This is a genomic window from Janthinobacterium sp. 75 (genome assembly GCF_004365495.1).
In the GTDB taxonomy this organism is placed as follows: Bacteria; Pseudomonadota; Gammaproteobacteria; order Burkholderiales; family Burkholderiaceae_D; genus Janthinobacterium.
The window spans coordinates 794,755-850,837 of sequence record NZ_SORD01000001.1 but is presented as its reverse complement, the minus strand read 5'-3'; the positions used below and the strand labels follow the sequence as shown (position 1 = coordinate 850,837).

The 56,083-nt window shown below is 62.2% G+C and carries 56 protein-coding genes (2 of these 56 running past the window's edge); 26 read left to right on the top strand and 30 right to left on the bottom strand.

The window, feature by feature from the left end:
* A protein-coding gene (locus tag C8C89_RS04010) for a response regulator (RefSeq protein ID WP_133988952.1) crosses the window boundary here: on the top strand, positions 1-2,880 show its 3' portion. Its footprint begins 168 nt before the window's first position; only the last 2,880 of its 3,048 coding nucleotides appear in the window; its start codon lies off the left edge, out of view; the stop codon is at positions 2,878-2,880.
* Positions 2,881-2,911: 31 nt separating this feature from the next.
* The gene (locus C8C89_RS04005) at positions 2,912-4,063 is read left to right on the top strand and encodes a two-component system response regulator (RefSeq protein ID WP_101483394.1); all 1,152 of its coding nucleotides are present in this window, start codon (positions 2,912-2,914) and stop codon (positions 4,061-4,063) included.
* A 134-nt stretch (positions 4,064-4,197) separates the two neighbouring features.
* On the opposite strand, the gene C8C89_RS04000 is transcribed toward C8C89_RS04005, so the two are convergent.
* Both C8C89_RS04000 and C8C89_RS03995 read right to left on the bottom strand, forming a co-directional pair.
* Positions 4,198-5,460, bottom strand: a complete 1,263-nt coding sequence (locus tag C8C89_RS04000) for a PHB depolymerase family esterase (RefSeq protein ID WP_243857892.1) — start codon at positions 5,458-5,460, stop codon at positions 4,198-4,200.
* Positions 5,461-5,514: 54 nt separating this feature from the next.
* A complete protein-coding gene (locus C8C89_RS03995) occupies positions 5,515-5,928 on the bottom strand; it encodes a CopG family transcriptional regulator (protein WP_101483396.1) in 414 nt (137 codons plus the stop codon).
* A 278-nt stretch (positions 5,929-6,206) separates the two neighbouring features.
* Here C8C89_RS03995 and C8C89_RS03990 point away from each other — a divergent pair, with 278 nt between their 5' ends.
* The 3 genes from C8C89_RS03990 to C8C89_RS03980 all read left to right on the top strand — a co-directional run bounded on the left by C8C89_RS03990 (position 6,207) and on the right by C8C89_RS03980 (position 8,419).
* The gene (locus C8C89_RS03990) at positions 6,207-6,434 is read left to right on the top strand and encodes a DUF1289 domain-containing protein (protein WP_133988951.1); all 228 of its coding nucleotides are present in this window, start codon (positions 6,207-6,209) and stop codon (positions 6,432-6,434) included.
* 8 nt (positions 6,435-6,442) lie between these two features.
* The gene (locus C8C89_RS03985; protein WP_133988950.1) at positions 6,443-7,366 is read left to right on the top strand and encodes an MBL fold metallo-hydrolase; all 924 of its coding nucleotides are present in this window, start codon (positions 6,443-6,445) and stop codon (positions 7,364-7,366) included.
* A 99-nt stretch (positions 7,367-7,465) separates the two neighbouring features.
* The gene (locus C8C89_RS03980) at positions 7,466-8,419 is read left to right on the top strand and encodes a nitronate monooxygenase family protein (RefSeq protein ID WP_101483398.1); all 954 of its coding nucleotides are present in this window, start codon (positions 7,466-7,468) and stop codon (positions 8,417-8,419) included.
* A gap of 105 nt (positions 8,420-8,524) precedes the next feature.
* On the opposite strand, the gene C8C89_RS03975 is transcribed toward C8C89_RS03980, so the two are convergent.
* The 9 genes from C8C89_RS03975 to C8C89_RS03935 form a co-directional block, all read right to left on the bottom strand.
* Positions 8,525-9,106, bottom strand: a complete 582-nt coding sequence (locus C8C89_RS03975; protein WP_035823544.1) for a hypoxanthine-guanine phosphoribosyltransferase — start codon at positions 9,104-9,106, stop codon at positions 8,525-8,527.
* Positions 9,107-9,169: 63 nt separating this feature from the next.
* Positions 9,170-10,426, bottom strand: a complete 1,257-nt coding sequence (locus C8C89_RS03970; RefSeq protein WP_133988949.1) for an AMP-binding protein — start codon at positions 10,424-10,426, stop codon at positions 9,170-9,172.
* Positions 10,423-10,782 carry an MmcQ/YjbR family DNA-binding protein gene (locus C8C89_RS03965; protein WP_133988948.1) on the bottom strand — a complete coding sequence of 120 codons (360 nt, stop codon included), beginning with the start codon at positions 10,780-10,782 and terminating at the stop codon, positions 10,423-10,425. Before C8C89_RS03965 ends, C8C89_RS03970 begins: the two co-directional genes overlap by 4 nt.
* Positions 10,783-10,798: 16 nt before the next feature.
* Complete coding sequence (locus C8C89_RS03960) at positions 10,799-11,635, bottom strand: ABC transporter ATP-binding protein (RefSeq protein ID WP_071079964.1); 837 nt, start codon at positions 11,633-11,635, stop codon at positions 10,799-10,801.
* Positions 11,636-11,759: 124 nt separating this feature from the next.
* Positions 11,760-13,079, bottom strand: coding sequence for an ABC transporter substrate-binding protein (locus C8C89_RS03955; protein WP_133988947.1), 1,320 nt, complete (start codon positions 13,077-13,079; stop codon positions 11,760-11,762).
* 65 nt (positions 13,080-13,144) lie between these two features.
* Positions 13,145-14,203, bottom strand: a complete 1,059-nt coding sequence (locus tag C8C89_RS03950) for a branched-chain amino acid ABC transporter permease (RefSeq protein ID WP_034752817.1) — start codon at positions 14,201-14,203, stop codon at positions 13,145-13,147.
* 63 nt (positions 14,204-14,266) lie between these two features.
* On the bottom strand, positions 14,267-15,163 hold the full coding sequence (locus C8C89_RS03945) for a branched-chain amino acid ABC transporter permease (RefSeq protein WP_198521486.1): 897 nt from the start codon (positions 15,161-15,163) through the stop codon (positions 14,267-14,269).
* A 23-nt stretch (positions 15,164-15,186) separates the two neighbouring features.
* A complete protein-coding gene (locus C8C89_RS03940; RefSeq protein WP_029496076.1) occupies positions 15,187-16,002 on the bottom strand; it encodes an ABC transporter ATP-binding protein in 816 nt (271 codons plus the stop codon).
* A gap of 14 nt (positions 16,003-16,016) precedes the next feature.
* The gene (locus tag C8C89_RS03935; protein WP_133993127.1) at positions 16,017-17,948 is read right to left on the bottom strand and encodes an AMP-binding protein; all 1,932 of its coding nucleotides are present in this window, start codon (positions 17,946-17,948) and stop codon (positions 16,017-16,019) included.
* Positions 17,949-18,202: 254 nt separating this feature from the next.
* Here C8C89_RS03935 and C8C89_RS03930 point away from each other — a divergent pair, with 254 nt between their 5' ends.
* Genes C8C89_RS03930 through C8C89_RS03900 form a run of 7 tightly spaced genes read left to right on the top strand, consistent with a single transcriptional unit; the run spans position 18,203 to position 23,805 of the window.
* Entirely contained in the window at positions 18,203-18,826 is a 624-nt protein-coding gene (locus C8C89_RS03930) for a Crp/Fnr family transcriptional regulator (protein ID WP_243858244.1), read from the top strand.
* On the top strand, positions 18,813-19,532 hold the full coding sequence (locus C8C89_RS03925; protein ID WP_133988945.1) for a hypothetical protein: 720 nt from the start codon (positions 18,813-18,815) through the stop codon (positions 19,530-19,532). The genes C8C89_RS03930 and C8C89_RS03925 overlap by 14 nt, the downstream gene beginning before the upstream one ends.
* 30 nt (positions 19,533-19,562) lie before the next feature.
* A complete protein-coding gene (locus tag C8C89_RS03920) occupies positions 19,563-21,374 on the top strand; it encodes an aminopeptidase P family protein (protein ID WP_133988944.1) in 1,812 nt (603 codons plus the stop codon).
* Positions 21,374-21,622, top strand: coding sequence for a hypothetical protein (locus C8C89_RS03915; RefSeq protein WP_071079957.1), 249 nt, complete (start codon positions 21,374-21,376; stop codon positions 21,620-21,622). Before C8C89_RS03920 ends, C8C89_RS03915 begins: the two co-directional genes overlap by 1 nt.
* Entirely contained in the window at positions 21,623-22,363 is a 741-nt protein-coding gene (locus C8C89_RS03910) for an MgtC/SapB family protein (RefSeq protein ID WP_101483406.1), read from the top strand.
* 5 nt (positions 22,364-22,368) lie between these two features.
* Complete coding sequence (locus C8C89_RS03905; protein WP_133988943.1) at positions 22,369-22,956, top strand: DUF924 family protein; 588 nt, start codon at positions 22,369-22,371, stop codon at positions 22,954-22,956.
* A 6-nt stretch (positions 22,957-22,962) separates the two neighbouring features.
* Positions 22,963-23,805: a Rossmann-like and DUF2520 domain-containing protein gene (locus C8C89_RS03900; protein WP_133988942.1), complete on the top strand. Its 843-nt coding sequence runs from the start codon at positions 22,963-22,965 to the stop codon at positions 23,803-23,805.
* A 1-nt stretch (position 23,806) separates the two neighbouring features.
* Here C8C89_RS03900 and C8C89_RS03895 read toward each other — a convergent pair whose 3' ends face one another.
* Entirely contained in the window at positions 23,807-25,261 is a 1,455-nt protein-coding gene (locus C8C89_RS03895) for a sensor domain-containing diguanylate cyclase (RefSeq protein ID WP_133988941.1), read from the bottom strand.
* 266 nt (positions 25,262-25,527) lie between these two features.
* Between C8C89_RS03895 and C8C89_RS03890 the strand changes: the two genes are divergently transcribed.
* Entirely contained in the window at positions 25,528-25,890 is a 363-nt protein-coding gene (locus C8C89_RS03890) for a hypothetical protein (protein WP_101483410.1), read from the top strand.
* 18 nt (positions 25,891-25,908) lie between these two features.
* Here C8C89_RS03890 and C8C89_RS03885 read toward each other — a convergent pair whose 3' ends face one another.
* A complete protein-coding gene (locus C8C89_RS03885) occupies positions 25,909-26,490 on the bottom strand; it encodes a molybdopterin-dependent oxidoreductase (RefSeq protein WP_133988940.1) in 582 nt (193 codons plus the stop codon).
* 224 nt (positions 26,491-26,714) lie between these two features.
* Here C8C89_RS03885 and C8C89_RS03880 point away from each other — a divergent pair, with 224 nt between their 5' ends.
* Entirely contained in the window at positions 26,715-27,296 is a 582-nt protein-coding gene (locus tag C8C89_RS03880) for a porin family protein (protein WP_034752848.1), read from the top strand.
* A gap of 74 nt (positions 27,297-27,370) precedes the next feature.
* Here C8C89_RS03880 and ettA read toward each other — a convergent pair whose 3' ends face one another.
* On the bottom strand, positions 27,371-29,038 hold the full coding sequence (gene ettA, locus C8C89_RS03875; protein ID WP_034783756.1) for an energy-dependent translational throttle protein EttA: 1,668 nt from the start codon (positions 29,036-29,038) through the stop codon (positions 27,371-27,373).
* A gap of 97 nt (positions 29,039-29,135) precedes the next feature.
* Positions 29,136-30,020, bottom strand: coding sequence for an EamA family transporter RarD (gene rarD / locus C8C89_RS03870; RefSeq protein ID WP_133988939.1), 885 nt, complete (start codon positions 30,018-30,020; stop codon positions 29,136-29,138).
* Between the two features lie 238 nt (positions 30,021-30,258).
* Between rarD and C8C89_RS03865 the strand changes: the two genes are divergently transcribed.
* A complete protein-coding gene (locus C8C89_RS03865; RefSeq protein ID WP_101484802.1) occupies positions 30,259-32,136 on the top strand; it encodes a potassium transporter Kup in 1,878 nt (625 codons plus the stop codon).
* Between the two features lie 157 nt (positions 32,137-32,293).
* Positions 32,294-32,755, top strand: a complete 462-nt coding sequence (locus C8C89_RS03860; protein ID WP_101483413.1) for an FKBP-type peptidyl-prolyl cis-trans isomerase — start codon at positions 32,294-32,296, stop codon at positions 32,753-32,755.
* Between the two features lie 67 nt (positions 32,756-32,822).
* Here C8C89_RS03860 and C8C89_RS03855 read toward each other — a convergent pair whose 3' ends face one another.
* From C8C89_RS03855 to C8C89_RS03845, 3 genes are read right to left on the bottom strand one after another with little or no spacing between them, the layout of a single operon-like run.
* Positions 32,823-33,500: a diphthine--ammonia ligase gene (locus tag C8C89_RS03855; protein WP_133988938.1), complete on the bottom strand. Its 678-nt coding sequence runs from the start codon at positions 33,498-33,500 to the stop codon at positions 32,823-32,825.
* Positions 33,497-33,973, bottom strand: a complete 477-nt coding sequence (locus tag C8C89_RS03850) for a GNAT family N-acetyltransferase (protein ID WP_133988937.1) — start codon at positions 33,971-33,973, stop codon at positions 33,497-33,499. Before C8C89_RS03850 ends, C8C89_RS03855 begins: the two co-directional genes overlap by 4 nt.
* A 40-nt stretch (positions 33,974-34,013) precedes the next feature.
* Complete coding sequence (locus C8C89_RS03845) at positions 34,014-34,922, bottom strand: LysR family transcriptional regulator (protein ID WP_101483416.1); 909 nt, start codon at positions 34,920-34,922, stop codon at positions 34,014-34,016.
* A gap of 120 nt (positions 34,923-35,042) precedes the next feature.
* On the opposite strand from C8C89_RS03845, the gene C8C89_RS03840 reads away from it, so the two are divergent.
* Positions 35,043-35,876, top strand: coding sequence for a type 1 glutamine amidotransferase domain-containing protein (locus C8C89_RS03840; protein WP_133988936.1), 834 nt, complete (start codon positions 35,043-35,045; stop codon positions 35,874-35,876).
* Positions 35,877-35,938: 62 nt separating this feature from the next.
* Here the strand turns inward: C8C89_RS03840 and C8C89_RS03835 are convergent, their stop codons facing one another.
* Positions 35,939-36,364: an organic hydroperoxide resistance protein gene (locus C8C89_RS03835; RefSeq protein WP_035823589.1), complete on the bottom strand. Its 426-nt coding sequence runs from the start codon at positions 36,362-36,364 to the stop codon at positions 35,939-35,941.
* Between the two features lie 283 nt (positions 36,365-36,647).
* Here C8C89_RS03835 and C8C89_RS03830 point away from each other — a divergent pair, with 283 nt between their 5' ends.
* From C8C89_RS03830 to C8C89_RS03820, 3 genes are all read left to right on the top strand, one after another.
* Entirely contained in the window at positions 36,648-37,907 is a 1,260-nt protein-coding gene (locus tag C8C89_RS03830; protein WP_133988935.1) for a histidine kinase, read from the top strand.
* Positions 37,900-38,682 carry a LytTR family DNA-binding domain-containing protein gene (locus tag C8C89_RS03825; RefSeq protein WP_133988934.1) on the top strand — a complete coding sequence of 261 codons (783 nt, stop codon included), beginning with the start codon at positions 37,900-37,902 and terminating at the stop codon, positions 38,680-38,682. The genes C8C89_RS03830 and C8C89_RS03825 overlap by 8 nt, the downstream gene beginning before the upstream one ends.
* Before the next feature lie 179 nt (positions 38,683-38,861).
* Entirely contained in the window at positions 38,862-39,506 is a 645-nt protein-coding gene (locus C8C89_RS03820) for a PEP-CTERM sorting domain-containing protein (protein WP_166674669.1), read from the top strand.
* Here C8C89_RS03820 and C8C89_RS03815 read toward each other — a convergent pair.
* The 7 genes from C8C89_RS03815 to C8C89_RS03785 all read right to left on the bottom strand — a co-directional run bounded on the left by C8C89_RS03815 (position 39,463) and on the right by C8C89_RS03785 (position 47,072).
* Positions 39,463-40,506, bottom strand: a complete 1,044-nt coding sequence (locus C8C89_RS03815) for a histone deacetylase family protein (RefSeq protein ID WP_101483420.1) — start codon at positions 40,504-40,506, stop codon at positions 39,463-39,465. The two genes, C8C89_RS03820 and C8C89_RS03815, sit on opposite strands and share 44 nt — an antisense overlap.
* A 28-nt stretch (positions 40,507-40,534) precedes the next feature.
* Positions 40,535-42,148, bottom strand: a complete 1,614-nt coding sequence (gshA, locus tag C8C89_RS03810; RefSeq protein WP_133988932.1) for a glutamate--cysteine ligase — start codon at positions 42,146-42,148, stop codon at positions 40,535-40,537.
* Positions 42,149-42,363: 215 nt separating this feature from the next.
* Positions 42,364-43,194, bottom strand: a complete 831-nt coding sequence (gene prmC / locus C8C89_RS03805; protein ID WP_133988931.1) for a peptide chain release factor N(5)-glutamine methyltransferase — start codon at positions 43,192-43,194, stop codon at positions 42,364-42,366.
* Positions 43,195-43,204: 10 nt separating this feature from the next.
* A complete protein-coding gene (locus C8C89_RS03800) occupies positions 43,205-43,675 on the bottom strand; it encodes a disulfide bond formation protein B (RefSeq protein ID WP_133988930.1) in 471 nt (156 codons plus the stop codon).
* A gap of 168 nt (positions 43,676-43,843) precedes the next feature.
* Positions 43,844-44,920, bottom strand: a complete 1,077-nt coding sequence (gene prfA, locus C8C89_RS03795) for a peptide chain release factor 1 (RefSeq protein ID WP_101483424.1) — start codon at positions 44,918-44,920, stop codon at positions 43,844-43,846.
* A 95-nt stretch (positions 44,921-45,015) separates the two neighbouring features.
* Entirely contained in the window at positions 45,016-46,290 is a 1,275-nt protein-coding gene (hemA, locus tag C8C89_RS03790) for a glutamyl-tRNA reductase (RefSeq protein WP_133988929.1), read from the bottom strand.
* A 92-nt stretch (positions 46,291-46,382) separates the two neighbouring features.
* Complete coding sequence (locus C8C89_RS03785; protein WP_101483426.1) at positions 46,383-47,072, bottom strand: response regulator transcription factor; 690 nt, start codon at positions 47,070-47,072, stop codon at positions 46,383-46,385.
* 168 nt (positions 47,073-47,240) lie between these two features.
* Here C8C89_RS03785 and C8C89_RS03780 point away from each other — a divergent pair, with 168 nt between their 5' ends.
* Positions 47,241-47,750 carry a hypothetical protein gene (locus tag C8C89_RS03780; RefSeq protein ID WP_101483427.1) on the top strand — a complete coding sequence of 170 codons (510 nt, stop codon included), beginning with the start codon at positions 47,241-47,243 and terminating at the stop codon, positions 47,748-47,750.
* 40 nt (positions 47,751-47,790) lie between these two features.
* Here the strand turns inward: C8C89_RS03780 and minE are convergent, their stop codons facing one another.
* The 4 genes from minE to C8C89_RS03760 form a co-directional block, all read right to left on the bottom strand.
* Positions 47,791-48,042: a cell division topological specificity factor MinE gene (gene minE, locus C8C89_RS03775; RefSeq protein WP_034752886.1), complete on the bottom strand. Its 252-nt coding sequence runs from the start codon at positions 48,040-48,042 to the stop codon at positions 47,791-47,793.
* A 1-nt stretch (position 48,043) separates the two neighbouring features.
* Positions 48,044-48,859 carry a septum site-determining protein MinD gene (gene minD / locus C8C89_RS03770; protein ID WP_071325832.1) on the bottom strand — a complete coding sequence of 272 codons (816 nt, stop codon included), beginning with the start codon at positions 48,857-48,859 and terminating at the stop codon, positions 48,044-48,046.
* Between the two features lie 37 nt (positions 48,860-48,896).
* Positions 48,897-49,646 (bottom strand): septum site-determining protein MinC, encoded by a 750-nt coding sequence (minC, locus tag C8C89_RS03765; RefSeq protein WP_101483428.1) that lies wholly within the window; start codon positions 49,644-49,646, stop codon positions 48,897-48,899.
* A gap of 228 nt (positions 49,647-49,874) precedes the next feature.
* Positions 49,875-51,782, bottom strand: a complete 1,908-nt coding sequence (locus C8C89_RS03760) for a 5-methyltetrahydropteroyltriglutamate--homocysteine S-methyltransferase (protein WP_133988928.1) — start codon at positions 51,780-51,782, stop codon at positions 49,875-49,877.
* 118 nt (positions 51,783-51,900) lie between these two features.
* Here C8C89_RS03760 and C8C89_RS03755 point away from each other — a divergent pair, with 118 nt between their 5' ends.
* From C8C89_RS03755 to C8C89_RS03735, 5 genes are all read left to right on the top strand, one after another.
* On the top strand, positions 51,901-52,809 hold the full coding sequence (locus tag C8C89_RS03755) for a LysR family transcriptional regulator (protein WP_133988927.1): 909 nt from the start codon (positions 51,901-51,903) through the stop codon (positions 52,807-52,809).
* 129 nt (positions 52,810-52,938) lie between these two features.
* Entirely contained in the window at positions 52,939-53,424 is a 486-nt protein-coding gene (locus C8C89_RS03750; RefSeq protein WP_133988926.1) for a phasin family protein, read from the top strand.
* 211 nt (positions 53,425-53,635) lie between these two features.
* Complete coding sequence (locus C8C89_RS03745; RefSeq protein ID WP_099761085.1) at positions 53,636-54,814, top strand: acetyl-CoA C-acetyltransferase; 1,179 nt, start codon at positions 53,636-53,638, stop codon at positions 54,812-54,814.
* A 213-nt stretch (positions 54,815-55,027) separates the two neighbouring features.
* Positions 55,028-55,768, top strand: coding sequence for an acetoacetyl-CoA reductase (gene phbB, locus C8C89_RS03740; protein ID WP_071325827.1), 741 nt, complete (start codon positions 55,028-55,030; stop codon positions 55,766-55,768).
* A 118-nt stretch (positions 55,769-55,886) separates the two neighbouring features.
* Positions 55,887-56,083, top strand: the start of a protein-coding gene (locus C8C89_RS03735) for a hypothetical protein (RefSeq protein ID WP_133988925.1). The gene runs 1,240 nt beyond the window's last position; the window shows 197 of its 1,437 coding nt (coding positions 1-197); it begins with the start codon at positions 55,887-55,889; its stop codon lies off the right edge, out of view.

The following is a 56,083-nucleotide window of genomic DNA, read 5'->3' as shown; positions in this document are numbered from 1 at the left end:
AAGATCCATGGGCTGGCGCGCGAGGCGGCCACGCGCATCGGCAACCTGCCGAACCAGCACGAGCTGGCACGGCGCCAGGAGAATCAGGCGCGCCTGGAAGCGATCAAGCAAGGCATCGATGAGCAGGTGCGCATCCTCGATGGTCTCGATGCGCGGCCCGAGGAACGGCGCCTGCTGGAGCAAATGCATCTTGCACGCGCCGACTACTATGTTTCGCTCAAGGCGATGTTTGAACTGATCGAGCGCGGCGAGGATGCCCGCGCCGAGCAGGCCATGCAGACGCAGACCTTGCCGGTGCTGGAAAAGGTGTTGCTGTATGTGGGGCAGCTCGATGAGTTGCATCAGCAATTGATACGCGACAGCGCGGCCAGGATACGCAACGATATCGATACATCGCTGATCCTGATGGGCGGCATCGGGCTGGCAGCCCTGTTGATCGGCCTGGCCTTTGCCTGGTCGGCGCGCTCGATCACGCGTCCGCTGGGCGAGGCGGTGGCAATCGCTACGCGCGTGGCCAACGGCGACTTAAGTTCCGTCATCGAAGTGACGTCGCGCGATGAGACGGGCGAATTGCTGCAGGCGCTGAAAAACATGAGTACCAGCCTGGCCGTCGAGCAGGACCTGCGCCATGCCGTCGAAGTGGCCGAGGATGCGACCAAGATGAAGTCGGACTTCCTGGCCAATATGTCGCACGAGATCCGCACGCCGATGAACGGTATCATCGGCATGACCCACCTGGCGCTGCAGACGGAGCTCACATCGACCCAGCGCAATTACCTGGAAAAGGTGGAGTCGGCTTCGAAGAACCTGCTGGCCATCATCGACGACATCCTCGATTTCTCGAAGATCGAGGCGGGCAAGATGGCCTTTGAAAAAGTCGATTTTTTCCTCGAGGACGTGCTGGCGCAGATCGCTGACCTTTCCGTGATGCGGGCCCAGGACAAGGGACTCGAACTGCTGTTCGACATCGGCCACGATGTGCCGAACGCATTGCAGGGCGATCCGCTGCGCCTGGGCCAGGTACTCATCAATCTGACCAACAATGCCATCAAATTTACAGACAAGGGCGAGATCGTCGTCAGCATCCGCCTGCAGCAGCTGGAAGAACATGCGGCGGTGCTGCGTGTCGATGTGCGCGACACGGGCATCGGCCTGACGCCGCCCCAGCGCAGCAAGTTGTTCCAGGCATTTACCCAGGCCGACACGTCCACAACGCGCCACCATGGCGGCACGGGCCTGGGACTGACGATCAGCAAGCGCCTTGTGGAAATGATGGAAGGCGAGATCGACCTGGTCAGCGAAGCGGGTGTGGGCAGCACCTTTTTCTTCACCGCCCGCTTCGGCCTGGCCGCCGTGCCGCGCGATAGCTTGCCAGTACCACAGCAGTTTGATGGCCTGCGCGTGCTGGTGGTCGACGACAACCCCAGTGCGCGCGAAATCTTCGTCAGCATGCTGACGGCGCTGGGCTTCGAGGCGCGTGCCGTGTTTGGCGGCGTGCTGGCCATCGGCGCCGTGGCGCAGGCACGCGCTGAGGGGCGCCCCTACGGGCTAGTGCTGATGGACTGGAAAATGCCGGGCATGAACGGCCTCGATACCCTGGCCGGCATCCGTGCCGATGCCGCCGGCACCGATGCTACGCCGGCCTGCATCATGGTCACGGCCTTCCATCGCGAAGCGCTGCTGGAGGCGGCGCGCCAGCGGGAGTTGCCGCTCGATGGCGTATTGAACAAGCCGGTCAGCGCCTCGACCCTGCTCGACCAGATATCGTTCGTGTTTGGCGGCGTGACAGGGCAGAGTCGCAAAACGCAGCGCCAGAGCAGCTACCGCGACGACGAACGCGCCCTGCGCGGTGCCTGGCTGCTGCTGGTGGAGGATAATGAGGTGAACCAGGAAGTGGCTCAGCATATTCTCAACGACGCGGGCATCCGTGTCGACATCGCCAGCAATGGTGCCATCGCGCTGGCGAAGATCGAGGAAAACGCCTATGACGGCGTATTGATGGATTGCCAGATGCCAGTGATGGATGGCTACCAGGCGACGCGAAAACTGCGCCAGGATCCCCGCTATTCGAATTTGCCCGTGATCGCCATGACGGCCAATGCCATGGTGGGCGACAAGGAAAAATGCCTGGACGCCGGCATGAACGATTTTATCGCCAAGCCGATCGACGTGGCGCAGCTGTTCGGTACCCTGGCGCGCTGGATCGCGCCGGCCACGCCGCAGGAAATGACGGCGGTGGTGGCACAGCCGGAAGCGGAGCTGCCCGTGATCGCCGGCTTGAAAATGGCTGAAGCCATGCGGCGCGTGGGAGGCAATGCCACTTTGATGCGAAAATTGCTGGATCGTTTTGTGGAAACCCAGTTCGATGCCATGCAGCGCATCGTCGCCGCCATCGAGAACAACCAGCTCGAGACGGCGATCCGCGAAGCGCATACCCTGAAGGGCCTGGCCGGCAATATCGGCGCCGGCGGCCTGGCCGACAGCGCCGCGCGGGTCGAGCACCTGCTCAGCCTGGGTTCGCACGACGGCTTGCCGCAGGCCCTGGCTGCCTGCACCCTGGTGCTCGACGAACTGGTGCCGAAGATCGTGCTGGCCATGCAGTCGCGCGGCAATGCGGCCGAGGCGGGCAGCGCGGCGGGGGCGCAAGTGGCCCCGGTCGACCGGGCGCACCTGGAAGCGGGTTTGCGCGAACTGTCGCAACTGCTGCTGCAGGACGATGCGCAGGCCGTCAAACACCTCGACGGCATCGGTCCCGTACTGGTTGCGGCGGGGCAGGCGGAACATGCGCGCCAATTGAAGCGCATGCTGGGACAATACGATTTCGAAGGTGCGCTGGCGCAGCTGGGCGAGGTGGCCGAAGCGCTGGAGCTGACACTGTGACAAGGACAGATATGCAGAACGAAGGACGGGCATGAGAGCGCCGGCAAGCAAGCCAACCATCCTGGTGGTCGACGACACGCCAGACAATATCGACCTGCTGCGCGCGGTGCTGGAAGACGATTATCGCACCAAGATCGCCGTCAATGGCGAGCGCGCCCTGAAGATCGCCGCCGGCGGCGACCAGCCCGACCTGATCCTGCTCGACATCATGATGCCGGGCATGAGCGGCTACGATGTGTGCCGCGCGCTGAAGGCCGATCCCGCCACGGCCGGCATACCCGTGATTTTCGTGACCGCCATGAGCGAAGTGGCCGACGAGCAGCTGGGCCTGGCCCTGGGCGCCGTCGACTACATCACCAAGCCGATTTCGGCGCCCATCGTGCTGGCGCGCATCAGGACGCAGCTGGCGATGAAGCAGATGCAGGATTTTTTGCGCGACCAGAACCAGTACCTGGAAACGGAAGTGGAGCGCCGCGTGCAGGAGGTCAAGGCGCTGCAGGACGTCACCATCCACGCCATGGCCTCGCTGGCCGAGACGCGCGACAGCGAGACGGGCAACCATATCCGCCGCACCTCGCACTACCTGAAGGCACTGGCCGAGAAAGTGCGCGGCTTGCCGCGTTTCCGCGATTTTTTGACGGACAAGAATATCGAACTGCTGTTCAAGACGGCGCCGCTGCACGATATCGGCAAGGTGGGCATCCCCGATCATATCCTGCTCAAGCCGGGGCGTTTCGAGCCGCACGAAATGGCCATCATGAAGACGCACACCACGCTGGGACGCGACGCCATCCTGGCGGCCGAACACGAGCTGGGCATCGAAGTCGATTTCCTCAAGTATGCAAAGGAGATCGCCTACAGCCACCACGAGAAATGGGATGGCAGCGGCTACCCGCAGGGGCTGGCTGGCGAAGCCATCCCGATTTCGGCGCGCCTGATGGCGCTGGCCGACGTGTATGACGCCCTGATCAGCCGTCGCATCTACAAGCAGGGCATGGAGCATGCGCAGGCCGTGCAGATCATCGTCGATGGGCGCGGCTCGCACTTTGACGCCGAGATCGTCGACGCCTTCCTGGAAATCCAGGAGCAGTTCATCGCCATCTCCGACCGCTATGCCGACGGCGTGTGCGAGATCGCCGACAAGCAGCGGCAGATCGCGCCCTTCGCCGAAAACATCAGCTGACGGTTTTGAAAAAGCGCAGCATCTCTCGGCTGGCGTCCGGGCCTTTGCCATCGCTCGTTTAACCACCACTGCCGTTGTCGCTGCTGCCGGACCAGGCATGGCCGGCGCCATGCATGCCACCTCCTGAGAAGTGGTTAGCTGACGGTTTTGAAAAAGCGCAGCATCTCTCGGCTGGCGTCCGGGCCTTTGCCGTCGGTATAACTTCCGCTGCCGCTGCCGCCGGACCAGGCATGGCCGGCGCCGTGGATGACCCAGTGTTCACCCAGCGGTGAGCCGTCCGCCTGGCTGTGCGTGGTGCGCGTGTAGCGGTGGCCATTCGGCACGCTGCCATCGATGGAGTCGGCCCTGGCGGCCTTGCCGCCCGCCTGGCTGCGCACGCCCTGGGCGATCAGTTCATCGCCGTTGCGCGGGTTGACGGTGGTGTCGCGGTCGCCATGGAAGACGATGATGGGCACGCCCCCCGCCGGCGCCTTGCGCTGGGCATTGGGCATGGCGCCGCCCTTCATGGCTGCCAGCGCCGACGGCAAGTCCTGCGCCGAGGCGAAGGGCAGGCCCGAATGCACGCCGACGGCGGCGAACAAGTCCGGGTACAGGGTGCCGACGATGACGGCCATGGCGCCCCCCGCCGACAAGCCGGCGACGAACACTTCGCGTTCATTCACCGGGTAGTCGTCGATGACTTGCTGGGCGATGCCGGCGATCAGCGATGGTTCGCCCTGGTCGCGCTGCTGGTCGATGGCATTGAACCAGTTCCAGCAGCGTGAACTGTTGGCGCCCTGCGTTTGCGCCGGGTAGACGACAAAACATTCCTTTTCTTCGGCCAGCGCGTTCATCTGTGTACCGGCGGCGAAATCGTCGGGATTTTGCGTACAGCCGTGCAGCATGACGATCAGCGGCATGGCCTGGCCGTGGTAGCTGCTGGGGATGTACAGTTTGTACGAACGCGTGCCCGCATGGTTGCGGTACACACCGTCGATGAACTGCGCGCCAGCGGGTATTTCCACCGGCGCGGTGCCCGGCGCGTTGAAACCGGGCGTGTGGAAATTCGGCAGTTCGAAGCTGGGCATGTCGAAGCCGTGCTGGCCCAGGCCGGCGGGCACGCCCAGGCGCGCCATGAAATCCTGCGCGAAGTCCTGCGCCGCCTGCGCGGGCGTGGGTGGCGCGGCAGGCGTCTCTGGCCCGGCGGCAGCTTGCGGCTGCTCGGCCCTGGCCTGCGCTGGTGTCGGCGGGGGATTGATATCACGCATGGGAGGCGCTTGCGTGGACGCTGCCGTCGGCGCCAGACCGGCGGCAGACAGCGCCTGCTGGATGGCTTCGGTGGCGGCGGCGGGACCTTGGCCCATCAGATTGCGGGTTGCGGCGCGCATGTGCGCCAACATGTTGAGAGGTAGTTTCATGACCATCCTTAACGGTGCCGCGCATCGGCCGGGTCATCGCCGCAAACCAATACGCTAGTGAATTCGCCCTGCGAGCGCCGTCTTGACGACGGTGCTGGCATGCAGGGCACCTAATACGAAGATCGACTCGATGGTGGCCAGTGCCAATTCCACGGAGACGTCGCTGGCGATGCTGGCCAGTCCCAGCACCTGTATCTGCAGGCGCTGGCCGGCTGCCTGGATCGCTTCCAGGTCGGCGCGCGAATAATGCTGCATGCCCAATACCAGGCTTTTACGGGCGACGGTTTGTCTCACCACGTCGGCGTGGATACCCAGCTGGTTGCGTATGGCCGTACGGATCAGATCCGTGCGGTTGGAATAAAATCCCTCCTGGACCAGCAGATCGATCTGCCCCAGGTCGATTAGACCGAGATTGATCGTGATTTTCTCGGATTCCCCAATTTTGGGCTTGCTGTCTTGCTTGGCCATAAGTCTCCAAAAACTCCATGTGGCATCCATTTGCCATCTGTATGGATGGTAGTATAGTTGTGAAATAGCTCAAGTCAAGCAGGATCTGGCCTGGTCGGGGTGTAGGACAAGGCCCGCTCAGAGTGAAAACGAGGCTTAAAATAAATGTGCGACGGTGATTTTTTAACTATGTTTTATGGTGAAAAATATGGTGATAAAGCCATTGCATGGAGATGCAGCGACTCGCCGGCATGGTTTCGCGGCATAATGCAAGCCTGTACATACACCGATGCCGCTCCATGATGGTCGATACCCTGCCAGCCGTTCCGCTCCCCCTGCCGTCACCGGTACCGTCGCCCTGTGTCAGCCTGTGCAAGATGAATCGCAACAGCGGCTTGTGCGAAGGCTGCATGCGTACGCTCGACGAGATCATCGCCTGGAGCAAGGCGGACGACGACTTCAAGCGCGCCGTATGGGCCGAATTGCCGGGACGCGAATCTTTGCTCGATTTCGAGCCCGACTACTGAGGAAGCCCATGCCGCGATCGCCAGCGCTGTTCCCCGATTCCATTCAGGTGTTCGAACGCGGCTGGCTGTCGTCAAACAACATCCTGTTCAAGGGCCGGGATGACACGGCCCTGATCGACAGCGGCTATGTCACGCATGCGCCGCAAACACTGGCCTTGCTGCGCCATAGCTTGCAAGGGCGACCGCTGGACCGCCTGTTCAACACCCATCTGCACTCCGACCATTGCGGCGGCAACGCACTGCTGCAAGCCGCATACGGCTGCCAGACGGCGATTCCCGTCTCGGAAGCGGACAAGGTACGCAGCTGGGATGTCGATGCCCTCAGTTTCCAGGCCACGGGCCAGCAATGTCCGCGCTTCGGCTTTGACGCTACTGTTTCGCCCGGCGACATCTTGACCCTGGCCGACCTGCGCTGGCAGGCACTGGGCGCGCCCGGCCATGATCCGCATTCATTGATCTTTTATTGTGCCGACGAGGGCATCCTCATTTCCGCCGACGCTCTGTGGGAAAACGGCTTCGGCGTGATCTTCCCTGAACTCGACGGCCGCTCCGGCTTCAGCGAGGCGCGCGCCACCCTGGATCTGATCGCCAGCCTGGACGTGCGCGTCGTCATTCCCGGCCACGGACGACCGTTCCAGGACGCCGCCGGCGCCCTGCAGCGCGCCTATTCGCGCCTCGACTACCTGTCCTCCGATCCCGTGCGCAATGCGCAGAATGCCGTCAAGGTGCTGCTGAAATTTTTGCTGCTGGAGCGTCAGCGCATCGCCATCGCCGCAATACCAGCGCTGTTGCGCGACATGCCCATCTTCGTAGAGGCCAACCGGCGCTTCCTGCGCCAGGAGGCGGTCGCGCTGGCCGAGTGGGCCGTCGCGCAGCTATGTAGAGCCGCAGCGGCGCGTGTTGAGGGTGAGTACTTGCTTAACGAGGGCTGAAACGGATAGGCGATAAATTCAGCACGACCGTACTTTTTCTGCACTATAATCAACGTTCAGTGTGTTTCTCATCCCGATCAACTTTCCAGCGAGTCCGCCATGGCATTGCCTGTTGCGTTGCAAAACCTCTCCTTACCCGTTATCGCTTCGCCGATGTTCATCGCCAGCGGCCCGGCCCTCGTCGCGGCGCAGTGCAAGGCCGGCATCGTCGGTTCCTTTCCTGCGCTGAACGCGCGTCCCGCCGAATTGCTCGACACCTGGCTCACGGATTTGCAAGCCGAACTGGCCGCCTTCCAGGCCGCCAATCCGGATAAAAAAGTGGGACCGATCGCCGTCAACCAGATCGTGCACCAGTCGAACGACCGCTTGGCGCATGACGTGGAAGTGTGCGTGAAACACCGGATACCTATCATCATTTCCTCGCTGCGCGCGCCGCCCAAGGAAATGCTCGACGCCATCCACAGCTATGGCGGCATCGTGCTGCACGATGTGATCTCGATCCGCCATGCGAAAAAGGCGCTGGAGGCGGGTGTCGACGGCTTGATACTGGTGGCCAGCGGCGCTGGCGGCCATGCGGGCACCCTGTCGCCGTTCGCGCTGGTGGGCGAAGTGCGCAAATTCTTTGACGGTCCGCTGGCGCTGTCGGGCTCCATTGCCACGGGCGACGCCGTGCTGGCCGCACAAGCCATGGGTGCTGATTTTGCCTACATCGGCTCGCGCTGGCTGGCGACCAAGGAATCGAACGTGAGCGACGGTTACCGCGACGCCATCGTTGAATCCGCCGCATCGGATATCGTCTACACGAACCTGTTTACGGGCGTGCACGGGAATTATCTGAAAAAATCGATTGTCGCGGCCGGACTCGATCCGGAAGCCTTGCCCGAAGCGGACAAGAGTTCGATGAATTTTGGCTCCGGCAGCGCCAAGGCCTGGCGCGACATCTGGGGCGCGGGCCAAGGCGTGGGCTTGATGGATGACGTGCCTAGCGTAGAAGAGATGGTGGCGCGCCTGAAGGCCGAATACGATGCGGCGCGCGCGCGGCTGAAGCTGTAACGCTGGTGGTAGTTGTGGGATTACGGCCTTTGGCCTAATCCGACCTACGCCACCAGGCACTGGTCGGTCGGATTAGCGCAGCGTCATCCGATAACCACCGTTACATCACTCCTGCTTCAAATCCTCGGGCTTGATGGCCCACAGGCCTGGCAGGTTGCGCCAGTAGCCGTATGCATCCATGCCGAAGCCGACGACGAAGCGGTTCGGGATCACGAGGCCGACGATGTCCGCCTGCACGGGCTTTTTCTTGCCGATGGCTTTGTCTGCAAACACGGCCAGGATGACTTCCGAGGCGCCCATGTCCAGCAAACGCTGCTTGACGTGCGCCAGGGTTTCGCCTTCGTCGAGAATATCGTCGAGCACGATGACGGTGCGGCCCGCCACGTTCGAACGGGGGATGACTTTCCACACCACTTCGCCACCCTTGTCGTCGTCGCCGTAGCGGCTCACATGGATGTAGTCGAATTCGAGCGGGAAGCTCAGTTGCGGCAGCAGGTTGCCCGTGAAGACGACGGCGCCGCCCATCACGCCCAGCACCAGAGGGAATTCCTTGGAATCCTCCGCGTTGAAGCGCGTGTTGAGTACATCGGCCATGCGCGTGATCGACGCCTGCACGGTATCTTGGTCGAACAGCAATTCCGCGTTCTTGATCAGGTCACGGGCACGGTTGTGATGAAATTCTTGCATGGACTCTTGCATGGCGATGAATGGGGCTGATGGTCAATGCCGGTATTATCCCGCAAATTGGCCTTATTTGTAATCGCGCATGTCGTCAATGATCTTGCCATCCTGCGCCAGGCTGCCCACGGCCACCAGCACCACATCGCCGCGCAGCTTGGTCAGTTCGCGGATCGAGCCGATGATGGCTTCCACGCCGCTGGCGTCAAGCGGATCGTCGACTTCGCAATGCAAAGCCATCTCGTCGTTGGCCATGCGGCCAGACACCACCAGCCGCGCTTTTCTGATTTGCGGATGGCGGCGCGCGATTTCATGCACCTGCGACGGATGCACGAACATGGCGCGCACCTTGGTGGTCTGGTCGGCGCGTCCCATCCAGCCTTTGATGCGCGTATTCGTGCGCCCGCACGGCGAATCCGGCGCGTCCATCAGCACGGCCGACAGATCGCCCGTGGCGAAGCGGATCAGCGGATAGTCGGCATTGAAGACGGTGACGACGACTTCACCCACTTCACCCGGCCCGACGGGAATGCCGCTGCCCGGATGGACGATTTCAAGCAGCACGTTTTCGTCAACGACCATGCCCGGATTGAGCTTGCCATTGCTGGCCGTTTCATAGGCGATGCTGCCGATATCGGCCGAGGCATAGGTCTGGAACACGTGCGGCACGCCGTTCTCGGCAAACCAGCTGCGCAAGGATTCGGGCAAGGCTTCCGCTCCCATCAGGGCCTTGGTGACACTGCTGATGTCGGCGCCCATCTCGCGCGCCTTTTCGATGATCAGTTTCAGGAATGACGGCGTGCCGATGTAGGTGTCCGGCTTCAAGTCGACCATCGCCTGCACCTGCATTTCCGTCTGGCCGATGCCGGCCGGGATGACGGTACAGCCGATGCGTGCGGCGCCCCCTTCGACCATAAAGGCGGCTGGTGTGAAATGATACGAAAAACAGTTCTGCAGCAGGCCGCCGGCGCGCACGCCGGCCGCATACATGGGCCGCGCGAAGCGCCACCAGTCCGGGCCTGAGCCTTCCGGATCAAAGATGGGACCGGGCGAGACAAACACGCGTGCCAGGGCGTTCTTCGGCGTCGTGTTCAAGCCGCCGAACGGCAAGGCATCTTGCTGCAACTGCTTGAGGTCGGACTTGCGCGTGACGGGCAGTTGCGCCAATGCGGTACGGCTGGTGATGTCGGCCGCGTTGACGCCATCGAGGATGCGGGCCCAGCCCGGCGCCTTTTGCGCGCGCGCGATCAGCAGCGGCAGGCCGGCCATCAATTCGCGTTCGCGCGCTTCGGGGGCGCGTGCTTCCAGACTGTCGAGCGTATCGGTCATGTTGCTGATTCTCCAATGTCACGTTGCATTTTTTTTGTCAGCCCCGTAAAAATCAGGCTGTATGAGCGCTGCAGCAGGGCCGCCATTTCCCCGTCGTCGAGTGCGTCGGGGCTGGCGATATGCACCCACTTGGCCCGCGCCAGGTACGGCGCCGGGCGGATGCCGGGGCGGTCCGTCAATTCCAGGAAGCGTTCCGCATCGACCTTGAAGCTCATGCCGCGCGTGCTGTGTGCTTCTGCGCCGCACAGCGCGAACAGTCGGCCACCGACGGAAAACGCCAGCACGTTCTTCCATTTGATGTCTTCTGTCGCGCCGGGAAAGGCGCGGCAAACCTGCTTCGCTCGTTCCAGGTCCATGACGGCCGCTCCCGTGTCAGGCCAGCCAGCGCTTGCGGCGGCGGTAGAACTTCATGTCGCGGAAGCTCTTGCGTCCGGCGCTGGAGACGCCCAGATAAAATTCCTTGACGTCTTCGTTGCTGGCCAGTTCCTGTGCTTGTCCCTCCATCACGACCCGTCCGTTTTCCAGGATGTAGCCGAAGTCGGCGTAGCGCAGCGCCACGTTGGTGTTCTGCTCGGCCAGCAGGAACGACACGTTTTCCTTGTGGTTCAGGTCCTTGACGATGCCGAAGATCTCTTCGACGATCTGGGGTGCGATGCCCATCGAGGGTTCGTCCAATAAAATCATCGACGGCTTGGCCATCAGTGCGCGGCCAATGGCGCACATCTGCTGCTCGCCGCCCGAGGTATAGCCGGCCTGGCTGCTGCGCCGTGTTTTCAGGCGCGGGAAATAGTGGTACACCTTCTCCAGCGCGTCTTTCAGCTCGCCGCGCGACAGGCTGCGCGTGTAGGCGCCGGTCAAGAGGTTTTCCTCGATGGTCAGGTGGCCGAAACAGTGGCGTCCTTCCATCACTTGCGACAGGCCCCGCTTGACCAGTTCATTCGGCGTCAATTGATCCACGCGTTCGCCCTTGAACTGGACCTCGCCCTTGGTGACGTCGCCGCGTTCGCCGCGCAGCAGGGTCGAGATGGTTTTCAGGGTGGTCGACTTGCCGGCGCCGTTGGCGCCCAGGAGCGCCACGATCTTGCCTTGCGGCACTTGCAGTGACACGCCCTTCAGGACCAGGATCACGTGGTCGTAGATGACTTCGATATTGTTCACCGACAGGTAGGGCGGTGGGGTGTCTGGTGTTTGCGTGGCAGTGGGTGTCATGGCTGCTTCGTTTTCATGTGATGTTGGTGCTTGTCGGATTACGCTACGCTAATCCGGCCTACGTGGATGCGGCGTAGGTCGGATCAGGCCGCAGGCCGTAATCCGACACCACCCCGAAAGCCGCTTACTTCATGCACGCCGGCGTGATCTTCTTCTCTTCGGCATACTTGCCTGACGATTCCTCGACCAGCTTGCGCACCAGGGCCTTGTCGCCGACGATCCACTTTGGCGTGATGGCAGTCCATTTCTTGCCATCCCACTGCTGCACCTTCACGGCGCCCGAACCTTCATGATCGTCGCAGCTGGTCTTCACGGTGGGGAACATGCCCAGCGCGCCGACGGCCTTCTGGCGCGCGTCGTCGACGTTCAGGTTTTCCAGGCCCCAGCGCATTTGCTCGCCCGTGACCGGCTTGCCCTTGCCGAATTTTTCCTGCGCCACGCGGATCGCTTCCACCCACAGGATGCCGGCCGTCACGCCGCGCATGTGGTAGACGGAGCCGATGCGCGACTGGTCGGACAGGTTGCCCTTGCCGGACGCGTAGAGTTTTTTGCGGATGTCGTCGAGCACGGGGTAGTTGCCTGGCGTATTGAATGTCATCGCCGTGTAGCCCTTGGCCGCGTCACCCGATGGAATCGTGTCTTCCTCGGAGCCGGCCCACCAGACGCCCAGCATCTTGTCGCGCGGGAAGCCGTTGCGCTGCGCCGTCTTGATGGCAACGGAGTTCATCACGCCCCAGCCCCACAGGATCACGTGGTCCGGCTTGGCCTGGCGGATTTGCAGCCATTGCGATTGCTGTTCGCTGCCTGGCGGCGCGACGGGAATTTTCACCAGCTCGAAGCCGTACTGTTTCGACAGGGCTTCGAGCACAGGCAGCGGCTCCTTGCCAAAGGCCGAATCGTGGTACAGGTGGACGATTTTTTTCCCTTTCAGCTTGTCCATGCCGCCATCCTTGTCGCCCAGGTATTTGATCATGGCAGCGGCCTGGCTCCAGTAGCTGGAGATCAGCGGATAGACGTAGGGGAAGACCTTGCCGTTGGCGGCGTCCGAGCGGCCGTAGCCGATCATCGTCATGGGGATCTTGTCCTGCGCCACGCGGTCCAGAATGCCGTAGGCGACGCCCGTGGACAGGGTTTCGACCAAAGTGGCGCCGCCCTGCTTGGTTTTCAGGCGTTCATAGCATTCGACGCCGCGCGAAGGGTTGTATTCGGTTTCGCATTCTTCCCAGCTGATCTTGACGCCATTGACGCCGCCGGCCTGGTTGACCAGGTTGAAGTAATCGATGATGCCGCCGTAGAAACCGGAACCGCCGGCCGCGTAAGGACCTACGCGGTAGGACGGCAGGGCGATGTACTGTTCCTTGTCCTGCGCCTGCGCGCTGCCGGCCATGGTGAGTGCTGCACTGGCGATGGCGGCGGCCAGCATGAGCGATTTGATGTGTTTCATTGTGTGTCTCCTCTTGTTTTATTTGATTTCAAGTCAACCGACATCAGACTGCAAGGTACAAATTCTTAGTGCGGGAAAGGCCAGAGGCGCAATTTCTCCTTCGCGATCTGCCACAGCCTGGCCAGGCCGTGCGGTTCGACGATCAGGAAGAAGATGATCAGCGCGCCGAACACCATCAGTTCCAGGTTCGAGGCCACGCTGGTCGGCAGTGCCAGACCATGCGCGATGGTGTTCAGGAAGACGGGCAGCAGTACGATGAAAGCCGCGCCCAGGAAGGAGCCGAGAATGGAGCCGACGCCGCCGATGATGATCATGAACAGGATGCGGAAGGACAGATCCAGGTTGTATGCTTCCGGTTCCACCGTGCCCAGGTAGGCATACGCATACAGGGCGCCCGCCACGCCGCAGTAAAACGAGCTGACGGCGAAAGCCAGCAGCTTGGTGCGCATCAATCTGAAACCGATCACTTCGGCCGCCATATCCATGTCGCGTACGGCCATCCACGAGCGGCCCACGTTCGAACGGATCATGTTCTTGGCCAGCAGCGCCATGCCGGCCACGATAGCCAGTACCAGCAGGTATTTGCTTTGCGGCGTATCGAACTGGTAGCCGAGGATGGTCATTTTTTGCACCGTGATCACACCCGAGGAGCTGTAGTTGGTCAGGTACGGGATCTTGGTCAGGCACCAGACGACGAAAAACTGCGTCGCCAGCGTGGAGGCGGCCAGATAAAAGCCGCGGATGCGCAGGGAGGGCAGGCCAAAGGCGATGCCCACCATGGCCGCGCACAGGCCGCCCAGGATGAACGACACCAGAAGTGGTAGTCCCGGCAGGCGGGCCATGAAGTTATACGAGGCAAATGCCCCCACGGCCATGAAGGCGGCCGTGCCCAGCGACAGCTGGCCTGCGTAGCCGGTCAGGATGTTCAGGCCCAGTGCCGCCAGCGCGAAGATCAGGAAGGGAATCAGGATCGCCGACAACATGTAGGGCGAGGCAAAATACGGCAGGAGGAAGACGGCGACAAGCAGCGTGGCCGTCAGCGCCAGGCGGTCCTGGCGGATCGGGAAAATCTGGTTGTCAGCCTGGTAGCTGGTCTTGAATTGTCCTGCTTCACGGTAAATCATGGCGAGTCCTTTGCGATGGAGCGGTAGCGTTGTGCGTCGTGTGCATGGTGCGGCGGTGCGGCGTCAGATGCGCCGGATGATCTTCTCGCCAAACAGGCCTTCCGGGCGCACCAGCAGGAACAGCAGGGCCAGCACATACGGGAACCAGCCTTCGATGCCGCCGCCCACCATGGGGCCCAGGTAGACTTCGGCCAGCTTTTCCGATGCGCCGATGATCAGGCCACCGACGATGGCGCCCGGCACCGAGGTAAAACCGCCGAGGATCAGCACCGGCAGCGCTTTCAAGGCGATGAAGGTGAGGGCGAACTGCACGCCATTGCGCGCGCCCCACAGCAAGCCTGCCACCATGGCCACCAGGCCCGCCACGCCCCACACCACGGCCCAGATGCGCTGCAGCGGGATGCCGACCGCCAGTGCCGCCTGGTGGTCGTCGGCGACGGCGCGCAGGGCGCGGCCCACCTTGGTTTTCGAAAACAGCAGAGCCAGGCAGATCACCAGCAGCGCGCAAATGCCGGCCGCCATCAGGTCGAACTGCGAAATGTTGATGTCGAAGCGGTCCATCAGGAACTGCATTGGCACGTCTTCGATGGGCAAGTCCAGCTTGTGCACTTGCGAACCCCACATCAGCTGCGCCAGGCCTTCGATGAAAAAGGTCAGGCCGATGGTGGCCATGAACAGCGTGATTTCCGGCTGGTTGACGAGGGGCCGCAAGACCACCCTTTCAATCGCCATGCCCAACACGATCATGGTGAGCATCGTCAGCGGGATGGCCAGCCATAGCGACAGGCCGAACTTGTCCATGATGCCGACGCAGGTGAGGGCGGCGAAAAATACCATCGCCCCCTGCGCAAAATTGAACACGCCCGAGGCCTTGTAGATCAGGACAAAACCAATCGCCACCAGCGCGTACATGACGCCCGACAGCAGGCCGCCGATCAGCACTTCAAAGAAAAAATTGATATTCATACGGTGTCCAATGCGTCTTAGTGGGCCACGCCGAGATAGGCGTTGATGACATCCTGATTGCTGCGCACCTCGTCGGGCGTGCCGTCGCCGATCTTCTTGCCGTAGTCGAGCACCACCACGCGGTCAGAGATATCCATCACCACGCCCATGTCGTGCTCGATCAGTACGATGGTCGTGCCCAGCTGGTCGTTGACGTCGAGGATGAAGCGGCACATGTCCTGCTTTTCTTCCACGTTCATGCCGGCCATCGGTTCATCCAGCAGCAGGATTTCCGGTTCGGCCACCAGCGCGCGGCCCAGCTCCACCCGCTTTTGCAGGCCATAGGGCAGGCGCCCCACGGGCGTCTTGCGGATGGCCTGGATTTCCAGGAAGTCGATGATCTCCTCGGCCTTTTTGCGGTGCTCGATTTCCTCGCGCCGCGCCGGACCCCAGTACAGGGCTTGCAAGAGGAAATTCGACTTCATCTTCAGGTTACGCCCCGTCATGATGTTATCGAGCACCGTCATGCCCTTGAACAGGGCGATGTTCTGGAAGGTGCGCGCGATGCCGGACTTGGCGGCCGCGTAGCAATCCATGCCGCGCCGGTGCTCGCCCCGGTAAATGATCTCGCCCTGCTGCGGGCGGTACACGCCGTTGATCACGTTCAGCATCGAGCTCTTGCCGGCGCCGTTCGGGCCGATGATGGCGCGGATTTCATGCTGTTTCACGTCAAACGAGATGTCGGTCAGCGCTTTCACGCCGCCAAACGACAGCGAGATGTTCTTCAGGTCGAGGATCACGGGCCCCGTCTTGCGGGCCGTGCCGAAATGGGCGTCGGGTTCGTTCATTTGCATCGTGCTGTGCTCCATCATGCGGCCAGGCCCTGGGGCCGATACGTTTTGCTGTCCCAGATCTGCAGGTCGGCGCTGGTCGAACCGGTGCGGCCGTCCTCGAATTTCACCTGGGTCTCGATGTATTGCGTTGCCTTGCCTTCATACAGGGCGGAAATGAGCACCGCGTACTTTTCGGCGATGAATTTGCGGCGCACCTTGCGCGTGCGCGTCAGTTCGTCGTCGTCCGGGTCGAGTTCCTTGTGCAGCACCAGGAAGCGGTGCACCTGCGTGCGGTCCATCAAGGGGTCGGCCGCCAGTTCCGCGTTGACTTGCTCGATGCAGTCGCGGATCAAGCCGTAGGTTTCGGCGCGCGCCGCCAGATCGGTGTAGCCGGCATACGCGATGCCGCGCCGCTCGGACCAGTTGCCCACCGCTTCGATGTCGATGTTGATGAAGGCGCACACCTGGTCGCGCGCATGGCCGAAGGCCACCACTTCCTTGATGAAGGGGAAAAACTTGAGCTTGTTTTCGATGTAGTTGGGCGCGAAGATGGCGCCGCACGTCAGCTTGCCGACGTCGGCCGCGCGGTCGATGATTTTCAGGTGGCCTTCGCTATCAAACACGCCAGCGTCTCCCGTATGGAAGTAGCCGTCGGCATCGATCACTTCGGCAGTGGCATCGGGACGCTTGAAGTAGCCGCTCATGGTGGCCGGCGACTTCACCAGCACTTCGCCATTGGCCGCCAGTTTGACTTCCACGCCCGGTGCTGGCAAGCCCACGCTGTCGAACTTGATATTGCCATCCGGCTGCAGACACACATAGGCGCAGGTTTCGGTGGAACCGTACAATTGCTTGAGATTGACGCCGATGGAACGGTAGAAGCGGAACAGGTCGGGGCCGATGGCGGCGCCGGCCGTATAGGCGACGCGCACGCGCGACAGTCCCAGCACGTTTTTCAGGGGGCCGTAGACCAGCAGTTCGCCCAGCTTGTAGCTGAGGCGGTCCGCCAGCGACACGGGCTTGCCATCCAAAATCTGCGCGCCGCAGCGCTTGGCCACGTCCATGAAATGGCTGAACATGTGTCGCTTGATGCTGCTGGCGTCTTCCATGCGTATCATCACGCTGGTGAGCATGTTCTCGAACACGCGCGGCGGGGCAAAGTAGCAGGTGGGGCCGATTTCGCGCATGTCGATCATCACCGTGTCGCCCGATTCGGGGCAGTTGACGGTGAAGCCGGCAACCATGGCTTGCGCCAGCGAAAACAGGCAGTCGCCCACCCACGCCATGGGCAGGTAGGACAGGATGTCTTCGTCGTCTGTGAGCTTGTCGAAGGCCACGCCGCCTTCGCCGGCGGCCAGCAGCGCTGTATGGCTCTGGCATACGCCCTTCGGCTTGCCCGTGGTGCCCGAGGTGTACAGGATGACGGCCGAATCGTGGCCAGCGCCGGCTTCCACCTGGGCCTCATAGAAGCCGGGATGTTCGCGGTCGTAGGCCCTGCCGAGCACCTGCAGGGCGGCAAAGGACGTCAGCTCCGGCTGGCGGTAATGGCGCATGCCCCGTTCATCGTCGTAGGCGATGTGGGCAATGTGCGGGTACAGCGCTTTCAGTTCGAGCAGCTTGTCGACCTGCTCCTGGTCTTCGACGATGGCGTAGCGGATTTCCGCGTCCTGCAGTACGTAGGCCATGTCGGCGGCCGGCGCGTCCTGGTACAGGGGCACGGGCACGCCGCCCAGGCTTTGCGCGGCCAGCATGGCCCAGTACAGGCGGGGACGGTTGTCGCCGATGATGGCCAGGTTCATGCCGCGCCGGAAGCCGATGGCAGCCAGGCCGCAGGCCAGGGCGCGCACCTCGTCGTTAACCTCCAGCCAGGTCCAGGTTTGCCAGATACCCAGATGTTTTTCGCGAAATGCGGGCTTGTCGGATCGTACTGTCCCGTGTTGCAATAAGCGCCGCGGAAAAGTCGGCATCGTTGCTGTGGTAGTCGTTTGCACCAGTGTCTCCCTGTTGCTTGTCTCAGGCTCCATCTCGTTGGATGGCGCTCTGTGTTTTTATGTGTAAGGCGTTTGTGCAATGATAGTAGCTTGCGTTAGTTTGCCAAGTTGTCTTTTCGGGGACATTTACCCACTTTTCGATGGTGCATCGCACAATGACCTACCCTGATATCAGTTTGAAGGATGCCGTGCGCGCGGCCAACTGGGCGCAGCTGCTCGATCGCGTGCAAATGGCCCGGGTCGAGGCGGATGTGTTTGAAACCTTCGTGCCGAAAGGCGGTTTTGTCTGCCGCAAGGGCGAGCCGGTGGATAACTGGATCGGCGTCATCAGCGGCATGGTCAAGATGAATAATTTTTCCGCCTCCGGCAAGGCCATGACCTTCATCGGCGTGCCGCCCGGCAGCTGGTTTGGCGAAGGTTCATTGCTGAAGAATGAAATCCGCAAATACGACACCATGGCCCTGCGCGACACGCGCGTGGCGCGCCTGCCCGGCGCCACTTTCCACTGGCTACTGGAAACGAGTCTGCCATTCACGCGTTTCCTGTTGATGCAGCTGAACGAGCGCCTGGGCCAGTTCATCGGCATGGTGGAAAACGAGCGCTTGCTTGACCTGAACACGCGCGTGGCGCGCTGCCTGGCCTCGATGTTCAACTCGCACCTGTACCCTGGCGTCGATACGCTGGTGCAGTTGTCGCAGGAAGAGATTGGCCTGTTGTCGGGGTCCTCGCGCCAGCGCGCCAACCAGGCCTTGCAGGTGCTGGAAAAGAAAGGCTTGCTGCGCCTCGATTATGGCGGCATCCGCGTGCTGGACCTGGAAGGCTTGCGCCGCTACGAGGCCGATGATGGCGAATGAGGTCTCGCTCGACGACGTGCGGCACCTGACGGAACAGCACTATCAATCGTTCCTGCAGGCGCGCCTGGCCGGCGCAAAGGCGCTGGCGCGGCTGGATGCGGCGATGCAGGCACGCCATGCCCTGCTGCCCATGCCGATTACCCTGAGCGAACTGGCCTTGCTGCCGCAGTTGCGCGACGCCTCCTTGCTGGCGCTTGCCAGCTCGCCGCACAGCGTTCACTGGAGCCGCGACGACATCGGCGCCACGGATCCCGCGCAGGTATTGGCCGACGACGCGGCGTATGCGGATTTTTCGCGCGCCATCCTGGAAGAAGCGGCTGCGCACATCGCGGCCATCCATGCCTGCCAGCTGCCGTATGTGGCCGATGCGGCCTTCGCTACGGCCGATTCCGGCGTGCTGGCGCGCGCCGCGCGGGTGGCTGCCTACCGCGACGAGGGCTGGTTCGCGCCCGTCATCGCCACCTTGCTGCCGCAGGTGTGCGTGGCGCCCGGCACGGCCAAAAGCGCGCCGTCGCAGTCGCTGGCCATGGCCCTGGGCCATGGCGTGGAAACCATCCCGACGCAGGCCAGTGTGCAAGCCCTGCGCACAGCGCTGGAGCAGGTGCGCCACGCGGGCATCAGGAAAAAACTCGAACGCAACCTGAAACCGGCTGAAAAGGCGTTGCGGGTGCGCAGTGCCTTACCCGGGCTAATCGGGGTATCATAGGCGCTTCCCAGCACCGCTCTTTTCGTCCCCATGCAGACACCTGACCAAGCCACTCCCGCCTCCCGTTTGTCGCAACTGCGCAGCGCCATGCACGCGCAGCGCATCGACGCCTGCATCGTGCCATCGGCTGACCCGCATCTGTCCGAGTACCTGCCGGCCCGCTGGCAGGGCCGCGAGTGGCTGTCCGGCTTCACGGGTTCCGTCGGCACCCTGGTCGTGACGCAGGATTTTGCCGGCGTGTGGACCGATGGCCGCTACTGGGAACAGGCGGAAGACGAACTGGCCGGCAGCGGCATCGTCCTGAAAAAAATCCCCTCGGGCGCCAGCGTGCTGTATATCGACTGGCTGGGCGAGACCATGCAGCCGGGGCAGACGGTGGCCGTCGACGGCGCCGTGCTGGGCCTGGCCAATGCGCGCCTGCTGCAGCAGGCGCTGGGCGCGCAAGTGACCCTGCGCACGGACACCGATGTGCTGCAAGCCGTGTGGCCAGAGCGCCCGGCCATGCCCGCCGCGCCTGTGGTCGAGCATGCGGCCGGGTATCCATCGCTGTCGCGCATGGAAAAACTGGCGGCCCTGCGCGCCGGCATGGCGGCACATGGCGCCAGCCACCATGTGATTTCCACCCTCGACGATATCGCCTGGCTGTTCAATCTGCGCGGCGCGGACGTGAACTACAACCCCGTCTTCCTCGCGCATGCGCTGGTGGGTCCCGAGCGCGCCACCCTGTTCGTCGCCGACGGCAAGCTGCCCGCCGCGCTGCGCGCCACGCTGGAGAACCAAGGTGTGGACGTGGCCGCGTATGACCGCACAGCGGCCGCGCTGGCCGCCCTGCCTGATAGCGCTACCTTGCTGCTCGATCCGCGCCGCATCACGTTCGGCACGCGCCAGGCCGTGCCCGAGGGCGTGCGGGTGGTCGAGGCCATCAACCCGACCACCCTGGCCAAGTCGCGCAAGACGGATGCCGAAGCGGCGCACGTGCGCGCCACCATGGAACAGGACGGCGCAGCCCTGTGCGAGTTTTTCAGCTGGCTCGATGCCACTCTGGCCGACCCGCAGCGTGCACCGTTGACGGAGATCGGCATCGACGAACACCTGACGGCCGCCCGCGCGCGCCGTACCGGTTTTGTCAGCCCCAGCTTCGGCACCATCGCCGGCTTCAATGCGCATGGCGCCATCATGCATTACCACGCGCATGCGGGCACGGAAGCGACAATCGAAGGCGACGGCTTGCTGCTGATCGACTCGGGCGGCCAGTATTGGGGCGGCACCACGGATATCACACGCGTGGTCCCCGTCGGCACAATCACGGCCGAGCACAGGCGCGATTTCACCCTGGTCTTGCGCAGCATGATCGCCCTGTCGCGTGCGCAGTTTCCGCGCGGCGTGAAGTCGCCCATGCTCGATGCGATTGCGCGCGCACCGCTATGGGCCGAGGGCATCGACTTTGGCCATGGCACAGGGCACGGCGTGGGCTTTTTCCTGAATGTCCATGAAGGCCCGCAATCGATTTCCCAGTCTGCCATGCCGGAGCCGCAGACAGCCATGGAGACAGGCATGATCACCTCCATCGAACCGGGCATCTACCGTCCCGGCCAGTGGGGCATCCGCATCGAAAACCTGGTGCTCAACGTCCCCGCTGCGTCTTCGCAGTTCGGCGACTTCCTGCGTTTTGAAACGTTGACCCTGTGCCCGATCGACACGCGCTGCGTGGAACGGTCGCTGCTGCGCGACGACGAGGCGGCCTGGCTTAACGACTACCACGCCACCGTGCGCGCGCGCCTGTCGCCGCACTTGGCGGGCGACGCGCTGGCATGGCTGGAACAGCGCACGGGAGCCATCTGATGCGCTCGACCCGCGCCACTTCCGCCATCGAGCGGCTCAAGGAACGCACCGGCCACCGCCTCTACACGATGGCGCGCACGGGCGATGAACTGTTCTTCCTCACCGAAGGCCCGGGCTTGCCGCCCCTGTGCCCGCCGCTGGAGCTGGATGCCTTTGTCGCCTTCGTGAATGGGCTGGGACCGCAAAAGGCGCGCCGCGTCAGCAAGCTCGACGTGGCGTTTGAAAAGCAGCTGACCAAAAAGCCCTAGATGCCGACCATCGACTTCCTGCGCGCCTACTGGTCGCCGGCCGAGCTGGCGACGAATGGCGTAATCCTGCTGAACCTGCTTGGCGCGCTGCTGCTGGGCTTGCTTGTGGGTTACGAGCGTTCATATCACGGGCGCGCGGCGGGCATGCGCACCTACAGCCTGGTCTGCATGGCCTCGGCGGCGTTGACGGTCCTGGGCGGCTATCCCGAGTTCTGGTACGGAGGCCATGGCGCCATCGTCGGCAGCGACCCCACACGTGTCATCCAGGGTATCGTCACGGGCGTGGGCTTTCTGGGCGCCGGCGTCATCATGCGCGAGGGCTTCAATATCAGCGGCCTGACGACGGCTGCCTCGATCTGGGCCTCGTCCGTGATCGGCATCATGGTCGGCATCGGCTTTTATCTGTCGGCCATGGGGCTGGCCTTCCTGTGCGCGATGGCGATGATTTTTCTGTCAAAATTGGAGAACTGGCTGCCGTCGCGCCACGCAGTGGCCATCACCATGCGCTTCAAGCAAGGCTTTGTTCCGCGCGAAGATGCGTTGCGGCGCATGGCCGCCAAGCGCGGTTATGACATTGCCGGCGGCTCGCTGACGATCGGCAGCACCGACGGCATGCAGGAATGGCGCTTTGTCGCCATCGCGCATGGCAAGAATACCGGCGCCAGCCTGTCGGCCATGTCGGCCGAACTGGCCGCCTTCGAAGGCATCGCCGGCTTCCAGCTGTCGCACGCACGCAACTGAAAAGGATGGACATGGACGCACAGGCCCAAGACGTACTCGATTTCTGGTTCCTGCCGCCGGATAACCCTGGCTACGGCCAGTCACGCATGGAATGGTTTCGCAAGGATGACGCCTTCGACGCGCGGATAGGTGCGCGTTTCGGCGCGCTGATCGATGCGGCCGTCGAGGGCGGCTTGCACGCGTGGAACGCGACGCCGCACGGCGCGCTGGCGCACCTCATCGTGCTCGATCAGTTCACGCGCAATGTGTACCGTGGCACGCCGCGCGCCTTTGCCGGCGATAGCCAGGCGCTGGCGCTGGCCGTCGCCTTGACGCAAGCAGGGCAGGACCAGCAGCTGCCGCCGATGCTGCGCGCCTTTGCCTACCTGCCGTTCGAACACGCGGAAGACCTGGCCATGCAGGCGCGCGCCGTCGAGCTGTTCCAGCTGCTGTCGCAGGCGCAGCCCGGTTTTGAAAGCATGCTCGATTATGCGCAGCGTCACCAGGAAGTGATCGCCCGCTTTGGCCGCTTCCCCCACCGTAACGCCATTCTTGGCCGGCCCTCCACGCCGGAAGAAGTGGAGTTCCTGCGCCAGCCCGGTTCCAGCTTTTAGGTAGTCATGAACGTCACCCTGAATATCATCGGCGCCGGCCATGTGGGCCGCGTGCTGGGCCGCCTGTTCGCCGGCGTGGAAAGTACGAACGGCGGAAAAATCCTGGTGCAGGACGTGCTGACGCGCTCGTTGGCGTCGGCGCAGGCGGCCGTGGATTTCATGGGCGCCGGCACCGCCGTCGCCAGCTATGCGGCCTTGCGGCGCGCTGACGTCACCATGCTGGCTGTGGCGGACGACCAGATCGGCCCGGCCTGCGCGGCGCTGGTGGCCGAGGGACGCCAGGCGGGCGCCATCGTGTTCCACTGCAGCGGTGCGCTGGCCTCCAACGTGCTGCTGGCGGCCACGCAGGCCGGTGCATCGGTGGCCAGCGCGCACCCGATCCGCAGCTTTGCCGACCCGCAGCAGGTGGCCGCCACCTTTGACGGCACGTTTTGCGGCGTTGAAGGCGATCCGTTGGCGCTGGCCTTCCTCACGCCAGCCTTGATCGCCATCGGAGCGCGTCCCGTGCCCATCGATCCGGCCGCCAAGACCCTGTATCACGCCGCTGCCGTCTTCGCCAGCAATTACCTGGTGACCGTGCTCGATGCCGCGCTGCGCGCCTACCAGGCGGCCGGCATCCCGGAACCGGTGGCGCGCGAACTGGCGCAGCCCCTGGTGACGGAAGCGGTGGCCAATGTATTTCGCCTGGGCGCCGCGCCCGCGCTGTCCGGCCCCATCGCACGGGGGGACTCGGCCACCGTGCAACGCCAGCAGATGGCGGTGCAAAGCTGGGATGCCGCCACGGGCGAGTTGTACCGCGCGCTGGTGGCGCCCACGCAAGATCTGGCAAGGCGCAAGCGCGAGGGATGAATCAGGCGGCGTGCACGCCGTTGCGTCCCTGCTGTTTTGCCTGATACAGCGCGCTGTCGGCGCGTGAAAAGAAGGCTGACTCGCTTTCGTCGGGCCGGTATTCGGCCACGCCCAGGCTGATCGTCACTGGTAGCTGCGGCGCGGGCAGGCCGAAATCGTGCTCCTCGACGGCGGCGCGCAGGCTTTCCGCCACTTCCACCGCTTTGGCCAGGCTGCAGTTATTCAGCAGCACCAGGTATTCCTCGCCGCCCCAGCGCGTGATGACATCGCTTTCGCGTACGGTGGCGCGCGCCACGTCGGCCACGCCACGGATGACCTTGTCGCCCCACAGGTGGCCGTGGGTATCGTTGACGCGCTTGAAAAAATCGATGTCGAACAGGATGGCCGACATCGGTTGTGCCGTGCGCTTGGACAAGAGCATGGCGCGCTGGAACAGCAATTCCAGCGATTGCCGGTTCAGCAAGCCCGTCAGCGCATCCGTCGAGGCGATGCGTTCGATGCGGCGCTGGTAGCGGTTCACCGTCAGCAAGGTCAGCACCAGTACCAGCAGGGTCACGCCAAAGCTGATGGCCAGATTCAGGATGAACACGCCCTGCAGCGACTTGACTTCGTCGCTGACATTCTGCTCGACCACCAGGTACCAGCCCAGTTCGGGAATGAAACGCGAGTTGACGAGGATTTGCGCGTGGCCCAGCTGGTACGACAGATGCGTCGGTGCGCTCTGGTGGTTGATGATCTGGTCTGCAATGGCGTTTACGCCTGGCAATTTGCGGATGTTGCCGTGACCTTCGCGCATGGTCTTGCCCGATAGCACCAGGGTGCCTGCGCCGTCGACAAAATAGATGTTGCGGTGGAAGCGTACCTGGTAGCGGTCGATGATGTGGCTCATGGTGTCCAGGGTCAGGCCAATGCCGGTGGCGCCGATGAACTGGCCGTTGTAATCGACCACGCGATGGTTGATGAAGATGGTCATGCTGTCACGGTTGGCCATGTCCACATCGACATTGGTTTCATAATCGGTGCTGTCCATGGCGCGCACGCGGTAGTACCAGATGTCGCGCGTTGCTTCCGGGCTGACGGATTTCAGGGTGCCTTCCGCATAATAGTATTTGCTGCTCTTGTCCGAAACGAGAAAGCTGGTGATGGCGCCGTACTTCTTCTTGACTTCGGCCAGGTAGCGCACGATCTGCGCCGGCTTGCTTTCGCCGGCGAGTATCCAGTCGCGCACGAAGGTGTCGTGCGCCATCAGCGACGAGATGAAGACGGGGCGCAGCATGTCCTTCTGGATTTCGGAATAAATATTGTCGCCCGTCAGAGGCAAGGTCTGGTCGGCGATGCCATGTTCGATGGCCTGGCGCGAGGCCAGATAGCTGGCCAGGCTGGTGGCCATGAAGCCCGCGCCCAGGATCAGGGTCAGGAGGATGAGCAAGCGGTACTTGATCGACAGAAGGCGCATGGAGACGAGGAAGTGGCAGGCGGGAAGGCAATCTTTACGCTAGCCAAAAGTATGCAGCAGGCCGGGTATTGGCGCAATGATAACTGGCTTTATTGATAATTTACGCTTGTGTATGCAACAAGATAACCACGACTTACCAAATAAAAGTGCCGATTTGTCGACAAAGATGCAAATTAGCAATAAGATTTGACGAGGGGAATCATTGCGCACCGCCCCTGTCTTGCCGCCCGTTTTCGGCGCAGGACATCACGCGCAGGGAGTGTTGTATGTTATTTTTAAAGAGTACGTCTGTCAGCAAGGCCCCCGGCATTTATGAAGTCGACATCGCCGCCAAACCACCTGGCAAGACCTTTGGCGTTTTCCTCGCCACCGATCCCGATCATCCACCGCATGCCTTGCTGGGACAATTGAAGGCGCTCGGCTACGAGAACACCTATAGTTCGCCCTACCTGCACAAGGATGCGGGCAAGGTGCTGGACCTGCATTTCCAGAAGGATGGCACGGATATCTTCAAGGGCTGGAAAACCGAAGAATGCACGCATAACCTGGCAGCCATCACTGCCCTGTTCGAGGAGCACGGCATCACTATCGCGCCGCGTGTCATGTCGATGGCCGAAGCCTACGCCTGATTGGCGTTGTCGATAGTTTCAACCCACCTCCACGCCGATGTGATACAGCGCCCACGGGCAACTGGCGAAACGCTGGGCCAGGGGCAGCGCCGCCACGGCTGCGATGCGGTCGGCATCATGGATGGCCCATAGCGGCCCCAGGCCGCCCAGCGCCATCGCCTGCCCGTCCAGGTGGGTGGCGACAATAAAGCGCTGGGTGCGCGCCTGTACCACGGTTAGCGCCGCCGCATAGCCATCCACGGCGCGCAGCAGCAGGCGTACATTATCTCCCTCCGGGGCGCCCGCCTCCTTCAAGACATCGACCAGCAGCGGCCCACGCAGGGCATGCGCCTTGCCGTCGTATTCCAGGGTGGGGTGGATGGTGCGCGCCGGCAAGTTCGCCAGCGCCGCGAAGTCGAAGGCCCGCGCCCGCTCAAAACTGATCTTTTGCTTGTGCATCATCTGGTCGCGCACGGCGTCGAAGGGGCCACGGTTGGGCTTGTCTATGCTGCCTGTGATGGTCAGCAGGGCAGGACCGCGCGGGCCGGCGGGCGCCGACCGGGCGATGGCGGGCAGGGCCGCAGCGGCCATGCCGGCGGCGAGAAACTGGCGTTTGTGCATGCACCTCTCCTCTTGACTGAAAAACGCTAATGCTCTTAAGTCTATCTTAAGTTCGCTCAACGGTGCGTATTTTATGGTTATTGTCAGTTTGGAATGTTCACTTACATCTTGTCACAGTTCTTACGGGATCGAGAAAGACGTAGCTTTTTCCGGCTGTTAATGTGTAGTCATCGCACTTCGCTGAACTGCGAATCCAGGCATGTCAACTAATTGAGAGAGAGAACATGATGAAGAAGAAAATCCTGTTTGCAATGATCGCTTCCGTTACCGCACTGACCGGCATGAGCGCCGCGCACGCCGAAGGCGCCTATGTGGGTGCTGGCGTCACGGGCAACCGTTATAACTTCGATATTCCTGGCGCCACCAGCGCCGATAACCACAGCGGCTACAAGGCAGGCGCCAAGATCTTCGCCGGTTACGATTTCGATAAGACCTGGGCGGTCGAGGGCGGCTATGCCGATTTCGGCAGCAAGGATTACAGCTATGTCACCGGTGCCGGCAACGGTTCCGTGAAAAGCGACTCGCACGGCTACTACCTGGCCGGCAAGGCCACCATGCCGGTGACCGACAAGGTCGGCGTGTTCGGCAAACTCGGTGTGGCCAAGGTCAAGAATAGCTTGAGCGGCACGGGCCTGTCGACCGGCATCAGCGGCAACGACAAGACGGGCGTGTACGCTTCCGTCGGTGCCCAGTACGCGATCAACGAGAAAGTCTCGCTGACGGCGGAAGTGGAACACTTCGGCAAGAGCGCCGACCAGGGCCGCAAGGCTACGGGCCTCGCTTTAGGCGCACGCTACAACTTCTAATGGTTTAGAAGTTTGCTGAAAAAAAAGGCAGTTACCGCGAGGTAACTGCCTTTTTGCATGATCCGACGTGAAACTTACGTCGTCAGCGGTTTGTAGCGGATGCGCTTCGGTTTCGCGCCTTCTTCGCCCAGGCGTTTTTTCTTGTCGGCTTCATATTCCTGATAGTTGCCGTCAAAGAAGGTGACCTGCGAATTGCCTTCGAACGCCAGGATGTGCGTGGCGATACGGTCGAGGAACCAGCGATCATGCGAAATGACCATGACGCTTCCGGCAAATTCCAGCAAGGCATCTTCCAGCGCGCGCAAGGTTTCCACGTCCAGATCGTTCGACGGTTCATCGAGCAGGAGGACGTTGCCGCCCATCAGCAGGGTTTTGGCCAGGTGCAGACGTCCCCGTTCACCGCCGGACAGGTTGCCGACCATTTTCTGCTGGTCCGAACCCTTGAAGTTGAAGCGGCCCAGGTAGGCGCGCGACGGCATTTCGAAGCGGCCCACGGTCAGCATGTCGGCGCCGCCGGACACATCTTCAAAGACGGACTTGTTGTCGGCCAGCGAATCGCGGTTCTGGTCGACGATGGACACGCGCGCCGTCTGGCCGATGGCCACTTCGCCGCTGTCCGGCTGTTCCTTGCCTGTAATCATCTTGAACAAGGTCGACTTACCGGCGCCGTTGGGGCCGATGATGCCGACGATGGCGCCTGGCGGCACGGTGAAGCTCAGGTTGTCGATCAGCAAACGGTCGCCGAACGCTTTCGACACGTTCTTGAACTCGATGACGTCATTGCCCAGGCGTTCGGCCACGGGAATGAAGATCTCCTGCGTTTCGTTGCGTTTCTGGTATTCGTGCTCGGACAGCTCGTTGAAGCGGGCCAGGCGGGCTTTCGACTTGGCCTGGCGCGCTTTCGGGTTTTGGCGCGACCATTCCAATTCCTTCTGCAGCGCCTTCTGGCGTGCCGATTCCGTCGATTCCTCCTGCTTCAGGCGGGCTTGCTTCTGCTCCAGCCAGGTCGAGTAATTGCCTTTCCATGGAATGCCGCTGCCGCGGTCCAGCTCCAGGATCCACTCGGCCGCGTTGTCGAGGAAGTAGCGGTCATGGGTGATGGCCACCACGGTGCCAGGGAAGCGCAACAGGAATTGTTCCAGCCAGTCCACCGATTCCGCATCCAGATGGTTGGTCGGCTCGTCGAGCAGCAGCATGTCGGGCTTGGACAGCAACAGTTTGCACAGCGCCACGCGGCGCTTTTCACCGCCGGACAGCACGCCGACCTTGGCGTCCCATGGCGGCAGGCGCAGCGCGTCGGCGGCCATTTCCAGCTGCAAATTCAAATTGCCGCCGTCCGACGTCGAGATGATCGCTTCCAGGCGCGCCTGTTCCGTGGCCAGGGCGTCGAAATCGGCGTCTTCCTCGGCATACGCGGCGTACACGGCTTCCAGCTTGGCTTGCGCTTCAAACACTTCGCCCAGGCCCGATTCGACTTCCTGGCGCACGGTTTTTTCCGGATCCAGTTGCGGTTCCTGCGGCAGGTAGCCGATGTTCAGGCCCGGCATCGGCACGGCTTCGCCCTGGATGTCGGTGTCGATGCCTGCCATGATTTTCAGCAGGGTCGATTTGCCGGAACCATTCAGGCCCAGCACGCCGATCTTCGCGCCTGGGAAGAAGGAGAGGGAAATATCTTTCAGAATCTGGCGCTTGGGCGGGACGATTTTGCCCACGCGATTCATGGTGTAGACGTAATTTGCCATTAGAAATCTCGGGTGATATACAAAGACGGACAGGATACGGTAAACGCCCGCTTCCGGCCAGCGCTGCGCGCTGCGAAAACGGACGCCTGGGGCAAGTCTAGGTGCTGGCGCGTGCCTTGCGGGTTGTCCACAGCCCTTCGGCCGCATACAGGGCGAGCGCCGTCCAGATGATGAGGAAGCCCAGCATGCGCTCGGGCGTGAACGACTCGTGGAAGATCCACACGCCGATCAGCAGCTGGCCCGTGGGGGCGATGTATTGCAGTAAGCCCAGCACAGCCAGCGGCAGGCGGCGCGCACCGGCGGCAAACAGCAGCAGGGGAATGGCCGTGATGGGGCCGGACGCCAGCAGCAGGGCGCGCGTGGCGGACGAGTCAGTATTGACGAAGCCGCTCTGGCCATGCCAGGCCAGCCACAGCATGTAGGCCAGCGCCAGGGGAAACAAAATCAATGTTTCGAATGACAGGCCTTCCAGCGCGCCGAGCGCGGCCGTCTTGCGCAGCAAGCCATAGCCGCCGAAGCTGGCCGCCAGCAGCAGGGCGATCCACGGCACTTGCCCCGCCTGCCAAGTCAGCCAGGCCACGCCGCAGGCGGCCAGGCCGATGGCCAGCCACTGCAGGCGGCGCAAGCGCTCGTGCAGCAGCAAAAAGCCCAGCATGACATTGATCAGGGGCGTTATAAAGTAGCCGAGGCTGGCGTCGACCACGTGGCCGTTGTTGACGGCCCAGATATAGATGAACCAGTTAGCGGACAGCAAAAACGCACTGGCGACGAAGCTGGCCACGACCCTGGGCTGCGCTTTCAGGCTGCCTAGCCAGCGCCACTGGCGGCGCACGGTCAGCACGATGCCCAGGAACAACAGTGACCAGACCATGCGGTGCGCCAGGATTTCCTGCGGCGCGATTTCATCGATGGCATGGAAATACAGGGGGAACAGGCCCCAGCACAGGAAGGCGAGGGAGGCGTACAACATGCCTGGATTCATGATGGTCTTCGCTGGAGAGTAGACAGTCTGTCATTATGGCTGAAAACATCTGGGGCTGCCCGGCGCCGCTGACGAGGCGTAGAATGGCAACAAATCAATGGCCGCAAGCCCGCGCAGCAAGGCGGAGCGGCACAAAACCACGACTTTGGGGCAGCTGCAGAACCATGCAAAAATACTCTTGCTATTTGCTAATACCTATCATATTGTGCGATGCAACAAAACAAAAACGGGTGCAATCTTGACGTCGGAACACAAAAAAAGCAGCCTGGTCGGCTTGACACTGGCTGCCGTCGGCATCGTTTACGGCGATATTGGCACCAGTCCGCTGTATACCCTGAAGACGGTCTTCGACCCTGCCCACGGCCTGGCGGTCACGCATAACAACCTGCTGGGCATCGTCTCGCTGATCTTCTGGGGCCTGACACTGATCGTCTCGCTCAAGTACGTGACCCTGGTGCTGCGTGCCGACAACCGCGGCGAGGGCGGCATCATGGCCCTGATGGCACTGGTGCTGTCATCCGTCAGCAAGTCGTCGCGCTGGCATGTGCCGCTGATGGTGATCGGTGTCTTTGGCGCCACCCTGTTCTATGGCGACAGCGTGATCACGCCCGCCATTTCCGTGCTGTCGGCCATCGAAGGCCTGGAAGTGGCCACACCCGCCTTCAGCCCGTATGTGGTGTGGCTGACGATCGCCGTCCTGGTGGCGCTGTATTCGGTGCAGTCGCATGGTACGGCTGGCATCGGGCGCTTCTTCGCGCCTATCATGCTGATATGGTTTGTCGCGCTCGCCTGCATGGGCGTGGTCAATATCATCAAGTCGCCAGCCATCCTGGCCGCCGTCAATCCCCTGCACGCGGTGGCTTTCCTGCTGGACAATGGCCGCATCGCCTTCCTGTCGCTGGGCGCCGTAGTGCTGGCACTGACGGGCGCCGAGGCGCTGTACGCCGACATGGGCCACTTCGGCAAGAAGCCGATCCGCATGGCCTGGTTCCTGATCGCCTTTCCTGCGCTGGCGCTGAACTACCTGGGCCAGGGCGGGCTGCTGCTGGCGCACCCGGAAGCCATTTCCAATCCGTTCTACCAGCAGCTGGGCGCCTGGAGCGTGTACCCGCTGGTGATTTTGTCGACCATGGCCACCGTGATCGCCTCGCAGGCAACCATTTCCGGCACCTTCTCGATGACCAAGCAAGCCATCGCGCTGGGCTTTTTGCCGCGCATGCGCGTGCGCCACACGTCGGAAAGCGAAATCGGCCAGATCTACATCCCCGCCGTCAACTGGCTGCAGCTGGCCGTCGTACTGATGGCCGTGGTCGGTTTCGGTTCGTCTGAAAAGCTTGCCGCTGCCTACGGCATCGCCGTCACGGCCACCATGCTGGCGACCACGATCCTGACCTTCTTCGTCATCCGCTACCGCTGGAAGATGAATTTGCTGCTGTGCTGGGCTGCCACGGGCTTCTTCCTGATCATCGATGTGAACTTGTTCGCAGCCAGCTCCCTGAAGCTGTTCCACGGCGGCTGGTTCCCGCTGCTGCTGGGCGCCATCCTGTTCACCATCATGCTGACCTGGAAACGGGGCCGCCAGCTGGTGTTCCAGAACCTGGAAAAACACGCGATCCCGCTCAACGAATTCCTTTCGTCGCTGTTTATCGCGCCGCCGCTGCGCGTGCCCGGCACGGCCATCTTCCTGCGCGGCGAGACGGATGGCGTGCCGCATGCGCTGTTGCATAACTTGCTGCACAACAAGGTGCTGCATGAGCGTGTCATTTTCCTCACCGTCTTCATGCATGAAGAGCCGTGGGTGGCGCCGTCCGAGCAGGTGCGCGTGGTGGACCTGGGCCACCAGTGTTTCCAGGTGAACGTGCATTACGGCTTCAAGGATGAACCGGACATTCCGGAGGCCCTGGCCCGCTGCGCGGATCAGGGGCTCGATTTCGAAATGATGGAAACGTCGTTCTTCATCGCGCGCCAGACCATCATCTCGACGCCGGGTGCCGGCATGATGCCGTGGCGCGAGCACCTGTTCGTCACCATGTCGCGCAATGCACGCACGGCGGCCGATTACTATCAGATCCCGAGCAACCGGGTGATCGAACTGGGCACGCAAGTGGAAATCTGAACAATGTGATAATTGTGTCAATGTTGCATTGGCGCATAAATTTAAGGGCTTGCTTACGTCTGCTTACAAATAGGGCGGGCGACTCCTGTTAAACTGCAGCCCGTACCGGTCCACACCGTACGGGCCTCAGTCACACACCAATTTTTAAAGGGAAACGATGAAATCGGTATTTCAATTGATCGCCACGCTCGCTTGCGCCGTGGCCCTGACCGCCTGCGGTGCTGCTGCCAACACCGAGAAGCCAGTCGTGCTCGACCCGAATACGCAAGTGAAAGAACTGGTCATTACCAATCCGGTGGTCGGCACCGGCACGGCAGCGGCAGCTGGCGATACCCTGACCGTGCTTTACACGGGCTGGCTGTATGACGCAAGCAAGCCGGACAACAAGGGCGCGCAGTTCGATGCGACCCAGGCGGGCACCGGCTTTACCTTCCCTCTGGGTATCGGCCGGGTCATCCTGGGCTGGGACCGCGGCCTGGTCGGCATGCAGGTCGGTGGCACGCGCGTGCTGGCTATTCCGTATGACCTGGGCTATGGCAAGGTGGGTAGCCTGCCGAAGATTCCTGGCTACGCCGGCCTGCTGTTTGAAATTAAGCTTGTCGCCGTGACAAAAAAATAAGCACGCGCAGGGCGCATGGACAAAGGGCGATTCCACGGAATCGCCCTTTTTTGCTTAGGCGGCCCGTTTACGCCTCAGGTGGGGCTAGTTCCTGGAAGTAATACGTAGCGCCGCCCAGATCGGCCGGTGCATCATATTGCAGCACCTGCGTGCGGCGCAGCGCCACGGGGGCGCTGAAGGCGGGACCGTCGTAGACGAAGGTGTGAAATTCGCCGTTCTCGCCGCAGGCGTCGACGCCCGGCGGCAGGTCGGCGAGGAAAGATGCGTCGAACTCGCGCCCACAAAATTCGCGTGGCAGATGCCGGCCATTGATGCAGACGACGATGGCCTTGAAGCCGGCGGCGAGAAATTCGTCAACCAGCGCGCGCCGTGCTTCGCCCCACAAGGGCAGGTGGGCCTTCAGGCCGGCCGCGGCGCAGACTTTTTCTTCCCAGTCGCGGTGCGGCTGCAGGTCGATGTCGCCAAACAGGGCGTGGTCTATGCCCTCGTCCTTCGCCGCGCGCAGCATGGCGATGAATTTCTCCTCGTAGCTGGCCCAGCTGGCGTGATAGCGCTGCAGGCGCGCCCCCAGGCTGGCCGCCTGCGCTTCGAGCAGTTCCGGCGGCACGCCGTGCGAGCGCGATTTGCGGCCATCTTCATCCATGGCCGTGATCAGCAGCGGCACGCGCATGCCGGCGTTGCGTGCGCGCCATAGGGCCAGGCAGGAATCCTTGCCGCCGCTCCAGGAGATGAGGGCCGTCGTCATGCTGCCGCTCCCGGCTGTGCCGCGCGCAGCATGTCGATGTGCTGTATGCCGTCTTCGTCGTAGGGGGCGCTGACGGTAACAAAACCGAACGACTGGTAGAAGCGCTCCAGGTACTGCTGCGCACCGATGCGAATGGCGTGGCCAGGGTGCTGGCGTTCGGCGCGCGAGATGCCCTCAAGCAGCAGCTGCTTGCCAGCGCCCGTGGTGCGCGCTTCGGGCGCCGTCAGCACGCGGCCCAGCGACATTTCCACGTATTTGGCGCCAGGCGCCAGCACGCGCAGATATGCAGCCAGCCGGCGCTGGCCATTGACCGTTTGCCAGCCCAGCAAGTGCATGGCTTGCTGGTCATGGCCATCGAGGTCCGGGTAAATACATTGTTGTTCGATGACGAACACGCGCTGGCGCAAGGCCAGCACCTGGTACAAATCGTGGGGGCCGAGTTCGTCGAACGTGTTCCATTGCCAGCTGATCATGGGGCATCCTTGATTGAGAGTGGCCGTGATTTTACCGGCTTCACGCGGCCGGCGCGGGATAGCGCTGCGCATACCACTGCTTCAGGTGCTCGATGCAGCGCGTCACGCGGGGCGCCACCAGCTGGCGCGACGGGTAGATGGCAAACAGTGCCAGACTGGGGCGCTCGACGTCGGGGAACAGCTCGACCAGGGCGCCGCTGGCCAGCTCCTCGCGGCAGATAAAGGTGGGCAGGATGCCGATGCCCAGGCCGCGCAGGATCAGGCTGCGCATGAACAGCGTGTTGTTGGTGCGTACCCAGTTCGGCACTTCGATATCGCTGTGCGGCCCCGCATGGCGCAGCGGCCAGCGGCTGCCGAACAGGGCGTGGCTGTAGATGAAGCAGCGCTGGCGCGTCAGGTCCGTGGGTTCCAGCAGGGGGCCGTGGCGTGCCAGGTAGGCGGGCGCGCAGCAGATGTGCAGGCGGTAATCGTGGATATGGCGCGCCACATAGCTCGAATCGGTGAGCGCCGTGGTCACGCGAAAGCCCAGGTCGTAGTTGGCGGCCGCCAGGTCCACGTATTCGTCCTTCAGGTCCACGTCCAGGCGCAAGGCAGGCCACTCGGCCATGAAATCGGCCAGCCCCTCGGCCAGTTCGCCCACGCCCAGAGATAATGGCGCATTGATGCGCAAGCGGCCCGTCACGTGCGCCGTGGAGTGGGCCACCATGTCCTCGGCCTGCGCCAGTTCGTCGAGCAGCTTGCGGCAGTGCTCAAGGAAGGCGGCGCCCGTTTCCGTCAGGGCCAGCTGGCGCGTGGTGCGCGTCATCAGGCGCCCGCCCAGTTCCTGCTCCAGCTGGCCGATGCGCCGGCTCACATACGAGGCCGACAGATCCAGTTCGTCGGCCGCGCGGCGAAAGCTGCCCAGCTCGGCCACGCGGCGAAACAGTTGCATCGCCTGTAATTTATCCATGTCATTCCTATTCAGCGTTTCTATTCAGTCGTATTGCGCATCAGTGCTGTGCATTATTCATCATTTTTTTGTATTTTTATTCGGAATATGCTGGTGACCTCTCTACAGAAAGGCCACACCATGAAAAAATTACTGATCAGCAGTCTGTTGCTGGCGACCTTTTCCACTGCCCAGGCGGCCGAGGTGCTCGTCGTGCTGTCGGACGCGAATCACCTTGAGCTGCGCGATGGCAAGGTCTTTTCGACGGGCTTTTACCTGAATGAACTGATGCAGCCCGTGAAAAAGCTGCTCGATGCGGGCCACACGGTGACGTTCGCCACGCCGCAGGGCCAGGCGCCGACCCTGGACGCCAGTTCGGATACGGCCGCCTACTTTGGCGGCGACACGGCCGCCCACGCGGCGCACAAGGCCTTGCTGGACCAGCTGGCACTGACCGTGCCGGGCCGCTCGCCCGTGATCAGCCTGAAACGGGTGGCGCAGATCGGCTATGGCCACTACGCAGCCGTGCTGGTGCCGGGCGGCCACGCGCCCATGCAGGATCTGTTGAAGGATGCCAGTCTGGGCGCCTTGCTGCGGCAGTTCCACGCGGACGGCAAGCCGACGGCGCTGCTGTGCCACGGTCCCATCGCCTTGCTGTCGGCCTTGCCGCAGGCGGCGGCATTTGCGGCCGCGCTGGAAGCGGGCCGGACGCCGCCCACGCCGGCGGACTGGATTTACAGCGGCTACCGCATGACGGTGATCAGCAACCAGGAAGAGGCGGCGGCGCAGGGCGCGCTCGGCGGCGGGACGATGAAGTTCTATCCGCAGTCGGGCTTGCAGGCGGCGGGCGCGCAGTATGTGCAGAACCAGGCGCCGTGGACCAGCAACGTGGTGGCCGACCGCGAATTGATCACGGGACAGAATCCGGCCTCGGCGCCAGCGCTGGCAGACAAGCTGCTGCAGGCGCTGCGCTAAGGCGAAAATCCCCGGCGGCGCCTGGGGGCGCGGCCGGGGATGTGCAGGGCGTGTTGCCGCTATTACACGATCGTCAGGGTGACGTCGATGTTGCCGCGCGTGGCGTTCGAGTAAGGGCACACGATGTGGGCGGCGGCGACCAGCGCTTCGGCGGCGGCGCGTTCCATGCCTGGCAGTGAAATTTTCAGTTCCACTTCGATGCCGAAGCCCGTGTCGATGGCGCCGATGCCGACGTTGCCTTCGATGGACAGGTCTGCCGGCAGGGCGATCTTGTCACGGCCGCCGACGAATTTCATGGCGCCGATGAAGCAGGCCGAGTAGCCAGCGGCGAACAGTTGTTCCGGATTGGTGCCCACGGCGCCATTGCCGCCCAGTTCTTTTGGCGTGGTCAGCTTGACGTCCAGCACATTGTCGGACGACACGGCACGGCCTTCGCGGCCTCCGGTGGCGGTAGCTTGTGCGCGGTACAGGACTTGTTTGATCGACATGATGGTTTCCTTTAGATAGATAAATAGGTGACTACTAAATAGTGTACTACTTGTTTCGTGGGCTGCTGCCCCAGGATGCCCGTCTGAAGAAGCGATTTACGGCGTCCATGCATGCAATATATATCGCGCACTATTTAATTGCAAGCGATTTTATTTTCGGGCGACGCCCATTTGTGCTTTATTTTCTTGCCTTTGTCGCCAGTATTGCCCTTCCATCGCATAATGGCCACCGTCCCCGGGGGCTATGGTTATGCTTGGCCCACTTCTATACCAAGGAAAAATCATGACCAGCCTCTTTTTTATTTTCCGCCTCACCCTGGCCACGATGCTCACCTACATCATCGCCACCTCCCTCCTGGTCGAGACCTTTCTGCGCCACATTTTCGGACACACGGAAAGCTTCTTTGTCATCGTCGGCGCGTTGCTGGCCAGCGCCGTCATCACGAATGCGTTTTCGCACGTGCGCCGCGTGCGCCTGATCGCCGACGCCGTCAACCCCGGCACCCTGTCGAGCCGCCAGCGGCGCCAGATCGAGATCCCGTTTGAGGCGGGCGAGGTGTTCGACATGATCGACGCGGCCATCCGCGAACTGCCGGGCAGCGAAGTGGTCGAAAGCGCGCGGGACAGCCTCCAGGTGCAGGCTCGCGTGCGCCGGGCGGCGCCTTACACGCACACGGGTTTGCCCCGCATGCGCCTGCTGGGATTCCTGGAGCCGCGGCCGAACCAGATCCTCGCCACCGTCACGCCGAATGGCGAGGCGGGCAGCGTGACCCTGATCTGCGAGCCGGCGCGCAATGCCTGGACCGACTGGTTCCTCGTCGACCATGGCAGCAACCTGGAAAACGCGGAAGCGGTGACGCGGGCGATGACGCGCCGGGTGGCGCAGCGTCGGCGCGGCGAGCAGGCCGAGGCGCGCCAGACGGTGACGGAAAAGGAGCTCACGGTGGCCAAACTGAGCCTGCTGCATGCGCAGGTCGAGCCGCACTTCCTGTACAACACCCTGGCCAGCGCGCAGCTGCTCACGCGCAGCGATCCCGTGCGCGCCGACGAGATGCTGGGCAACCTGATTTTGTATTTGCGCCATTCGCTGCCACGCACGGAGCAAGCCATGTCGACCCTGGGCACGGAACTGGAACGGGCGCGCGCCTATCTCGATATCCTGAAAATTCGCATGGGCGGACGCCTGAACCTGCAGATCGAGGTACCGCAATACCTGCGCCAGGTGGAGCTGCCGCCGATGATGCTGCAAACCCTGGTGGAAAACGCCATCAAGCATGGCCTGGAGCCGAAAAGCGGCGGCGGCACCATCTGGATCATGGCACGCAGCGGCAACGGCACGGTGATCGTCACGGTGGCCGACGATGGCAAGGGTTTCAGCGACGACGGCGCCGGCACGGGCATCGGTTTGCGCAATGTGCGCGAACGCCTGCGCCTGACTTATGGTGCGGCCGCGTCGTTTTCCATCCTCGCCAATTTCCCCGATGGCGTGACGGCCACCATCACGGTGCCCGACAGCACGGCGCAAGGAGTCTCCTATGCATAAGCCTGAGATGACTTGCGTCATCGCCGAAGACGAAACCCTGTTGCGCGAGGCGCTCGTGGCCCTGCTGGCCGAAGAGTGGCCGGCACTGCGTATCGTCGCCGCCTGCGACGACGGCGGCACGGCGCTCGACGCCATCGCCACCCTGCGACCCGACGTCGCCTTCCTCGATATCCGCATGCCTGGCCTGACGGGGCTGGAAGTGGCAGCCGGCGCGCTCGATGCGAGTCCCGCCACGCAGGTGGTGTTCGTCACCGCCTACGACCAGTACGCGATCGATGCCTTCGATAACGGCGCCGTCGATTATCTATTAAAACCCATAGCCCGCGAGCGCCTGCAAGCGACCTTGCAGCGCGTGCAGGCACGGGCCGGCAAGACCCAAGTGGATGACGGTGCGCTGGCCGGCTTGCTGCAGCAATTGAGCAGCGCCTTGCCGCCGGCCGCCAAGTCGCCGCCGCTGGTGTGGCTGACGGCTAGCAGCGGCAAGGATACGCGGCTGATCATGGTGGAAGACATCGTTTATTTTCAGTCCGACACCAAGTACACGGCCGTCATGACGGCGGACGGCGAGGCGCTGCTGCGCAAGCCGATCCGTGAACTGCTCGACGTGCTTGACCCGGCCATTTTCAAGCAGATCCACCGCTCCACCATCGTCAACATGAAGATGGTGGCATCCGTCACGCGCGACGAGGTGGGACGCGGCGCCTTGCGTCTGAAAACGCGGCCGGAAACCCTGGCCGTGAGCCAGCCGTTCATGGCATTGTTCCGCAATATGTAGCCGCTATTGCGCCGTTTTCAAAACCGTAGCGCACGCTTTTTCATACTTTCTTCGCCCAGCGTTTATTATCATATTTATATTTAATTATGATAATATTAACGTGGCGGCATGCCGTCAGATGTGATTGGCACATCTACCTGATGCGCCTTTATGGCGCTTTGCAAAAATATGAGGAAACCATGAAAAAGAAGCTGTTGTGCGCCATGCTACTTGTCGCTGGAATATCTGCTGCCCATGCGCAGCCGACGACGTGGGAGTTTACCTATCAAGGCTTTGTCAACGCGGCTACTGGCGTATTCGATTCCGATGCGACTTTCCACGGTAGCTTTAGCGGGGAGGACAGAAATGCGGACAGCGTGATTACAGTTGATGAGCTGAGCTATTTCCTCACCCTGGGTCAACTGTTGTTGCCTATCCGGAAAGGCGATTATGGATGCAATACTTCCTCCTTCCTCCGGTGTGAAATCAAAAATTTCAGTTATACGCTGGACGGTGAACTGAATTATGCAACCAAGACTTATGGCTATGATGGTCCGCACTCCTGGTATAGCCAGGCCGTTATCGGCAGTTACTTCCTCAGAGGTGGGAGTAGGCCGGGAACACGATGGGAAAATCGTTATGACTGGTCCGACCAGACGACCTTTACGATTTCCCCGGCACCCGTTCCTGAGCCAACGGTCGCGTTGATGCTGCCCGCCGGCCTGGCACTCATGTGCCTTGCACGGGTACGCCGCCGTAAGACTTCTGCTGAAGCAGGGCTTGCCGGTTTGAGCGTCGCCTCTATTCAGCCGTCTCGAAACCTTCGAGGACGTTCACCACATTGATGCCGATTTCCTTGACCGCATAGCCGCCTTCGAGGATGAAGGCGGTGGGCAAATTCAAATGCGCGAGGCGCTCGCCCACGCGCAGGTAGTCGCCGCTTTGCAGGGAGAAGTGCGACAGCGGGTCGCCGGCGAAAGTATCCACACCGAGCGAGACCACCAGCGCGTCGGGCGCGTACATATTGATGCGCAGGCAGGCCGTTTCCAGCGCGGCGAACCAGCTGGCTGTGGACGTGCCGGCCGGCAGCGGCAGGTTGACGTTGTAGCCGAGCCCCGCACCGCTGCCCGTTTCATCGGCGTGGCCGAGGTAAAACGGATATTCGCTGCGCGGGTCGGCGTGCAGGGAGGCGAACAGCACGTCGTCGCGCGCATAGAAAATGCTTTGCGTGCCGTTGCCGTGGTGGTAATCGATATCGAGGATGGCGACCTTGCGGGCGCCGTCGTCGAGCAAATGCTGCGCGGCCAGGGCAGCGTTGTTCAGAAAACAGTAGCCGCCAAAGAAATCGCTGCCCGCGTGGTGGCCGGGCGGGCGCGTCAGGGCAAACGTGGCCCGCTCTCCCAGGCGCAGCGCGTGGGCCGCGTTGACGGCGCAGTCGGCGCCCGTCTTGGCCGCCGTCCACGTGCCGGCCGTCAGCGGCGTGCCATTGTCCATCGAGTACAGGCCTAGCTTGGCCGTGAAGTCGTCCGGTTCGATGTCGCTGCGCAAGGTGCGCACGGGCCACACGGATGGCAGTGCGTCCTTGCCCGCATTGGCGGGGTCGAGCGCCAGCCAGTCTTGCCAGGCGTGGCGCAAAAAATGCAGGTAGCGCGGCGTGTGGATGCGTTCCAGCGACGTCAGCGGCACGCCGTGCGGCGTGACGATGCGGCCCAGGTTGCGCCGTCCCAGTTCGGCCACCACCATGTCGGCCCGCTCGGGTGTCTCGAAGCAGGGCACCATGGTGCCGCGAAACATCTCGAAGCGGCCCCGGTGCTGGCTGTGCAATTCATTGTAGAAGGTCAGCATGGGGCGCCAGGCAGAAAGTCAGGCAGGATCAGGTGTGCGAACACAGGGTACTGGCGCGGTAGGCGGCGACGAAATCGTCGAAGCTGCCGGCGGGCGCCGCTTCCATGGCGCGCTGCTCGGCCAGCGAGCTGGCGGCCATCTCATCGAAATACGCGCTTTGTTCCTTTGTTGCCGGATGCGCGCGGAAGTAGGCGGCGTGGCGTTCGCTCTGGCGCAGGCCAAAGGCGGCAAACGAGCCGCCGTTGGCGCGCAGCTCGGCCAATACCTTTGCCGATGGCGTCATGTCCGGGTCGGCCAGCTTGGCCGCCTGTACCGCCAGGCTGTCCGCATGCGACGTGCCGCCTTGGCGCGCCGCGTTGCGAGAGTCGAGCAAGGCCGCCACGGGGGCGATACGGGCCAGCAATTGCTCGCCCCACGCCTGCAGGGTGATTTCCTCGCCGTCGCGGCGCAGGGTCAAGCCCGGCTTGCGGCCTTCCTTGACGGTACGGGCAAAATTGTTCGTGTAGCAGGCGCTTTGCTCGGCCGAGATGGGACCGCTGTCGTCGAGCGCGCAGAACAGCAAAAACGCATCGAGGAAACGGCCCGTTTCCAGGCTGATGCCGACCGGTTCGAACGGGTCGACATCCATGCAGCGCACTTCGATGTACTGCACGCCGCGCAGGCACAGGGCCTGGATCGGGCGTTCGCCCGTGCGGATCACGCGCTTGGGGCGGATGGTCGAATAGTATTCATTTTCGATCTGCAACACGTTGGTGGACAGCTGGATCCATTCGCCATCCTTCTTGGTGCCCAGCGCCGCATACGGCGGATATGGGTCGTTGACGGCGTGCGTGAGCGCGTTGACGTAGTCTTCCAGGCTGTTTTCGTGCGGGCGCAGGCCGGACTGGGCATCGTTCTGGTAACCGAGGTCGCTCATGCGCAAGCTGGTCGCGTACGGCAGGAACAGCGTGTCGTCGGACAAGGTATCGAGCTTGTGCGCGCGGCCGCGCAGGAATCCGGCAGACAGGGCCGGCGAAGCGCCGAACAGGTACATCAGCAGCCAGCTGTAACGGCGGAAATTGCGGATCGTCGCCAGGTAGCTTTCCGACTGCACGTCCTTCGGTGTCGCGGCCGCGTGGTGCGGGCTGGCGCTGGTGTCCGGATGGCTGGCCAGCACTTGCCACAACTGCTCGTCGAGCGAGTAGTTGTAGTGGATGCCGGCGATGCATTGCATGGCTTTGCCGTAACGCAAGGCCAGGCCGCGCCGGTAGACGTGCTTGAGCATGCCCATGTTCGACGTCCCGTAGTTGGCGATCGCGATGTCCGCTTCGGGCGGCAGCTGGCAGGGCATTGACTGGCTCCACAGCAATTCGTCGCCGAGGCGGCTGTAGGCGTGGCGGTGCACGGTATCGAGCTTGTCCAGCGTGACGGCGATGTCGCTTTCAGCCGGCGTGATGAATTCGAGCAGCGCTTCGGCGTAGTCGGTGGTGATTTCAGGGTGCGTCAGCGCCGAGCCCAGGGCGGTGGGGTGGGGCGTGGAAGCCAGATGGCCGGCATGGTCGACGCGCAGGGTTTCACGCTCGATGCCGCGCAAGCCGCCCAGCAGCGCGCGGTTGGCATCTTCGGTCAGCAATGCCAGGCGGCGAGTCAACAGGTTGGGCAATTTGAGCTTCCTTTCTTGTGCAGCATATAAATAATTTGTGCTGAGATTAACCGAATTTTGGCAAATGCGTCGGCGCCGGCCCAAAAAACGCCGCGTCGCCAGCGTCCGCCCCGGGGAACGGGGACGGCGCTTCGGTCAGGAATTCGCTTGATATTTTAACAAACTGCGGGGGGATCTGGCGCGCGCCGGGTCAAGCTTTGCGCAGCTTGTCGTGCTTAGCCGAGGCGGGCGCCGCTGACTCTTTCGATGCCGGCCAGGTCGCGCCAGCTTTGCACTTTGTTGTAGCCGGCGGCGGCCAGCAGCTCGCGCACCTGGGCCGCCTGGTCATAGCCGTGCTCCATCAGCAGCCAGGCGCCTGACGCCAGGTGGCGCGCGGCGCCGGAGACGATGATGCGCAGGGCCGACAGGCCGTCCGCATGGTCGGTCAGCGCGCCCGTCGGTTCAAAGCGCAAATCGCCTTCGGCCAGGTGGCGGTCGCCGCTGGCGATGTAGGGGGGATTGGAGATGATCAGGTCAAACTTTTCCGTGCCCAGCGCTTCGAACCAGTCGCTGGCCATGAAGGTGATGTTGACGCCGTTGGCGCTGGCGTTGCGGCGCGCCACGGCCAGCGCCGTGCTGCTGACATCCAGGGCCGTGACCACGGCGTCGGGCCGCGTGTATGCCAGCGCGACGGCGATGGCGCCGCTGCCCGTGCCCATGTCGAGCACGCGCCCGCCCGGTGGCAAGCGCTCGAGCGCCAGTTCCACCAGTACTTCCGTGTCGGGGCGGGGAATCAGCACGGCGTCGTTGACTTCGAACGGCAAGCCGAAAAATTCGCGCTGGCCGACGATGTAGGCGATCGGTTCGCCGCGCAGGCGGCGCGCCAGCAAACCAGACAGACGTTCGGCTTCATCGGGCGTGAGCACACGCTCCGATTGTGTGATCAGGCTCACGCGCGACAGACCCAGCGCATGGCCCAGCAGGATGCGGTTGTCGAGCGGGTCGAGCAGCGGGCGGATTTGCAGGGCGCCGACAGTGCTGCCGGCGGGAATCAGTGTTTCAGGCATAAATAGATGGTTATTGTTTGCGGCGTAGCAAAGTCCACAGCAAGGTGAGGGCGAAAATGGCGAACCAGGCGAACGCCCATTGCGGGATCGACAGGCCGAAGAACGGCTCGCCGGCATTTTCGCAGGCGCCATACGATTCAAACATGAAGGGCATGACTTGCGCCGTGAAAATCTTGTTCAGCACCGTTTCCACGGGGTCGATGCCGCACGAGAAGCCGGGGTTGGCCAGCACGTACAAATGCTTGGCGCCCACGCCCAGGCCACCCAGGGCCGCCAGAACGCCGATGCCGGCGCCGATTTTCGGCCGGTTGGCCGCGGCGCCTGCCAGGCAGGCGATGCCGATGGCAAGGAAGAGGTAGCGCTGGATCACGCACAGCGGGCACGGTGCCATGTTCATGGCATGCTGCAAATACATGGCCACGCCCAGCATCAGGAAACACAGGGCAGAGATCAACAGGAGGACGGTGCGTGAATTTTTCATGGGCGACACGGTGAGGTGGATGGAAGCGAGCTGGTCATTTTCGCACAAGGCTGGATTTTTATTGCTTAGCCGCTACTTAAACCGCGGGGTCAGACCCCCGCTTGTGCCGACGCCTGATCAGCAGGCAGCGGTGGAGAGGGTCTGACCCCAGCCGTTGCTTGGGGTTCTTTAATCCCCCAGCGCTGCTAAAAGCTCTGCCTGGTGCTCTGCCGCCAGCGCATTCGTCAGTTCCGTCAAATCCCCATCCATGATGAAATCGAGCTTGTACAAGGTCAAATTGATGCGGTGGTCCGTCAGGCGGCCTTGCGGGAAATTATAAGTGCGGATGCGCTCGCTGCGGTCGCCCGAACCGATCAGGCTCTTGCGGGTAGCCGCTTCCTTCGACTGCTGTTCGCGCAGTTGCACGTCCTTGATGCGCGCGGCCAGTACTTTCATCGCTTGCGCTTTGTTCTTGTGCTGGCTGCGGTCATCCTGGCATTCGACCACGATGCCGGTGGGCAAGTGGGTGATGCGTACGGCCGAATCCGTCTTGTTGATGTGCTGTCCGCCCGCGCCCGAGGCGCGGTAGGTATCGATGCGCAGGTCGGCCGGGTTGATGTTGACGTCTTCCACTTCGTCCGCTTCCGGCATCACGGCCACCGTGCAGGCGGACGTGTGGATGCGGCCCTGGGTTTCCGTGGCCGGTACGCGCTGCACGCGGTGGCCGCCCGACTCGAATTTCAGCTTTGAATACGCGCCGTTGCCGACCACGCGCACGATCACTTCGCGGTAGCCGCCCAGGTCGGAGTCGGACGACGACACCAGTTCCACCTGCCAGCGGTTGCGTTCGGCAAAGCGCGAGTACATGCGTAACAAATCGCCCGCGAACAGGGCCGATTCGTCGCCGCCCGTGCCGGCGCGAATTTCCAGGAAGATATTGCGCTCGTCATTGACGTCCTTCGGCAGCAGCATGGTTTGCAATTCGCGTTCCAGGCGCGCCATGGTGGCCTTCGCCGCCTCGATTTCTTCCTGCGCGAATTCCTTCATGTCCGGGTCGCCCAGCATCTCTTGCGCTGCCGCAATATCGTTGCCCGCTTCCTGGTAGGAGCGGTACAAGGCCACCAGCGGGCCCAGTTCGGCGTGCTCGCGCGTCATCTTGCGGTAGCTGTCCATGTTCGACGTGGCGTCCGGGTGCATCAACAGTTCGTCGAGTTCGACCAGGCGGTTCGCCAGTTGATCGAGTTTGGCCAGCATGGATGGTTTCATAGCGATTCGCGGTAAAAGAGTGTAGGGGTGGTGCGGGTCCGGCACGCCCGGCAGGCGGGCAGGGGGCGACCGCGCGGGCGGCCAGCGGGGCTGCGCTAACGGCGGGGGCGGAACAATTTCGGCAGCAGGGTGACCAGTTGCTTGCGCTCGTCGCCCTGCGCATGGTGCAGCGCCTGCTGCGGACCGTGCAGGAACTTGGCCGTCAAGCCTTTCGACAGCGCTTCCAGCACGGCATCGATGTCGGCGCCCTTGGCCAGCATCTTGCGTGCCCGTTCCACTTCGATCAGGCGCAGCGCTTCGCTGTTTTCATGCAAATGCTGGATGACGGGCACCATGGCGCGGTCGTCGACCCAGCTCATGAACGATTGCACGCGCGTCTCGATGATGGCCTCGGCTTGCGCCACGGCCGCTTGCCGGCTTTCCAGGCCCGTCTGCACGACCTTGCCCAGGTCGTCGACCGTGTACAGGAAGACGTCGTTCAGGCGGCCCACTTCCGATTCGATGTCGCGCGGCACGGCCAGGTCGACCATGAACATGGGTTTGTGGCGGCGCGCCTTGATGGCGCGCTCGACCAGGCCCAGACCCAGCAGCGGCAAGGACGACGCCGTGCACGAGATGACGATGTCGAACTGGTGCAGTTGCTCCGGCAGGTCGGCCAGGCGGATGGCCTTGCCATTGAAGCGGTGCGCCAGTTCCTCGCCCCGTTCCATGGTGCGGTTGGCAATGGTGATGCTTTTCGGGTTCTGCGCGGCAAAGTGCGTGGCGCACAATTCGATCATTTCGCCGGCGCCGATGAACAGCACGTTCTGCTCGGCAATTTTATCGAAGATGCGTTGCGACAGGCGCACGGCGGCAGCCGCCATGGAAACGCTGTGGGCGCCGATTTCCGTGCTGCTGCGCACTTCCTTGGCGACGGAAAAGCTGCGCTGGAACAACTGGTGCAGATACGTGCCCAGGCCGCCCGCCTCGTCGGCCGTGCGGATGGCATCCTTGATCTGCCCCAGGATCTGCGTTTCACCCAGCACCATCGAGTCCAGCCCGGAGGCGACGCGGAAGGTGTGGCGCACGGCATCGTGCTGCGGCAGCATATATAAATGGGGGCGCAGCTCGCTGTAGTTGAGCTTGTGATAATCGGCCAGGAAATGCGCGCCCGCGTCGAGCGGGTTCGGCACATGGCTGGCCGCATACAGCTCGGTGCGGTTGCACGTCGAGAGTATGGCCGCTTCGTCGTTGTCGCGCAGGTCGATGCGCTGGAACCAGGTCCGCGCCGCCATCACCGCCTGACCCAGATGCTCAGGCGCAAACGCCAGCTGTTCGCGGAGCGACACTGGGGCGGTGGTATGGTTGAGGCCGACGGCGAGCAGTTGCATTTCAGGGCTGTTGGGAATTCTTATGCCGACATTATAACGCCTTGTGCCCGCGCTTTGAGCAGTTCGCCTGTTTTGGTCCGGATGCGTGGGCGTCACCCGCCCAGTTTTTCAAGGCGATAACCATAACTGTAGACGGGCACCAGGCGGTAGCCGTGTTCCGGTTTCAGCTGCAGCTTGTTGCGCACGCGCGAGACGTGGGTATCCATGGTGCGCGAGGGCAGGGCCGTGTCGCGCTGCCACACGGCTTCGTGGATGTAGGCGCGCGACAGGGGGCGGCCCAGGTTGCGGAAAAAAAGCAGCGCCAGGGCGAATTCCTTGTGCGTCACGTCCAGCACTTCGCCATCCTTCAGCAGGCGGCCGGGTCGGGTTTCAAACGTGTAATGACCAAATTGCAAATACTCGGCGCCATTCTGGGCCGGGTAAGCCACGCGCAACAGTGCCTGGGTGCGCAAAGTCAGTTCGCTGCGCCGCAAGGGCTTGATCATGTAGTCATCGGCACCCGCCGTCATGCCGGCCACCACATCGTCTTCGCCCGAGCTGTTGGTCATAAACAACACGGGTGCCTTCGGCGCCAGTTTTTCCCGGGCGCGGCGCAAGACTTCCGCACCATCCAGGTCGCTCACATGCCAGTCGAGGATGAGCATGTCGCAACTGTCCTTGCGCAATTGCCCCAGCATTTCCTTGCCACTCTGAAACTCGTGGCAAGCGTGGCCGGCGGCGGTGAGCACCTGGCAGATCAGTTCTGCCTGGCTATGGTCGCTATCGAGTACGGCAATTCGCATAATGGGCTGGAATGTGTAACAACAAACAGACGGTCCGCTCTGCTTATCGTAATGTTAAGGAATGCTCAAGTGAAATATAACAGAGATTGCAACTGTGTCCAGTGAAATCGGCAGCTTGGACCTTTACGTTACACTTGTTCATCTACCCCTTACTGCGGAGGAACGGCAATGACAGACAATAGCAGCACGGATTGGACCCTGATACCGGCCAGTCGTGCCGAAATCGAGCAAGTGCGCGAGCGTTGCCGGCGCCTGGTGCAGCGGCGTGCCGTGATGTCGGCGGGTGCCTCGGCCATTCCCATTCCTGGCATCGACCTGATGTCGGATGTCGGACTGTTTTCCATGCTGATTAACGATATCAACCACGAATTCGGCCTGACGCCCGAACAGATCGAGCGCCTCAACCCGCAGTTCAAGATGATGGCCTACCGCGCGGCGGTGGGCATGGGCGGCATGCTGGTAGGGAAGCTGGTGTCGCGCGAATTGATCCTCCAGCTGCTCAAGCGCAGTGGCGTCAAGATAGCCACCAAGCAGGTGGCGCGCTTCGTGCCGTTCGCCGGGCAGGCGGTGGCGGCAGCCATCGGTTACGCGGTGTTCCGCCAGATCGGCAACCATCACGTGAACGCCTGCGCCGCGGTGGCGCAGGAATTGCTCACGGTCAGGCCGGATCAGACCTAGAGACTATCCCAGTGGGGAGCGGCATCTATTGGGACAGGTTCTATGCGTCCGGCAGTACCACGTTGACGTCGAGTACTTCCAGGTTGCCCTGGCGGTCCAGCGAAATCTTGATGTCGTCGGCATTGACCTTGGTGTACTTGGAAATGACGGCGATCAATTCCTTGTGCAGGGCGGGCAGGAAGTCCGGACCGTCGCGTCCGCTACGTTCGCGGGCGATGATGATCTGCAGGCGTTCCTTTGCCGCGGTGGCCGTCTTCGGCTTGGGGGGGAACAGGAAAGAAAGCAAGGCCATATCACTTCGCCCCAAAAATGCGCTGGAGTAATCCAGGCTTTTCATAGTTGGTAAAGCGCAACTCGACATCTTCGCCGAGGAAACGCGAGACCACGTCTTCATAGGCTTGCGCCACATCCGTCCCCTTGAAATGGATGGCAGGATTGCCCTGGTTCGAGGCGGCCAGCACTTGTTCCGATTCCGGAATGATGCCCACCAGCGGGATGCGCAGGATTTCCTGCACGTCCTGGTAAGACAGCATTTCATCCGATTCCACGCGTTTCGGCGAGTAGCGGGTAATCAGCAAATGTTCCTTGACCGGCTCGCCGCCCGTCTGCGCGCGGCGCGACTTGGCTTGCAAGATGCCGAGGATGCGGTCCGAATCGCGCACCGACGACACTTCCGGGTTGGTGACGATGATGGCTTCGTCGGCGAACGTCAGCGCCATCAGCGCGCCATGCTCGATACCGGCCGGCGAATCGCAGATGATGAATTCGAAACCCATGTTGATCAGGTCGTTCAACACGCGTTCCACGCCTTCTTCCGACAAGGCATCTTTGTCGCGCGTCTGCGAGGCAGGCAGAATGAACAGGTTGTCGCAGTGCTTGTCCTTGATCAAGGCCTGGTTCAGGGTTGCCTCTTTGTTGATCACATTGATCAAGTCATACACGACGCGGCGCTCGCAACCCATGATCAGGTCGAGGTTGCGCAGGCCCACGTCGAAGTCGAGCACGGCTGTCTTGTGGCCGCGCATGGCCAGACCAGTGGAAAAACTGGCGCTAGAGGTCGTCTTGCCGACACCGCCCTTGCCGGACGTCACAACAATAATTCTTGCCACAAATAATCCTTTTCAGATATCTCTTGAATTGTGCAGCTTAAGAGCGGTTCACGGGAGTGACCGGATTGACAGAGTGTATATCGATTCTGTCTCCAGCCAAACGAATTTGCGCGGGTCCACGCGCCATTTCCGCAGGGAAACCATCCTCGAACGTGCGGTACACGCCGGCGATCGAGACCAGTTCCGGTTCCATGGACAGTGCGAAGATGCGCGCCTGGGCATTGCCCGAGGCGCCGGCCAGCGCGCGGCCGTACAGCGACGAATACACGTGGATGCTGCCGTCGGCGATGATTTCGGCGCCATTGTTGACGACAGCGGTGATGATCAGGTCGCAGCCGCGCGCGTAAATGCGCTGGCCGGCACGCACGGGCGTGTCGATCACCATCACTTGCGCTTCGGCGCCCGACTGGGCGGCCGCCGTGGCGGTATCCTTGGGGCCATCCTTGGGCGGGGCATCGTCGCGCGTCTTGCCGCTGTCGAGGCTCAAGCCTTGCGCCAGGATGGCGTCATGCATCTCGGCCGGCGCATTGCGCACAGCCACGGCATTCAAACGGTATTTTTTCAGCAGTGCCACGAGGGCGGCCCAGTCGATGGGTACGCTGCCGGGCGGCAAGGCGGCCACGTCCAGTACGGCCAGGTCGTCTTCGAAAAAGTCCGCCACGCCTCCCGTCATGTCACGCAAGGCGGCATCGAGTGCCTGCGTATCGGCGCTATGCATAATGGCGGAGACGGCAACGACGGTGGAAATCTTGATTTCGATAGGCTTCTGCGACGGGCTTTTGGACATAAACATTTATCAAAGTGGAACTGCGGCAGGCCAGATGTTCCGTACGGCAACAATGGGAGCAGTAAATTTCTTGCATTCTACTGCAAAAAAATCAGCATCAGGGGCCTGGCGCGTGCTATTCCGCAGGGCAACACCTACTTCATGTCAAAAAAAATGGGCGGTGCCCCGGAAAACCGGTGCGCCGCCCCGCAAGCCGCCGAGAATGCGCCCTGACGGCGCTGTCCTGTATCAAGCCGCGCGTATCTGCCGTGCCGCCGCAACCATATTTTTTAAATCCGCTTCCGTTTCCAGCCAGCCACGCGTCTTCAAGCCGCAGTCCGGGTTGACCCGTAAATGGGCTGGTGGAATCACGGCGATGCGGTAGGCGCGCGTGGCCCAGTCCAGGTAGGCGTCCCACTGGCCGCGGCGCAGCGGCAAGCCGTCGCGGATGGCCGGCTCGTCGATCTGGATGCTGCCGATGCCGGCCGTTTCCAGGTCTGCCACCTCGTCGCGGATGGCCAGGGCCAGTTGCAGCGCCGTGGTGGCGCGCGACTGGTCGTCGCGCACGAACGAGCATTGCAAGATCGTCACCGGCCCCGTCAGCATGCCCTTCACCGGTTTATGCGTCAGGCTTTGCGCGTGCACCGTCCATTCGACGGTCATGGCGGCCGGGCGCTGCACGTCGCCGTAGATGATGGGAGGCTTGACGCAGCGCGAGCCATACGATTGCACCCAGCCCAGGCGCGTGAAGGCGAAACCGTCCAATTGCCCGCCGAAGTATTCGATCATGTCGTTGCGTTCCGCTTCGCCATGCACGAGTACGTCCAGGCCCAGCGCTTCCTGGCGGATGGCCGTCGTTGGCGGGAAGGAGCCGATGGTCGTTGTCGGGAAGTCGGGCAGTTGCAGGCGCTGCGTCACTTGCGGACGGTGCACGCGGGGGCTGGTACGGCGGCTGGCAATGGCCAGGCGAGACATGGCCAATGCGGCCAGCGCGGCGTCATCGGGATGGCCTTCGAGCGCGCCCTTGAGGACGGCGATCTCCGACAGCTTTTCCGTGGCAAACGCCAGCCAGGTCCGGATTTCACCGTCGAGCTCCGTCTCGGCTTCCAGGCTGAATGGTACGTGCAGCAGGGAGCATGACGGCGCCAGCCACAGGTTGCCGTTGCGTTTGGCTGCCAGTGGCTGCAGCACGGCGAGGGCCGCGTCGAGGTCGGTGCGCCAGATGTTGCGCCCGTCGACGATGCCGATCGACAAGACTTTATGCGCGGGCAGCCAGTCCGTCACGCTGATCAATTCATGCGGCGCGCGGATGCCGTCGACATGCAGGCCGGCCACGGGCAGGCGGCACGTCAGGCTGAGGTTTTCTTCCAGCGGCGAGAAATACGTGGCCAGCAAGATATTCACGCCCACCTGGTTCAACTGCCAATACGTGCTTTCGAAGGCGCTGCGCCAGGCGTTGGGCAAATCCAGGCCCAGGATTGGTTCGTCGACCTGCACCCACGTCACGCCTTGCTGCTTCAGGCGGTCGAGCAGGGCGCTGTAGACGGGCAGCAACTGTTCCAGCAGGGCCAGGCGCTCGAAACCCGGTGTCTTTTCCTTGCCCAGCCAGAGGAAGGTGAGGGGGCCGATCAGGGCCGCCTTGACCTGGTGGCCGAGCGCTTGCGCCTCGGCCACTTCCGCCAGCAGGCGCTCGCAAGCCAGCGAGAAGCGGGTCTGCGGCGACAATTCGGGCACCAGGTAATGGTAATTGCTGTCAAACCACTTGGTCATTTCCAGCGCGGGATTGCCAGCGCTGTGTTCGTGGCGGGCATGGCCATGGTTGCAAGCGGCGGGTTCGGCATGATTGTCGTTGCCGCGCGCCATTGTGAAATAGCGCGACAGCGATGACTGCTCTGGCGCGAAATTGAAACGGGCCGGTTCGCAGCCCAGCAGCTGGATATGGTTGGCCATGTGGTCGTAAAAGGCGAAGTCGCCTACGGTGACGTAGTCGAGTCCGGCGTCCCTTTGTTGCGCCCAGTGGGCCGCGCGCAATTGCTGGCCCGTGGCTTCCAGGGCGGCCTCGGATACCTCGCCACGCCAGTGGCTTTCCAGCGCCAGTTTCAGTTCACGCGCGGCACCGATATGGGGAAAGCCAAGGATGTGGGTACAAATGGTCATGATGTCATCGAGATTTAATGTGAATGCGCTAGAGTGTGCGGCAACTTGATCTATAATCAAAACGAAACATTTTGCCGAATAACATGAAAATAATTCACGTACATCCACCAATTTCCCGATGCTAGAAATCCGCCACCTGCGCACCCTGAGTGCCTTGCGTTCGTCCGGCAGCCTGGTGCGCGCCGCGCAACTGCTCAATCTGACCCAGTCGGCCCTGTCGCACCAGATCCGTTTGCTGGAAGAGCGCTACAAGGCGCCCTTGTTCGAGCGCAAGTCGATGCCGATCGCGTTTACGGCCACGGGCAGCCGGCTGCTGGAGCTGGCCGACAAGCTGCTGCCCGAGATCGAGCTGGCCGAGCGCGAGGTGGCGCGCCTGTCGCAGGGCGACCAGGGGCAGTTGCGCGTGGCGCTCGAATGCCATACCTGCTTCGACTGGCTCATGCCGGTGATGGATGCGTTCCGCCAGCGCTGGCCGGAAGTGGAGATCGACCTGGTGTCGGGCTTTCACAGCGAACCGGCGGATTTGCTGCGCTCGGGCGAGGCGGACCTCGTGATCGGCTCGCCGTATGCCCCCGATTTCACCGTGTTTCCCCTGTTCCGCTTTGAAATGCTGGTGGTGATGGCGCAGAAGCACCGCCTGCAGGCGCAGCGCCGGCTCGTGGCGGCCGACTTTACGGGCGAAACCCTGATCACCTATCCGGTGCCCGAAGAGCGCATCGATCTGATCCGCGAAGTGCTGCGGCCGGCCGGCATCCAGTTTGAACGCCGCACGGCGGAATTGACGGTGGCCGTGCTGCAACTGGTGGCGAGCCGGCGCGGCATCGCCGCTTTGCCGAACTGGGCCATCAAGAATTACGTCGATTACGATTATGTGGTGGCGCGCCCGGTGGGCGAACACGGCTTGTGGAGCGACCTGTATGTCTCGGTGCCGGAGCAGTTGCAAGACAAGGCGTATGTGCGCGATTTCGTCAGTGTGATACGCGAGCAGTGCGCGGCCTCGCTCGACGGTATCAAATTGTTGTCCTGATTAGCGTTGTATTGGAAACAAACCAACAGGGAACATTGATAAATATCAAGGTTTAGTAATGAACGACCGCTTACAGTTGAGCACTGTGCGGCGCAACATGGCGCCGTCTACTCTTTGGAGAGGAACGACATGTTTTCATTTTCCGAACAATGGGCACGCGCCGGCAAGGCCGTGATGGAAGCACAATTGATCAGTGCGCAAGCGTATGTCCAGGCTGCCGTCGACAGCGGTGCCAGCGTGCTGGACTTGCAGCTCGATGCGGCCCGCGCGGCGTTGGCCGCCGCTACGGTAGCGGGCAATCAGCTGCTGTCCGCGAAGGATCCGCAAGCGCTGCTGGAACTGTCACGTACACAGTCGCAACTGGCCATCGAACGCATCGGTGCATATAACCGCCAGGCAAAGGATGTTGCTCAAGAAAACCAGGAGAAATTCGATACTGTGACAAAGGGTGAGTTTGCTGCATCGCGTCAAAAATTTGGCGAGCTGTTGCAGGTGGTAAAGCAAACGCCCGTGCCCCTGACTATTCCCTTCAATAATTTTCTAAAAACCACTTTCGGCGGCGCCGATGAAGGGTATGATAAAAATAAAAACACGCGCCCTGCTCGTCAAACGTAGGCGCGTTGCGGCCCGGCAGCGGCTATCCGCCGCGCCCGGCCTGTGGCCGCCACCGCAAGCAGGCTGTGATCGCCGCCGCCTGCGGTGCGGCGCTGGAACTGCGGCGCATGCCGCGCTAGAATGAAACACAGCTTGCTGTGTCTTCCCGGATTCATTGGATTGTATTAGCACCTTGACCTTGGCCCTCGTGGCCTGCATATCGGAGAAATAAATGGATGATGTCGTAATCGTGGCCGCCGGCCGTACCGCAGTCGGCAAATTCGGTGGCAGTCTGGCCAAGATTCCCGCGTCCGAACTGGGCGCACATGTAATCAAGGGCTTGCTGGCACAAACCGGCATCGACCCGAACCTGATCGGCGAAGCGATCCTGGGCCAGGTACTGACGGCCGCCGTCGGCCAGAACGCCGCGCGCCAGGCCGTCATCAAGGCTGGCCTGCCCAGCTCCATCCCGGCATTCACCATCAACAAGGTATGCGGCAGCGGCCTGAAGGCCACGCACCTGGCGGCGCAAGCGATCAAATGTGGTGACGCCAACATCATCATCGCCGGTGGCCAGGAAAACATGAGTGCGTCGCCGCACGCCATGAACGGCTCGCGCGACGGTTTCCGCATGGGCGACTTCAAGATGGTCGACACCATGATCGTCGACGGCCTGTGGGACGTGTACAACCAGTACCACATGGGCATCACGGCGGAAAACGTCGCCAAGAAATACGAAGTGACGCGCGCCGAGCAGGATGAATTCGCGCTGCAGTCGCAACTGAAGGCGGAAGCGGCGCAAAAAGCGGGCAAGTTCAAGGATGAAATCCTGCCGCTGGAAATCGCCAACAAAAAAGGCACTGTCGTCTTCGATAGCGATGAATACATCAAGCCCGGCTCGACCCTGGAATCGCTGACCGGCCTGCGCCCCGCGTTCGCCAAGGACGGCACTGTCACCGCCGGCAATGCTTCCGGCCTGAACGATGGCGCCGCCGCCGTCATCATGATGTCGGCCTCGCAAGCGAAAGAACTGGGCTTGAAGCCGCTGGCACGCATCAAGGCCTACGCTTCGTCGGGCCTGGACCCGGCCGTCATGGGCATGGGCCCCGTCTCCGCTTCGCGCTTGTGCCTGAAAAAAGCCGGCTGGACGCATGAAGAGCTGGACTTGATGGAAATCAATGAAGCGTTTGCCGCGCAAGCGATTGCCGTCAACAAGGAAATGGGCTGGGATACCAGCAAGATCAATGTGAACGGTGGCGCGATTGCTATCGGCCACCCGATCGGCGCCTCCGGCGCGCGCATCCTGGTCACCCTGATCCACGAAATGATACGCCGCGACGCCAAGAAAGGCCTGGCCGCGTTGTGCATCGGCGGCGGCATGGGCGTTGCTCTGGCGATCGAGCGCGACTAATGGTGGACATCGAACCTAAGCTACTGCGCGTCGCGATTTGCGGCCTGCGATGCTCACCGTGCTAGAGCACGGTTGCGCTTCTTAGCCACAACTCGCTGCCGCTCGCTACGGTTAGGTTCGATGTAATCCGCCGTTGGATTGGATCGGCGGGACAGGATAGCTTTAATTAAATAATTAACTTTTTAGCAACAGAACGACACTGAGGGGATGAAAATGGCAAGAGTTGCATTGGTAACTGGTGGCATGGGTGGTCTGGGAGAAGCGGTCTGTTTCAAGCTGGCGGCGCTCGGCTATCGCGTGGTCACAACCTATTCTCCAGGCAATCCGAAGGTCGCGGAATGGCTGGCAACAACCAAGGACATGGGCTATGACTTCAAGGCGTATCCGTGCGATGTGGCCGACTACGATTCGGCGGCCGCCTGCGTGGCTGCCGTGGAAAAGGACATCGGTCCTGTCGACGTGCTGGTGAATAACGCCGGCATCACGCGCGACATGACGTTCAAGAAGATGGACAAGCCGAACTGGGATGCCGTGATGGGCACCAACCTCGATTCCGTCTTCAACATGACCAAGCCCGTTTGCGACGGCATGGTGGAACGCGGCTGGGGCCGCATCATCAACATCTCGTCCGTGAATGGCCAGAAGGGCGCCTTCGGCCAGACCAACTATTCGGCCGCGAAAGCCGGCATGCATGGTTTCACCAAGTCGCTGGCGCTGGAAGTGGCGCGCAAGAACGTTACCGTCAACACCATTTCGCCAGGCTACATCGGCACCAAGATGGTCATGGCGATTCCACAGGAAGTGCTCGACAGCAAAATCATCCCGCAAATTCCGATGGCGCGCCTGGGCAAGCCGGAAGAAGTGGCCGGTCTGGTCGCTTATCTGGCCTCCGATGAGGCAGCGTTCGTCACGGGCGCGAATATCTCGATCAACGGCGGCCAGCACATGTCGTAATCGTTGTTGAGGTAAAACAGAGAGACAGCTGCGGCTGTCTTTTTTTTATGCTGGCGAGCAAAACGGGACAAGCGCGTGCTTTGCCTTAGAATCAGTATTTCTCCACTGCATCATCTCCATGACCCTCTTTCCAGCCTTGCGCCGTGCCAGCGTGCTTGCCTTCCTTCTCCTGGGCACTACCGCTGTCCAGGCCAGCGTCGCGTTTCACGTCAGCGTCACCACGCAGCGCACCGACCAGCCCGGCGCGAAAAAGTCGCTGCCACGGCAGGAGAAGCAGGACAGCGATGTCGTGCTGGGCCAGCATTACCTGAGCGT

Coding starts and splice junctions, on each gene's coding strand:
- C8C89_RS04005 (WP_101483394.1), top strand. CDS start 2,912: ATGAGAGCGCCGGCAAGCAAGCCAACCATCCTGGTGGTCGACGACACG.
- C8C89_RS04000 (WP_243857892.1), bottom strand. CDS start 5,460: ATGAAACTACCTCTCAACATGTTGGCGCACATGCGCGCCGCAACCCGC.
- C8C89_RS03995 (WP_101483396.1), bottom strand. CDS start 5,928: ATGGCCAAGCAAGACAGCAAGCCCAAAATTGGGGAATCCGAGAAAATC.
- C8C89_RS03990 (WP_133988951.1), top strand. CDS start 6,207: ATGATGGTCGATACCCTGCCAGCCGTTCCGCTCCCCCTGCCGTCACCG.
- C8C89_RS03985 (WP_133988950.1), top strand. CDS start 6,443: ATGCCGCGATCGCCAGCGCTGTTCCCCGATTCCATTCAGGTGTTCGAA.
- C8C89_RS03980 (WP_101483398.1), top strand. CDS start 7,466: ATGGCATTGCCTGTTGCGTTGCAAAACCTCTCCTTACCCGTTATCGCT.
- C8C89_RS03975 (WP_035823544.1), bottom strand. CDS start 9,106: ATGCAAGAATTTCATCACAACCGTGCCCGTGACCTGATCAAGAACGCG.
- C8C89_RS03970 (WP_133988949.1), bottom strand. CDS start 10,426: ATGACCGATACGCTCGACAGTCTGGAAGCACGCGCCCCCGAAGCGCGC.
- C8C89_RS03965 (WP_133988948.1), bottom strand. CDS start 10,782: ATGGACCTGGAACGAGCGAAGCAGGTTTGCCGCGCCTTTCCCGGCGCG.
- C8C89_RS03960 (WP_071079964.1), bottom strand. CDS start 11,635: ATGACACCCACTGCCACGCAAACACCAGACACCCCACCGCCCTACCTG.
- C8C89_RS03955 (WP_133988947.1), bottom strand. CDS start 13,079: ATGAAACACATCAAATCGCTCATGCTGGCCGCCGCCATCGCCAGTGCA.
- C8C89_RS03950 (WP_034752817.1), bottom strand. CDS start 14,203: ATGATTTACCGTGAAGCAGGACAATTCAAGACCAGCTACCAGGCTGAC.
- C8C89_RS03940 (WP_029496076.1), bottom strand. CDS start 16,002: ATGCAAATGAACGAACCCGACGCCCATTTCGGCACGGCCCGCAAGACG.
- C8C89_RS03935 (WP_133993127.1), bottom strand. CDS start 17,948: ATGCCGACTTTTCCGCGGCGCTTATTGCAACACGGGACAGTACGATCC.
- C8C89_RS03930 (WP_243858244.1), top strand. CDS start 18,203: ATGGCCCGGGTCGAGGCGGATGTGTTTGAAACCTTCGTGCCGAAAGGC.
- C8C89_RS03925 (WP_133988945.1), top strand. CDS start 18,813: ATGATGGCGAATGAGGTCTCGCTCGACGACGTGCGGCACCTGACGGAA.
- C8C89_RS03920 (WP_133988944.1), top strand. CDS start 19,563: ATGCAGACACCTGACCAAGCCACTCCCGCCTCCCGTTTGTCGCAACTG.
- C8C89_RS03915 (WP_071079957.1), top strand. CDS start 21,374: ATGCGCTCGACCCGCGCCACTTCCGCCATCGAGCGGCTCAAGGAACGC.
- C8C89_RS03910 (WP_101483406.1), top strand. CDS start 21,623: ATGCCGACCATCGACTTCCTGCGCGCCTACTGGTCGCCGGCCGAGCTG.
- C8C89_RS03905 (WP_133988943.1), top strand. CDS start 22,369: ATGGACATGGACGCACAGGCCCAAGACGTACTCGATTTCTGGTTCCTG.
- C8C89_RS03900 (WP_133988942.1), top strand. CDS start 22,963: ATGAACGTCACCCTGAATATCATCGGCGCCGGCCATGTGGGCCGCGTG.
- C8C89_RS03895 (WP_133988941.1), bottom strand. CDS start 25,261: ATGCGCCTTCTGTCGATCAAGTACCGCTTGCTCATCCTCCTGACCCTG.
- C8C89_RS03890 (WP_101483410.1), top strand. CDS start 25,528: ATGTTATTTTTAAAGAGTACGTCTGTCAGCAAGGCCCCCGGCATTTAT.
- C8C89_RS03885 (WP_133988940.1), bottom strand. CDS start 26,490: ATGCACAAACGCCAGTTTCTCGCCGCCGGCATGGCCGCTGCGGCCCTG.
- C8C89_RS03880 (WP_034752848.1), top strand. CDS start 26,715: ATGATGAAGAAGAAAATCCTGTTTGCAATGATCGCTTCCGTTACCGCA.
- ettA (WP_034783756.1), bottom strand. CDS start 29,038: ATGGCAAATTACGTCTACACCATGAATCGCGTGGGCAAAATCGTCCCG.
- rarD (WP_133988939.1), bottom strand. CDS start 30,020: ATGAATCCAGGCATGTTGTACGCCTCCCTCGCCTTCCTGTGCTGGGGC.
- C8C89_RS03860 (WP_101483413.1), top strand. CDS start 32,294: ATGAAATCGGTATTTCAATTGATCGCCACGCTCGCTTGCGCCGTGGCC.
- C8C89_RS03855 (WP_133988938.1), bottom strand. CDS start 33,500: ATGACGACGGCCCTCATCTCCTGGAGCGGCGGCAAGGATTCCTGCCTG.
- C8C89_RS03850 (WP_133988937.1), bottom strand. CDS start 33,973: ATGATCAGCTGGCAATGGAACACGTTCGACGAACTCGGCCCCCACGAT.
- C8C89_RS03845 (WP_101483416.1), bottom strand. CDS start 34,922: ATGGATAAATTACAGGCGATGCAACTGTTTCGCCGCGTGGCCGAGCTG.
- C8C89_RS03840 (WP_133988936.1), top strand. CDS start 35,043: ATGAAAAAATTACTGATCAGCAGTCTGTTGCTGGCGACCTTTTCCACT.
- C8C89_RS03835 (WP_035823589.1), bottom strand. CDS start 36,364: ATGTCGATCAAACAAGTCCTGTACCGCGCACAAGCTACCGCCACCGGA.
- C8C89_RS03830 (WP_133988935.1), top strand. CDS start 36,648: ATGACCAGCCTCTTTTTTATTTTCCGCCTCACCCTGGCCACGATGCTC.
- C8C89_RS03825 (WP_133988934.1), top strand. CDS start 37,900: ATGCATAAGCCTGAGATGACTTGCGTCATCGCCGAAGACGAAACCCTG.
- C8C89_RS03820 (WP_166674669.1), top strand. CDS start 38,862: ATGAAAAAGAAGCTGTTGTGCGCCATGCTACTTGTCGCTGGAATATCT.
- C8C89_RS03815 (WP_101483420.1), bottom strand. CDS start 40,506: ATGCTGACCTTCTACAATGAATTGCACAGCCAGCACCGGGGCCGCTTC.
- prmC (WP_133988931.1), bottom strand. CDS start 43,194: ATGCCTGAAACACTGATTCCCGCCGGCAGCACTGTCGGCGCCCTGCAA.
- C8C89_RS03800 (WP_133988930.1), bottom strand. CDS start 43,675: ATGAAAAATTCACGCACCGTCCTCCTGTTGATCTCTGCCCTGTGTTTC.
- prfA (WP_101483424.1), bottom strand. CDS start 44,920: ATGAAACCATCCATGCTGGCCAAACTCGATCAACTGGCGAACCGCCTG.
- hemA (WP_133988929.1), bottom strand. CDS start 46,290: ATGCAACTGCTCGCCGTCGGCCTCAACCATACCACCGCCCCAGTGTCG.
- C8C89_RS03785 (WP_101483426.1), bottom strand. CDS start 47,072: ATGCGAATTGCCGTACTCGATAGCGACCATAGCCAGGCAGAACTGATC.
- C8C89_RS03780 (WP_101483427.1), top strand. CDS start 47,241: ATGACAGACAATAGCAGCACGGATTGGACCCTGATACCGGCCAGTCGT.
- minE (WP_034752886.1), bottom strand. CDS start 48,042: ATGGCCTTGCTTTCTTTCCTGTTCCCCCCCAAGCCGAAGACGGCCACC.
- minC (WP_101483428.1), bottom strand. CDS start 49,646: ATGTCCAAAAGCCCGTCGCAGAAGCCTATCGAAATCAAGATTTCCACC.
- C8C89_RS03760 (WP_133988928.1), bottom strand. CDS start 51,782: ATGACCATTTGTACCCACATCCTTGGCTTTCCCCATATCGGTGCCGCG.
- C8C89_RS03755 (WP_133988927.1), top strand. CDS start 51,901: ATGCTAGAAATCCGCCACCTGCGCACCCTGAGTGCCTTGCGTTCGTCC.
- C8C89_RS03750 (WP_133988926.1), top strand. CDS start 52,939: ATGTTTTCATTTTCCGAACAATGGGCACGCGCCGGCAAGGCCGTGATG.
- C8C89_RS03745 (WP_099761085.1), top strand. CDS start 53,636: ATGGATGATGTCGTAATCGTGGCCGCCGGCCGTACCGCAGTCGGCAAA.
- phbB (WP_071325827.1), top strand. CDS start 55,028: ATGGCAAGAGTTGCATTGGTAACTGGTGGCATGGGTGGTCTGGGAGAA.